The 52,836-nt window shown below is 68.9% G+C and carries 60 protein-coding genes and 1 pseudogene; 9 read left to right on the top strand and 52 right to left on the bottom strand.

Features of this window, described 5'->3' with window-relative positions; all coding sequences use genetic code 11:
- Positions 1 to 88: 88 nt before the first annotated feature.
- Both groL and groES read right to left on the bottom strand, forming a co-directional pair.
- Entirely contained in the window at positions 89 to 1,711 is a 1,623-nt protein-coding gene (groL, locus tag ACFXBC_RS12340) for a chaperonin GroEL (RefSeq protein WP_385022343.1), read from the bottom strand.
- A 112-nt stretch (positions 1,712 to 1,823) separates the two neighbouring features.
- Positions 1,824 to 2,132, bottom strand: coding sequence for a co-chaperone GroES (gene groES, locus ACFXBC_RS12335; RefSeq protein ID WP_164262571.1), 309 nt, complete (start codon positions 2,130 to 2,132; stop codon positions 1,824 to 1,826).
- Between the two features lie 395 nt (positions 2,133 to 2,527).
- On the opposite strand from groES, the gene ACFXBC_RS12330 reads away from it, so the two are divergent.
- Positions 2,528 to 3,754 carry an SAM-dependent methyltransferase gene (locus tag ACFXBC_RS12330; protein ID WP_385022338.1) on the top strand — a complete coding sequence of 409 codons (1,227 nt, stop codon included), beginning with the start codon at positions 2,528 to 2,530 and terminating at the stop codon, positions 3,752 to 3,754.
- A 176-nt stretch (positions 3,755 to 3,930) separates the two neighbouring features.
- Here ACFXBC_RS12330 and ACFXBC_RS12325 read toward each other — a convergent pair whose 3' ends face one another.
- On the bottom strand, positions 3,931 to 4,296 hold the full coding sequence (locus ACFXBC_RS12325; protein ID WP_385022356.1) for a hypothetical protein: 366 nt from the start codon (positions 4,294 to 4,296) through the stop codon (positions 3,931 to 3,933).
- Between the two features lie 541 nt (positions 4,297 to 4,837).
- Here ACFXBC_RS12325 and ACFXBC_RS12320 point away from each other — a divergent pair.
- Positions 4,838 to 6,448 carry an alpha/beta hydrolase gene (locus ACFXBC_RS12320; RefSeq protein ID WP_385022334.1) on the top strand — a complete coding sequence of 537 codons (1,611 nt, stop codon included), beginning with the start codon at positions 4,838 to 4,840 and terminating at the stop codon, positions 6,446 to 6,448.
- Between the two features lie 167 nt (positions 6,449 to 6,615).
- On the opposite strand, the gene ACFXBC_RS12315 is transcribed toward ACFXBC_RS12320, so the two are convergent.
- Positions 6,616 to 7,389, bottom strand: a complete 774-nt coding sequence (locus ACFXBC_RS12315; protein WP_385022331.1) for a hypothetical protein — start codon at positions 7,387 to 7,389, stop codon at positions 6,616 to 6,618.
- Positions 7,390 to 8,288: 899 nt separating this feature from the next.
- Between ACFXBC_RS12315 and ACFXBC_RS12310 the strand changes: the two genes are divergently transcribed.
- Entirely contained in the window at positions 8,289 to 9,557 is a 1,269-nt protein-coding gene (locus ACFXBC_RS12310) for a DUF222 domain-containing protein (RefSeq protein ID WP_385022353.1), read from the top strand.
- 33 nt (positions 9,558 to 9,590) lie between these two features.
- On the opposite strand, the gene ACFXBC_RS12305 is transcribed toward ACFXBC_RS12310, so the two are convergent.
- From ACFXBC_RS12305 to tsaB, 4 genes are read right to left on the bottom strand one after another with little or no spacing between them, the layout of a single operon-like run.
- Positions 9,591 to 9,887: a hypothetical protein gene (locus ACFXBC_RS12305; RefSeq protein WP_385022328.1), complete on the bottom strand. Its 297-nt coding sequence runs from the start codon at positions 9,885 to 9,887 to the stop codon at positions 9,591 to 9,593.
- On the bottom strand, positions 9,884 to 11,074 hold the full coding sequence (tsaD, locus tag ACFXBC_RS12300; protein WP_385022325.1) for a tRNA (adenosine(37)-N6)-threonylcarbamoyltransferase complex transferase subunit TsaD: 1,191 nt from the start codon (positions 11,072 to 11,074) through the stop codon (positions 9,884 to 9,886). Before tsaD ends, ACFXBC_RS12305 begins: the two co-directional genes overlap by 4 nt.
- Positions 11,067 to 11,546 (bottom strand): ribosomal protein S18-alanine N-acetyltransferase, encoded by a 480-nt coding sequence (gene rimI / locus ACFXBC_RS12295; protein WP_385022350.1) that lies wholly within the window; start codon positions 11,544 to 11,546, stop codon positions 11,067 to 11,069. Before rimI ends, tsaD begins: the two co-directional genes overlap by 8 nt.
- Before the next feature lie 17 nt (positions 11,547 to 11,563).
- Complete coding sequence (gene tsaB, locus ACFXBC_RS12290; protein ID WP_385022322.1) at positions 11,564 to 12,280, bottom strand: tRNA (adenosine(37)-N6)-threonylcarbamoyltransferase complex dimerization subunit type 1 TsaB; 717 nt, start codon at positions 12,278 to 12,280, stop codon at positions 11,564 to 11,566.
- 107 nt (positions 12,281 to 12,387) lie between these two features.
- On the opposite strand from tsaB, the gene ACFXBC_RS12285 reads away from it, so the two are divergent.
- Entirely contained in the window at positions 12,388 to 12,951 is a 564-nt protein-coding gene (locus tag ACFXBC_RS12285) for a hypothetical protein (RefSeq protein WP_385022319.1), read from the top strand.
- 184 nt (positions 12,952 to 13,135) lie between these two features.
- Here ACFXBC_RS12285 and ACFXBC_RS12280 read toward each other — a convergent pair whose 3' ends face one another.
- The 7 genes and pseudogenes from ACFXBC_RS12280 to glmS form a co-directional block, all read right to left on the bottom strand.
- Positions 13,136 to 13,300 carry a hypothetical protein gene (locus tag ACFXBC_RS12280; protein WP_385022316.1) on the bottom strand — a complete coding sequence of 55 codons (165 nt, stop codon included), beginning with the start codon at positions 13,298 to 13,300 and terminating at the stop codon, positions 13,136 to 13,138.
- Positions 13,301 to 13,633: 333 nt separating this feature from the next.
- A pseudogene (gene tsaE, locus ACFXBC_RS12275) lies at positions 13,634 to 14,131 on the bottom strand (tRNA (adenosine(37)-N6)-threonylcarbamoyltransferase complex ATPase subunit type 1 TsaE); the annotation flags it as partial.
- Complete coding sequence (locus tag ACFXBC_RS12270) at positions 14,103 to 15,491, bottom strand: alpha/beta fold hydrolase (protein ID WP_385022313.1); 1,389 nt, start codon at positions 15,489 to 15,491, stop codon at positions 14,103 to 14,105. The pseudogene tsaE and the gene ACFXBC_RS12270, both read right to left, overlap by 29 nt.
- Positions 15,492 to 15,713: 222 nt before the next feature.
- Complete coding sequence (alr, locus tag ACFXBC_RS12265) at positions 15,714 to 16,889, bottom strand: alanine racemase (RefSeq protein ID WP_385022310.1); 1,176 nt, start codon at positions 16,887 to 16,889, stop codon at positions 15,714 to 15,716.
- A 347-nt stretch (positions 16,890 to 17,236) separates the two neighbouring features.
- A complete protein-coding gene (locus ACFXBC_RS12260; protein WP_385022307.1) occupies positions 17,237 to 18,655 on the bottom strand; it encodes an NAD(P)H-hydrate dehydratase in 1,419 nt (472 codons plus the stop codon).
- Between the two features lie 243 nt (positions 18,656 to 18,898).
- Entirely contained in the window at positions 18,899 to 19,267 is a 369-nt protein-coding gene (locus ACFXBC_RS12255) for a holo-ACP synthase (protein WP_385022304.1), read from the bottom strand.
- A gap of 177 nt (positions 19,268 to 19,444) precedes the next feature.
- Complete coding sequence (glmS, locus tag ACFXBC_RS12250; RefSeq protein ID WP_385022300.1) at positions 19,445 to 21,295, bottom strand: glutamine--fructose-6-phosphate transaminase (isomerizing); 1,851 nt, start codon at positions 21,293 to 21,295, stop codon at positions 19,445 to 19,447.
- Positions 21,296 to 21,416: 121 nt separating this feature from the next.
- Here glmS and coaA point away from each other — a divergent pair, with 121 nt between their 5' ends.
- Both coaA and ACFXBC_RS12240 read left to right on the top strand, forming a co-directional pair.
- Positions 21,417 to 22,418, top strand: a complete 1,002-nt coding sequence (coaA, locus tag ACFXBC_RS12245; protein ID WP_385022297.1) for a type I pantothenate kinase — start codon at positions 21,417 to 21,419, stop codon at positions 22,416 to 22,418.
- An 18-nt stretch (positions 22,419 to 22,436) separates the two neighbouring features.
- The gene (locus ACFXBC_RS12240) at positions 22,437 to 23,372 is read left to right on the top strand and encodes a DUF389 domain-containing protein (RefSeq protein WP_385022294.1); all 936 of its coding nucleotides are present in this window, start codon (positions 22,437 to 22,439) and stop codon (positions 23,370 to 23,372) included.
- A 127-nt stretch (positions 23,373 to 23,499) separates the two neighbouring features.
- Here the strand turns inward: ACFXBC_RS12240 and glmM are convergent, their stop codons facing one another.
- The 4 genes from glmM to ACFXBC_RS12220 all read right to left on the bottom strand — a co-directional run bounded on the left by glmM (position 23,500) and on the right by ACFXBC_RS12220 (position 27,899).
- Positions 23,500 to 24,858 carry a phosphoglucosamine mutase gene (gene glmM / locus ACFXBC_RS12235; RefSeq protein WP_385022291.1) on the bottom strand — a complete coding sequence of 453 codons (1,359 nt, stop codon included), beginning with the start codon at positions 24,856 to 24,858 and terminating at the stop codon, positions 23,500 to 23,502.
- 177 nt (positions 24,859 to 25,035) lie between these two features.
- Positions 25,036 to 25,563: a 30S ribosomal protein S9 gene (rpsI, locus tag ACFXBC_RS12230; RefSeq protein ID WP_385022288.1), complete on the bottom strand. Its 528-nt coding sequence runs from the start codon at positions 25,561 to 25,563 to the stop codon at positions 25,036 to 25,038.
- Positions 25,564 to 25,607: 44 nt separating this feature from the next.
- On the bottom strand, positions 25,608 to 26,051 hold the full coding sequence (gene rplM, locus ACFXBC_RS12225; protein ID WP_385022285.1) for a 50S ribosomal protein L13: 444 nt from the start codon (positions 26,049 to 26,051) through the stop codon (positions 25,608 to 25,610).
- Between the two features lie 228 nt (positions 26,052 to 26,279).
- On the bottom strand, positions 26,280 to 27,899 hold the full coding sequence (locus ACFXBC_RS12220; protein WP_385022282.1) for an ABC-F family ATP-binding cassette domain-containing protein: 1,620 nt from the start codon (positions 27,897 to 27,899) through the stop codon (positions 26,280 to 26,282).
- Between the two features lie 96 nt (positions 27,900 to 27,995).
- Between ACFXBC_RS12220 and ACFXBC_RS12215 the strand changes: the two genes are divergently transcribed.
- Positions 27,996 to 28,949, top strand: coding sequence for a hypothetical protein (locus ACFXBC_RS12215; RefSeq protein ID WP_385022279.1), 954 nt, complete (start codon positions 27,996 to 27,998; stop codon positions 28,947 to 28,949).
- 19 nt (positions 28,950 to 28,968) lie between these two features.
- Here the strand turns inward: ACFXBC_RS12215 and ACFXBC_RS12210 are convergent, their stop codons facing one another.
- The 32 genes from ACFXBC_RS12210 to rpsJ form a co-directional block, all read right to left on the bottom strand.
- Positions 28,969 to 29,709: a polyprenol monophosphomannose synthase gene (locus ACFXBC_RS12210; RefSeq protein ID WP_385022276.1), complete on the bottom strand. Its 741-nt coding sequence runs from the start codon at positions 29,707 to 29,709 to the stop codon at positions 28,969 to 28,971.
- A 256-nt stretch (positions 29,710 to 29,965) separates the two neighbouring features.
- Entirely contained in the window at positions 29,966 to 30,817 is an 852-nt protein-coding gene (gene truA / locus ACFXBC_RS12205) for a tRNA pseudouridine(38-40) synthase TruA (RefSeq protein ID WP_385022272.1), read from the bottom strand.
- A 158-nt stretch (positions 30,818 to 30,975) separates the two neighbouring features.
- On the bottom strand, positions 30,976 to 31,470 hold the full coding sequence (gene rplQ / locus ACFXBC_RS12200) for a 50S ribosomal protein L17 (protein ID WP_164264461.1): 495 nt from the start codon (positions 31,468 to 31,470) through the stop codon (positions 30,976 to 30,978).
- 124 nt (positions 31,471 to 31,594) lie between these two features.
- On the bottom strand, positions 31,595 to 32,617 hold the full coding sequence (locus ACFXBC_RS12195; RefSeq protein WP_164264460.1) for a DNA-directed RNA polymerase subunit alpha: 1,023 nt from the start codon (positions 32,615 to 32,617) through the stop codon (positions 31,595 to 31,597).
- A 178-nt stretch (positions 32,618 to 32,795) separates the two neighbouring features.
- Complete coding sequence (gene rpsK, locus ACFXBC_RS12190) at positions 32,796 to 33,200, bottom strand: 30S ribosomal protein S11 (RefSeq protein WP_125496499.1); 405 nt, start codon at positions 33,198 to 33,200, stop codon at positions 32,796 to 32,798.
- A 71-nt stretch (positions 33,201 to 33,271) separates the two neighbouring features.
- Positions 33,272 to 33,652, bottom strand: a complete 381-nt coding sequence (rpsM, locus tag ACFXBC_RS12185; protein WP_164264459.1) for a 30S ribosomal protein S13 — start codon at positions 33,650 to 33,652, stop codon at positions 33,272 to 33,274.
- A 192-nt stretch (positions 33,653 to 33,844) separates the two neighbouring features.
- Entirely contained in the window at positions 33,845 to 33,958 is a 114-nt protein-coding gene (gene rpmJ / locus ACFXBC_RS12180) for a 50S ribosomal protein L36 (RefSeq protein ID WP_003956441.1), read from the bottom strand.
- Between the two features lie 62 nt (positions 33,959 to 34,020).
- Complete coding sequence (gene infA, locus ACFXBC_RS12175; RefSeq protein ID WP_003956442.1) at positions 34,021 to 34,242, bottom strand: translation initiation factor IF-1; 222 nt, start codon at positions 34,240 to 34,242, stop codon at positions 34,021 to 34,023.
- 173 nt (positions 34,243 to 34,415) lie between these two features.
- Positions 34,416 to 35,261: a type I methionyl aminopeptidase gene (map, locus tag ACFXBC_RS12170; protein ID WP_385022266.1), complete on the bottom strand. Its 846-nt coding sequence runs from the start codon at positions 35,259 to 35,261 to the stop codon at positions 34,416 to 34,418.
- A 103-nt stretch (positions 35,262 to 35,364) separates the two neighbouring features.
- Positions 35,365 to 36,030, bottom strand: a complete 666-nt coding sequence (locus tag ACFXBC_RS12165) for an adenylate kinase (protein WP_385022263.1) — start codon at positions 36,028 to 36,030, stop codon at positions 35,365 to 35,367.
- Positions 36,030 to 37,343 (bottom strand): preprotein translocase subunit SecY, encoded by a 1,314-nt coding sequence (gene secY / locus ACFXBC_RS12160; protein ID WP_385022260.1) that lies wholly within the window; start codon positions 37,341 to 37,343, stop codon positions 36,030 to 36,032. Before secY ends, ACFXBC_RS12165 begins: the two co-directional genes overlap by 1 nt.
- 221 nt (positions 37,344 to 37,564) lie before the next feature.
- Positions 37,565 to 38,020, bottom strand: coding sequence for a 50S ribosomal protein L15 (gene rplO, locus ACFXBC_RS12155; protein WP_385022257.1), 456 nt, complete (start codon positions 38,018 to 38,020; stop codon positions 37,565 to 37,567).
- A 1-nt stretch (position 38,021) separates the two neighbouring features.
- Positions 38,022 to 38,204, bottom strand: coding sequence for a 50S ribosomal protein L30 (gene rpmD / locus ACFXBC_RS12150; RefSeq protein WP_383032037.1), 183 nt, complete (start codon positions 38,202 to 38,204; stop codon positions 38,022 to 38,024).
- Positions 38,204 to 38,806, bottom strand: coding sequence for a 30S ribosomal protein S5 (gene rpsE, locus ACFXBC_RS12145; RefSeq protein ID WP_385022253.1), 603 nt, complete (start codon positions 38,804 to 38,806; stop codon positions 38,204 to 38,206). The genes rpmD and rpsE overlap by 1 nt, the downstream gene beginning before the upstream one ends.
- Before the next feature lie 46 nt (positions 38,807 to 38,852).
- Entirely contained in the window at positions 38,853 to 39,236 is a 384-nt protein-coding gene (gene rplR, locus ACFXBC_RS12140) for a 50S ribosomal protein L18 (RefSeq protein ID WP_385022250.1), read from the bottom strand.
- Between the two features lie 3 nt (positions 39,237 to 39,239).
- The gene (gene rplF, locus ACFXBC_RS12135; RefSeq protein ID WP_164264453.1) at positions 39,240 to 39,779 is read right to left on the bottom strand and encodes a 50S ribosomal protein L6; all 540 of its coding nucleotides are present in this window, start codon (positions 39,777 to 39,779) and stop codon (positions 39,240 to 39,242) included.
- A gap of 21 nt (positions 39,780 to 39,800) precedes the next feature.
- Positions 39,801 to 40,199: a 30S ribosomal protein S8 gene (gene rpsH, locus ACFXBC_RS12130; RefSeq protein ID WP_164264452.1), complete on the bottom strand. Its 399-nt coding sequence runs from the start codon at positions 40,197 to 40,199 to the stop codon at positions 39,801 to 39,803.
- A gap of 236 nt (positions 40,200 to 40,435) precedes the next feature.
- Complete coding sequence (locus ACFXBC_RS12125; RefSeq protein ID WP_024491590.1) at positions 40,436 to 40,621, bottom strand: type Z 30S ribosomal protein S14; 186 nt, start codon at positions 40,619 to 40,621, stop codon at positions 40,436 to 40,438.
- Positions 40,622 to 40,623: 2 nt separating this feature from the next.
- The gene (gene rplE, locus ACFXBC_RS12120) at positions 40,624 to 41,181 is read right to left on the bottom strand and encodes a 50S ribosomal protein L5 (RefSeq protein ID WP_164264451.1); all 558 of its coding nucleotides are present in this window, start codon (positions 41,179 to 41,181) and stop codon (positions 40,624 to 40,626) included.
- Positions 41,181 to 41,504 (bottom strand): 50S ribosomal protein L24, encoded by a 324-nt coding sequence (gene rplX / locus ACFXBC_RS12115; protein ID WP_164264450.1) that lies wholly within the window; start codon positions 41,502 to 41,504, stop codon positions 41,181 to 41,183. Before rplX ends, rplE begins: the two co-directional genes overlap by 1 nt.
- A 2-nt stretch (positions 41,505 to 41,506) precedes the next feature.
- A complete protein-coding gene (gene rplN / locus ACFXBC_RS12110; RefSeq protein ID WP_003966950.1) occupies positions 41,507 to 41,875 on the bottom strand; it encodes a 50S ribosomal protein L14 in 369 nt (122 codons plus the stop codon).
- Between the two features lie 111 nt (positions 41,876 to 41,986).
- Positions 41,987 to 42,271, bottom strand: coding sequence for a 30S ribosomal protein S17 (gene rpsQ, locus ACFXBC_RS12105; RefSeq protein WP_385022243.1), 285 nt, complete (start codon positions 42,269 to 42,271; stop codon positions 41,987 to 41,989).
- The gene (gene rpmC, locus ACFXBC_RS12100) at positions 42,271 to 42,495 is read right to left on the bottom strand and encodes a 50S ribosomal protein L29 (protein ID WP_028812369.1); all 225 of its coding nucleotides are present in this window, start codon (positions 42,493 to 42,495) and stop codon (positions 42,271 to 42,273) included. Before rpmC ends, rpsQ begins: the two co-directional genes overlap by 1 nt.
- Complete coding sequence (gene rplP, locus ACFXBC_RS12095) at positions 42,495 to 42,914, bottom strand: 50S ribosomal protein L16 (protein WP_164264448.1); 420 nt, start codon at positions 42,912 to 42,914, stop codon at positions 42,495 to 42,497. Before rplP ends, rpmC begins: the two co-directional genes overlap by 1 nt.
- 5 nt (positions 42,915 to 42,919) lie before the next feature.
- Entirely contained in the window at positions 42,920 to 43,765 is an 846-nt protein-coding gene (rpsC, locus tag ACFXBC_RS12090) for a 30S ribosomal protein S3 (protein ID WP_385022238.1), read from the bottom strand.
- Positions 43,765 to 44,112: a 50S ribosomal protein L22 gene (gene rplV / locus ACFXBC_RS12085; protein ID WP_006604878.1), complete on the bottom strand. Its 348-nt coding sequence runs from the start codon at positions 44,110 to 44,112 to the stop codon at positions 43,765 to 43,767. Before rplV ends, rpsC begins: the two co-directional genes overlap by 1 nt.
- A 41-nt stretch (positions 44,113 to 44,153) precedes the next feature.
- On the bottom strand, positions 44,154 to 44,435 hold the full coding sequence (gene rpsS, locus ACFXBC_RS12080) for a 30S ribosomal protein S19 (protein ID WP_164264446.1): 282 nt from the start codon (positions 44,433 to 44,435) through the stop codon (positions 44,154 to 44,156).
- A 12-nt stretch (positions 44,436 to 44,447) separates the two neighbouring features.
- Positions 44,448 to 45,284: a 50S ribosomal protein L2 gene (rplB, locus tag ACFXBC_RS12075; protein WP_385022234.1), complete on the bottom strand. Its 837-nt coding sequence runs from the start codon at positions 45,282 to 45,284 to the stop codon at positions 44,448 to 44,450.
- A gap of 40 nt (positions 45,285 to 45,324) precedes the next feature.
- A complete protein-coding gene (gene rplW, locus ACFXBC_RS12070) occupies positions 45,325 to 45,648 on the bottom strand; it encodes a 50S ribosomal protein L23 (RefSeq protein WP_385022231.1) in 324 nt (107 codons plus the stop codon).
- On the bottom strand, positions 45,648 to 46,301 hold the full coding sequence (gene rplD / locus ACFXBC_RS12065; protein WP_385022228.1) for a 50S ribosomal protein L4: 654 nt from the start codon (positions 46,299 to 46,301) through the stop codon (positions 45,648 to 45,650). Before rplD ends, rplW begins: the two co-directional genes overlap by 1 nt.
- 7 nt (positions 46,302 to 46,308) lie before the next feature.
- Positions 46,309 to 46,953 (bottom strand): 50S ribosomal protein L3, encoded by a 645-nt coding sequence (gene rplC / locus ACFXBC_RS12060; RefSeq protein WP_385022225.1) that lies wholly within the window; start codon positions 46,951 to 46,953, stop codon positions 46,309 to 46,311.
- 13 nt (positions 46,954 to 46,966) lie between these two features.
- On the bottom strand, positions 46,967 to 47,275 hold the full coding sequence (gene rpsJ, locus ACFXBC_RS12055) for a 30S ribosomal protein S10 (protein WP_003948644.1): 309 nt from the start codon (positions 47,273 to 47,275) through the stop codon (positions 46,967 to 46,969).
- A 541-nt stretch (positions 47,276 to 47,816) separates the two neighbouring features.
- Here rpsJ and ACFXBC_RS12050 point away from each other — a divergent pair.
- Positions 47,817 to 48,725: a hypothetical protein gene (locus tag ACFXBC_RS12050; protein WP_385022222.1), complete on the top strand. Its 909-nt coding sequence runs from the start codon at positions 47,817 to 47,819 to the stop codon at positions 48,723 to 48,725.
- A 96-nt stretch (positions 48,726 to 48,821) separates the two neighbouring features.
- On the opposite strand, the gene gdhA is transcribed toward ACFXBC_RS12050, so the two are convergent.
- Entirely contained in the window at positions 48,822 to 50,186 is a 1,365-nt protein-coding gene (gdhA, locus tag ACFXBC_RS12045) for an NADP-specific glutamate dehydrogenase (protein ID WP_385022219.1), read from the bottom strand.
- Positions 50,187 to 50,432: 246 nt separating this feature from the next.
- On the opposite strand from gdhA, the gene ACFXBC_RS12040 reads away from it, so the two are divergent.
- On the top strand, positions 50,433 to 52,568 hold the full coding sequence (locus tag ACFXBC_RS12040; RefSeq protein WP_385022216.1) for a PIG-L family deacetylase: 2,136 nt from the start codon (positions 50,433 to 50,435) through the stop codon (positions 52,566 to 52,568).
- The last annotated feature ends 268 nt before the right edge of the window (positions 52,569 to 52,836 follow it).

Raw genomic sequence — 52,836 nt, 5'->3', positions numbered from 1 at the left:
GACACTCCCCCCCCCCCTAAACCCCCCCCGCCCGCCCCCCCTAATATTCCGCTGGGGCGCCGGGCCTCAGACGTGCGTCAGGTCAGCCTCAGTGCGAGTGGCCGTGACCGTGGGCCGCCTCGGGCTCCTCCTCCACCGGCTTCTCGACGACCAGGGTCTCGGTCGTGAGCAGCAGCGAAGCGATGGACGCGGCGTTCTCCAGCGCGGAGCGGGTGACCTTGACCGGGTCGATGACGCCGGCCTTCACCAGGTCGCCGTACTCACCGGTCGCGGCATTGAAGCCGTTGCCCTTGTCGAGCTCGGCGACCTTCGAGGTGATGACGTAGCCCTCAAGGCCGGCGTTCTCGGCGATCCAGCGCAGCGGCTCGACAGCGGCGCGGCGGACGACCGCGACACCGGTCGCCTCGTCACCGGACTTGCCCAGGTTGCCTTCGAGCACCTTGACCGCGTGCACCAGAGCGGAGCCACCACCGGAGACGATGCCCTCCTCGACCGCGGCGCGGGTCGCGGAGATGGCGTCCTCCAGACGGTGCTTCTTCTCCTTGAGCTCCACCTCGGTGGCGGCACCGACACGGATCACGCACACGCCGCCAGCCAGCTTCGCGAGGCGCTCCTGGAGCTTCTCGCGGTCCCAGTCGGAGTCCGTGGACTCGATCTCGGCCTTGATCTGGTTGACGCGGCCCTGGACCTCGTCAGCCTTGCCACCGCCGTCGACGATGGTGGTGTCGTCCTTGGTGATGGTCACGCGGCGGGCGGTGCCCAGCACGTCGAGACCGGCCTGGTCGAGCTTGAGGCCGACCTCCTCGGCGATGACCGTGGCACCGGTGAGGGTGGCCATGTCGCCGAGCATCGCCTTGCGGCGGTCGCCGAAGCCGGGGGCCTTGACCGCGACCGCGTTGAAGGTGCCGCGGATCTTGTTCACGACCAGAGTCGACAGGGCCTCGCCCTCGACGTCCTCGGCGATGATCAGCAGCGGCTTGGAGCTGCCCGCCTGGATGACCTTCTCAAGGAGCGGCAGCAGGTCCTGGATCGAACCGATCTTGCCCTGGTGGATCAGGATGTACGGGTCGTCGAGGACGGCCTCCATGCGCTCCTGGTCGGTCACCATGTACGGCGAGAGGTAGCCCTTGTCGAAGGCCATGCCCTCGGTGAAGTCCAGGTCCAGGCCGAAGGTGTTCGACTCCTCGACGGTGATGACACCGTCCTTGCCGACCTTGTCCATGGCCTCGGCGATGAGCTCACCGACCTGCTTGTCCTGAGCGGAGAGACCGGCGACAGCGGCGATGTCGGACTTGTCATCGATCGGGCGGGCGGTCGCGAGGAGTTCCTCGGACACAGCCTTGACCGCGGCGTCGATGCCCTTCTTCAGGGAGGCGGGCGAAGCGCCGGCGGCGACGTTGCGCAGACCCTCGCGGACCAGCGCCTGGGCCAGCACGGTGGCGGTGGTGGTGCCGTCACCCGCGATGTCGTTGGTCTTGGTCGCCACCTCCTTCACCAGCTGCGCACCGAGGTTCTCGTACGGGTCGTCGAGCTCGACCTCACGGGCGATCGTGACACCGTCGTTGGTGATGGTGGGAGCGCCGAACTTCTTGTCGATGACGACGTTGCGGCCCTTGGGGCCGATCGTCACCTTGACCGTGTCGGCAAGCTTGTTGACGCCGCGCTCAAGGGCGCGACGGGCGTCCTCGTCGAACTTCAGGATCTTCGCCATGGAGCTGATTCAGTCCTCTCAAAACGAACTGCGCCCCCGGGTGCCCGTCACTCGTTGTGCGAACACAGCAGATGCGGGGCCAGGGGCGCAGATCAAGAAATACGTCGGTGAATTACTTCTCGACGATCGCGAGAACGTCGCGAGCCGAGAGGACGAGGTACTCCTCGCCGTTGTACTTCACCTCGGTCCCGCCGTACTTGCTGTACAGCACGACATCGCCGGCCTTGACGTCGAGCGGAAGACGCTCGCCGTTCTCGAAGCGGCCCGGACCCACGGCCAGGACGACGCCCTCCTGGGGCTTCTCCTTGGCGGTGTCCGGAATGACCAGGCCGGAGGCCGTGGTCTGCTCGGCGTCGAGCGGCTGGACCACAATGCGGTCCTCGAGCGGCTTAATGGCAACCTTGGAGCTGGTTGTCGACACGATCCGGTCTCCCCCTTCGGAGATCTCACGGGGTGAACTGTCTGAGTGGCGACCGGATGGATCCGTCGTCGCGGGTGCCGGACCGGCCCGTCGCCAGATTTGGCACTCTCCCGTGGGGAGTGCCAGAACTGAGACTAGGACGGCAGTTAGCACTCGGTCAAGCGGAGTGCCAATGAGCCCCGGCCATGTCTGCTGCGGCTTCCTCCTCCCGGCCCCGGCCGGGGGCGTCGTGTGCCGTGTGGTGTGCGCCGTGCGCCGTGTACCACTCAAGGCCTCACCGGACGTACGGCTGCGCCCGCCCGCACCACGCCGGGCACCGCCCCCACCGCATCCGGCCCCCATATCCGGCACCATCCGCACTACCCGAAGCCACCCGGATCACCCACACGAACCACATGAACCGCATCACCCACAATGGACGGGTGACCGACCTCGACGCCTTCACCACGCTGTTCACCGATGAGGGCGCCGCCCTGCTCGCCTCGCTACGGGAGTACGACCCTTCCCAGGAGTTGGCCGTCGCCACCCGGCTGCGCCGCACGTACCCCACCGAGCTGGTCTCCACGGCCCTCGCCCAGGCGCGCCTGCGGCAGCGGGCCGTCCCGAAATTCGGCGCCGACGACGCGCACCGGATGTTCTTCACGCCCAACGGCGTGGAACAGTCCACACGTAAATCCGTCGCCGAGTACCGCGCCCGCCGCTTCGCCGGCCTGGGCGTACGCAACGTCGCCGACCTGTGCTGCGGTATCGGCGGGGACGCGTTGGCGTTCGCCCGCGCCGGGATCTCCGTACTGGCGGTCGACCGTGATCCGCTGACGGCCGAAGTCGTACGGGCCAACGCCGCCGTCCTCGGGCTGAGCAGCCTGATCGAGGTGCGGTGCACAGATGTGTCACAGGTCGTCACAGATCCGTACGAAGCGGTCTTCGTCGACCCTGCACGGCGTGGCGGGCGGGGCCGGATCTTCAACCCCGAGGCGTACTCACCGCCGCTGTCCTGGGCCACGGGTGCAGTGACCGACCGAATCGCCTCCGGTCCGTCGCACGGGACAGCGGGCGCTATCAAGATCGCTCCCGGCATCCCGCACGAGATGGTCCCCAGTGGCGCCGAAGCGGAGTGGATCTCCGACAGCGGTGACGTCAAGGAAGCGGTCCTCTGGTTCGGCACGGAACCGGGGCTGCGCCGCGCCACCCTGCTTCCGTCAGGAGCCACCCTCACAGACCGCGGACTCCCCGACCCCGAAGTACGGACGCCGGGCCGGTATCTGTACGAACCGGACGGCGCCGTCATCCGCGCCCATCTCGTCGCCGAGGTGGCCGAGGAGCTCGGCGGCGGGCTCATCGACGAGACCATCGCCTACATCACGGCGGACGAACTGCGCCCGACGCCGTACGCGACGGCCTACGAGATCACGGATGAACTCCCCTTCGGCCTGAAAAGGCTGAAAGCCCTGTTGCGAGAGCGGGAAGTCGGGAACCTCACGGTCAAGAAGCGCGGCTCGGCAGTCGAACCGGAGGAGGTACGCCGCCGGGTCAAGCCCCAGGGACCCAACGCGGCCACCGTGATCCTCACCCGGGTCGCGGGCGCGCCGATGATGCTGATCGGGCAGCCTGCCGGTTCCTGACGGGGCGACAGGGCCTGTCGGAGCGACAGGGCCTGACGCTGCTCCCTGTGTCCCTTCGGCTCTCTCCACCGGGGGTGGGCCTCGTCAAGCCGGGTCTCATCAGCCAGGGCCCCGTCAAGCAGGGCCGGCGTTGCCGGTCGGCGGCCGGTCGTGGCAGGCCGGTCAGGCCAGGTCGGTCAGGCCAGGTCGGTCAGATCTTCCGCGTACACCTGGGACAACGGCTGCGGACCCACGTACTGCTGACAGTTGCAAACCCCTGGCTCGAAGCTCAGCGGCTTCTTGTTCTCATCCCAGGACATCGGTACTTCGACGGTCTCATGGCACTTTCCCTGCCGGTCGTGCTTGGCGAGGTGGTGTGTGCAGCCGCAGACCGGCTCGGGCGGTTTGTTCGCCGCCTCGATCTCCCTGCGCTCCCGCTCAGCTGTCTCCAGCCGCTCCATCCGGCGCTCATGGCGAGTGCGCAGCGCGGTGCGGCCCGTATCCGCGACCCAGCCGAAGCCGCCGACCATGAAGAATATGAACACCCACCAGAACCAGCTCACTTGCGGCCCTTCCCCCCGGCCCGTGCGTTCCATCCTTCAAGGTTACGCGTACAGGCACCAAGCGCCGAAGAGCCGGTCGGCAATCCGGATCCGAATTGCCCCGGCGGGCAACCTGGGCGTGCTGGGGGCGGGTGTGCTGGAACGGGGGTGGTGGGGTCAGGGGTGGTGGGGTCGGGGGTAGTGGGGTCGGGGGTAGTGGGGTCGGCTTGCTGAAGTCGGGCGGGCCGGGCGATCGGCCACTGTCTGCCTGTCCCCCGTACGGCCCGTGTGCCAGGCGGTATCCGACGGGTCGTCAGAGGATGAAAATATGACGCCTCGTAAGCCATCGCGCCTGTCGGCGCGTTTGTCGCTCCGCTCGTCCCTCCCCGCACGATTCCACGCGCCCGGCCCCGCGCCGCTCTCCCCGCCCGGCCCCGCACTGCTCCCCCTGCCCGACCCCGCACCGCTTCGTACACTGTTCCTGTCGTCGCTGCGTACGTCGTTCCGTACGCCGCCTCCGGCAGCTCCCGCCCACGAGCCGCCCCGTAAGACATGGATCGGCGTGCCTCGTCGTGCATTCGGCCGTGCTGTGGGGTGCGCCGCTGCCGCTTCCCTGCTGCTTGGCGGGCCGGCGGTCGCGGCCGTACCGGCCCCGCCTGCTGCCACAGCGTCGCCTGCTGACACGCCGACAGCAGCTGACACCCCGTCGACGGCCGAGGGCGCCGTCGCCAGGCCTCCGGCCCCGGCCCCGTCGGCCTGGACCACGTGCCCCGCCCCTTCCCAGGCGCAGGGCGGGGGAAAGGCGCCGGGCTCCGGCTGGACCTGCGCCACGCTGAACGTTCCCCTCGACTACACCAAACCCGGGGGAAAAACGATCCCGCTGGCACTGATCCGTCATCGCGCGACAGGGCCCGGCAAGCGCATCGGTTCACTCATCTACAACTTCGGCGGCCCCGGCGGCTCCGGTGTCGACACGCTGCCTGCCTTCACGCCTACGTTCGCGAAGCTCAACACCCGCTATGACCTGGTGAGCTTCGATCCGCGCGGAGTCGGCAACAGCGAGCCCGTCAACTGTCTCACCGACCGGGAGACCGATGCGCTCAACTCGGTCGACTCCACGCCCGACACCCCCACCGAGGTCCGGCAGTGGATGGACGCGACCCGTAACTTCGCGGCGCACTGCGCGAAGAAGTCCGGCCCTCTCCTGCCGTATCTGACGACCACCAATGTGGCCAGGGACCTAGACCGGATTCGTGCGGCCGTGGGCGACAGGAAGCTGAACTACTACGGCTTCTCGTACGGCACGGAGCTGGGCGCGACCTATGCCCATCTCTTCCCCGGGAAGGTGGGCCGTGCGGTGCTGGACGGCGTCATGCACCCCGACAAGGACTTCACGCAAGGGGCCCTGTACCAGCTGAAGGGCTTTCAGCTGGCGCTGGACCACTTCGCGCGTTCCTGTGTCGCGGCCACGTATCTCTGCCCGCTGCACCGCTCCACCCCCGAGGGGGTGGAGAAGGTACTCACCGATCTGGTGACCGGCCTGGAGAAGCACCCCGCAGGCGCGAGGACGGGCCGCACGCTCACCGATTCGCTCGCCCTGACGGCGATCGAGGGCGCGTTGTACTCACCGGACTCCGGCTGGCCGCGCATGGCGAACGCGGTCGCCGTGTACCTCCGTACACACAACCCCGCGCCGTTGCTCACGATGGCGGACAGCATGACGGGTCGCGACGCCAAGGGGCACTACTCGAACAGCAACAACGTCTTCGCGGCCACCAGTTGCGCCGACTTCGGCGTCCCGGTGGGGAAGGCGGAGATCGAACGGCAGTTGCCCGCCTTCCGGAAGGCGTCGCCGCTGTTCGGCGCACAGTTCGCGTGGGCCCTGAACCAGTGCACGTACTGGCCGGTCAAGGGGGCAATGAAGCATATGGAGGTCAGCGCGAAGGGCGCGCCGCCGATTCTGGTCATCGGCAACACGGGTGACCCCGCCACCCCGTACGGCGGGGCGAAGGCCATGGCGCGGCGGCTCGGGAAGGGAGTCGGAGTGCTGGTCACCTGGAAGGGCGGCGAGGGCCACTGCTCGTACGGAAACGGCAGCGCGTGCATCGACGGCAGGGCGAACGCCTATCTGCTGGACGGGAAAGTGCCGGCTTACGGGACCAGTTGCTCCTGAGAGTGGGTGGGGGCCCGGGGGGATTCGGGCAGAGGTGATTGCCGAGGGGGCGGGGGGCCTGGGGGCCGCGGTGCCGTGGAGTGCACACCGCAGGGGGGCGGCACGGGACGGGTGGCACAGGTGAGAGCCGGTGTACGCCGTCCGGGTGCCGGTCGCGCTCCGGGTGGTCACTCCGGCAGCAGCTCGGCCGCGAGACGTTTGATTTGATCGGCGAGGGGGCGCTGAGCGGGCTCGTGGCAGGCGGCCGCGTCGGCGAGCCGAATGACGTCCGCCCGCCACCGGCCGCTCGCCGGCCCTCCGGCACCGACCCGGCTCAGACCGCGCTTCAGCAGTCCCGCTGCCACCTCCGGCTGCCCGCGGAGCACTGCCTTGACGACCGCCACTGCATTGGCGAGCGCACTGGTCGCAAGAGACCACTCGGGGTCTCCCAGCCCTGCTGATGCGCCGTCTCCCGATATCTGCGCCTGCACCTGCCCCCGAGGGCTACTTCCTCCCGCCGGGCCGGCCGGGCTGACCCGACTGACCGGCCCGGCCACGCCGACACGATTGACCGTTCCGGCCGTTCCAGCCAGCTCGGCCGGCTCGGCCGGCTCGGCCGGCTCAGAAGACAATGTCGTGATCTCCAGATCCAGCCGCCAGAACAGCGGCATATCCCGGAAGGCCAGGAACAACAGCCTTCGACCGCAGGACCGTCGCACATCGGGATCGCTCCGCAGCGAGACGACTGCTCGCACTGCCCCCAGGCAGCGCTCGACGGCAGCCACACAGGTATCGAACTGCGCACTGGGCACCATCCAGGCAATGTCAATGTCGCTGTACGGATCCGATGTCCCCCGGGCAAGCGACCCACGCAACGCTGCCACCGACCCGGCGCACTGCGCCATGAGCGCGCGCTGCAGTTCCTGAGCGAAGGCGGCACGACGGGCGGGGTCGAGGTCCATGGCGGGCGATGTGGGAGGCATGGCGCCACAGCGTAGAGGGAAGACGGCTCGGCTGAATCCATTCCACTCCGGACTGGGCGCAACTGGCCAGACCGAACAACACCTGCTCAGACCGGTGGGCCTTACGGTCACACCCGCGCGGCCTGACCGGACACCTGCGGACGATGAACCCCGCTGCCCCCTGCCCTTACACCCGAAAGATGCCCTACGGGCGAGCGTCCGACACCTCTCATCTATGGCTACGACAAGGTCGAGATGTTGAGTTCCATCCTCCGGATCTGCCATTCATACGAGTGAAAGCCCGCAGCGAGCTGGCATTACTACAGAGAGTGAGTAACGATAGGGAGACGACTTGCCAAAGGGGACGGCGAGAGTTGAGGCCAATCACGGGGGTGTGGGCCATGACCATCCAGACTGATCAGACGCGCCAAAAGGTAGGGACCAGCCGGGCCACTCGGCCCATCCGCGTAAGCCGAATCGAGACCGCCCGGCTGACGTATGGCTCCCGGACCGCTGTACTGGACAGAGCTGAGTCTGAATCACCTGCTTCATCCGGGACGTTCAGTTCATCCAGCGAACACGAGCCACTGAGCATGTCGACGGGCGGGGTAAACGAACCGGCCGAGCCAGTCACGCCGAAAGGGCCGGACGGGGCGGACGGGGCGGACGAAAACGTCCAGCTCCGACTGCCCGGCTCACCAGACCAGCCGGATCCACCCGCTCCTTCAACTCCACCAACTCGGTCGGCGCCGACAACACCGTCAACACCGGCAGCAGCATCACCCCCGGGACCAGGACCGGAAGCCCCGTCAGTTCCATCTGTCGCAGCCGGACCCCAGACACCGGATGACTGGGCCGCCCATCTAAGAGGAACAGCCCCGTCAGCCCAGACTGCTGCGCTGCTCGGATCCCTGGAGACAAAGAAACTGTCACCGCGCGGACGTATCGACGCCCTGGCCGTCCTTGAGCGCCACGCAGCATGGTTCGCTGCCCGCCAAGTCCATCTGCTGGCGGACATCGCCGCTCATGCCGAGGCAGCGCCCACCGGTGAGAGCGATGTCGACACCCAACTCCTGAACCACGGGGACTACGCCACCGAAGAAGTGGCGTGTGCACTGCGCATCAGCAACTCCACCGCCACCGAGCGGCTTCAGATCGCCAAGGAACTGGCCGGCCGGTACGCCGGGACGCTCGGCCTGCTCGAAGGCGGAGAGATCTGTTACATGCAGGCCAGGAATCTCGCCAACGCCTGCCGGGTTCTCGAACCACAGGCTGCCGCCCGAGTCGAGTCGGCCATGGCGACGAGGATGCCCACCCAGGCCACCGGCCAGAGTTCCCGAGCGCTGCGCCGTCAGGTGATCAAGGCGGACCCCGAGGGCTACCAACGCCGACTGGAACTGCGCACGAAAGAGCGGGAGATCGTCCGCTATCCGCAAGACGACGGCATGGTCACCTGGGGCGCCACCGTACCTGCGGAGCTCGGAGCCCGCTTCGACCAAGCAGTCGACGCCCACGCCACCACCCTCGTCGTGGACAACCGCACCCTGAGCCAGCGTCGAGTGGACGCCCTGGCTGATCTCATCCTCAACCGCCCGGTACTGCCGACCGGTTCGAACTTGCCCGCGAACCCCAAGGCCCCCCAAGGCCTCTCCGGGCACTATTCCGCTGCCCCTACCGCCCTGGTGCACGTCACCGTGCCCCTTGACGTACTGATCGGCGCGAGCGAAGACCCAGCGGAACTGAAGGGCTACGGCCCCATCACCGCCACACAGGCCCGCACCCTCGCTTTCGCCGAGGGGACGATCTGGCGCCGCTTGATCACTCACCCCAGAACAGGGCTACTCATCAAGACAGACCCCACCACCTACCGCCCCACCGCCGAAACTGAACGCCATGTCGTCGCCCGGGACCAGCAGTGCGCCTTCCCGTCCTGCCGCATGCCAGCACAGCGATGCGACCTTGACCACGTCAAGAAGTTCGATCACGACCGTCCCGAATCAGGCGGGCAGACAGTCCCGGAAAATCTCATCCCGGTCTGCCGTCGCCACCACCTCATGAAGCACCGGGGCAACTGGACTGTCACACGGGACTCAGTCACCGGAATCACCACCTGGGTCAGCCCGACCGGCCACGTCTACCTGAACACGCCGCGCAACTACGCGGAGTAGGAATGGCAGCAGGACAGCACAGCCACAGCGGTCCTACTCCACCCCTACCGATTCAAAACGCCAACGGTGGACCGCCCGTGTGATCAAACCGGCGTCGGGTTCGGGTAGTTCGGGCAGGTCCGCATCGTAAGGCGCGTCCCACCAGGTGAGGACCAGCACTCGGTCCTGAGGGGCACGCAGAAACTCGCGGCGCAGCGGGCCCTCTGTAGCGTCCATGTCGGCGCCGAGAGCCACCGCCTGTGCCTGTGCTGCCTGCTGCCGTACCCACTCCAGCAGTTCAGCACCCCGCCCATCGACCGCACGGGCCTCCCACATCAGCGCGACGGTCATGAGTAGAGGTTGTCCTTGCTGATTTCGTGGACGTGGTCATGGTCGTGTACGTGCCCGCCACCATGCCCGTGGCCGCCTGTTTGCCCATGCCCCGGGTCACCGTCCATCTGGGCATGCCCGGTTCCCGCCGCCTGATCCGATGCCACCGCCGGCACATGCGGGTCCGTCACCGGCAGCGACGAGTCCGCAGACAGGGCCCAGTCCGACGCCCCCCTGTTCCGCGCCACCATTTCGGCACCGAGCGCCGCAACCATGGCCCCGTTGTCCGTACACAGCCCGGGGCGCGGCACCCGCAGCCTGATGCCGGCCCGCTCGCAGCGCTCCTGGGCGAGCGCCCGCAGCCTGGAATTGGCGGCGACACCACCACCGATCATCAGGTGGTCGACACCCTCGTCCTTACAGGCACGTACAGCCTTACGCGTGAGGACATCGACGACCGCCTCCTGGAACGACGCCGCCACGTCTCTTATGGGAAGCTCCTCGCCTGCCGCCCGCTTCGCCTCGACCCAGCGCGCCACCGATGTCTTGAGCCCGGAAAACGAGAAGTCGTACGCCGCGTCCCGTGCCCCCGTCAGCCCGCGGGGGAACGCGATCGCCTTCGGGTCTCCCTCCCGGGCCAGCCGGTCGATGACCGGGCCGCCCGGAAAGCCGAGGTTCAACACGCGCGCGATCTTGTCGAAGGCCTCGCCGGCCGCGTCATCGATCGTCGCGCCCAGGGGCCGGACATCCGCAGTGATGTCGGGCGCCAGCAGCAGCGACGAGTGTCCGCCGGACACCAGCAAGGCCATGGTCGGCTCGGGCAATGGCCCGTGCTCCAGCTGGTCCACACAGATGTGGGATGCCAGATGGTTGACGCCGTACAACGGTTTACCCAACGCGTAGGCGTACGCCTTCGCCGCCGATACACCGACCAGCAACGCCCCCGCGAGACCGGGTCCCGCCGTCACTGCGATGCCGTCGAGATCCCTCGCGGCGACCCCGGCGTCCTTGAGGGCGCGTTCGATGGTCGGAACCATCGCCTCCAGGTGCGCCCGCGAAGCGATCTCCGGGACCACGCCGCCAAAACGGGCATGCGTGTCGACGCTCGAAGCGACGGCGTCCGCCAGCAGCGTCGTACCGCGGACGATACCGACCCCCGTCTCGTCGCAGGAGGTCTCGATACCGAGTACGACAGGTTCGTCAGCCATGGATCTCTGTTCCTTGTGCGAGGCCCATTTCCGGGCGCAGTTCGAGGCGCATGACGAGCGCGTCCACATTGCCCGGCTGGTAATAGCCCCGGCGGAAGCCGATGGGCTCGAAGCCGAAGCGTTCGTAGAGTTTCTGGGCACGGATGTTGTCGACCCGTACTTCGAGGAGGATCTCGGCGCACTCGAAGGCGGTGGCGTGTCTGAGGAGATCGCTGAGCAGCTCGGCGCCGAGGCCGGTGCCCCACTGATCCCGCGCCGATGCGATCGTCTGTACGTCGCCCATGCCGCCGACGGCCGCGAGCCCCGCGTAACCGACGATCCGTTCGTCCGTTTCCGCGACAACGTAGCGCCGGGTCGCGGCCGGCCCGCGCGCGTGGGCCAGCTCGGACCAGAACATGCCGTCGGACCAGGCGTCGTCGGGGAACAGCTCGTGTTCCAGTTCCAGCACGGGCGCGATGTCCCACCAGCGCATCTCGCGCAGTACGGCTGTCACTGCGGGGTGACCACCTTGTAGTTCTTGGGCACCTGGGCGTCAGGGCGCCTCAGATAGAGCGGCGTGACCGGAAGGAACCCTTCAGCAGTCACCGTGTCGCGTCCATCCGTCTCTGCCGCGTCGGCACCGCCCTTGTCGGCGTCGCTGCCCCGCGTCAGTTTCTCGGCTGCCAGAGCCGCGAGGGCCCCCGCCGATACGTGCTCGGGAGCTCGCGCGTCGGGGAAGACGTCGGGGTAGAGCAGCGCGCCGGCCCCCACCGCGGGCACCCCCGCGACCTGCTCCGCGATGTCCGCAGGCCGGTCCACGGCGGGCTCGCCCAGCCGTGTGCGGAATCCGTCGTACCGCGCCCAGTAGACCTCTTTGCGCCGTGCGTCCGTCGCGACAACGAAGGGGCCTTCGAGCCCGGACGCGTAGGCAAGACCGTCCAGCGTGCACAGCCCGTACACGGGCACGCCGAGCGCGGAACCGAATGTGGCGGCCGTCACCAGCCCGACCCGCAGCCCGGTGTAAGGTCCCGGCCCGACGCCGACGACGATGCCCGTGACGGCGTCCAGCTTCAGTCCGGCTTCGGCGAGGACATGGTCGACGGCGGGCAGCAGTAGTTCCCCATGGCGGCGGGCGTCGGTCCGGCTGGACTCGGCGACCACGGATGTCCCGTCGTGGAGGGCTGCGGTGACGGCGGGCGTGGCGGTATCAACGGCGAGCAGAAGCACACGAACAGCCTACGGCTCCCGGGACGGAGGCACGGCGCCCCGTCCGGTCAGCCCACTGCTGCTAACGTCACCGAGAATTCATACGTACGAGAAATGGGGAGCGTCAGGTGTCAAGGAGCAGCTCGGGAATCGTGGCCGGGCTCACCGGGGCAGCTCTTGCCGTGGTCGGCTTCCTCGCCTACCAGGCGTCGGCGAATGCCCCGGCCAGCCTTGCCGCCCCCAAGCCCTCGTCCTCCGCGACCTCCCCGGCCAGCCCGTCGAGCACTCCCAAGCCGGGAAACCAGAACAGCCACGCGGTGCCGCCGCGCTCGGGTGCGGGCTCCCGCGTCGTGTACTCGCTGGCGGCGAAACGGGTGTGGCTGGTGAGCGACACCGGTGCCGGCGTACGGACCTTCGAGGTCATGCCGAGTGCCGTCAGCCCGCGACCAGGGGCCTACCAGGTGACTTCGCGCACAGGCAGCACGGTGGGCTCCGACGGGGTTCCGATCGAACACGTGGTGCGGTTCGCCAGCGTCAACGGGGTGACGGTCGGCTTCAGCGCGGCCACGGACAACTCGATGGCCAGCCCCGACCCCGAGCAGAAGACCGGCGGAATCCGGATGAAGCGCGCGGACGGCAACGCGATGTGGCCGCTCGCGACGTACGGTACGAAGATCGTCGTGGTGCCGTAAGCGATCGTCGTGGCGCCATGACCTTCTGCAACTCCGGGCCGCGCACTGCCCCCACTCACCCCAGCCCCACTCGCCCCAGCCGCGCTCGCCCGGCTCTGCTCGCCCGGACCCGTTTCACGCGAACCGCGTGATCCCTGCATCCGCCCACGGCCGACCGACGCAGCCGAGCATTAACCCATACGGATTACGCGGCGTCACGCTCTTCTTCAGGCTCCCCGGTGACGGGGGCAGGCTCCGGCTCGGGGGCCCGCGGTGGTGTGGACACGGCGTTCGCCGCCTCGCAGGAGGCGAGCAGATCGCGCATAGACATGGGGGACGGCGACTTCGCTTCGGTCTCCGATGCGGACATGGCGGCCTCCTCGATCAGGCATGGTTAGGTAGACCTAACCAAGTCTTGGTATCCATGTGACCACGGCCGGTGGGATCTGTGCAACACCTTGCCGACGGCTTGTCGGAAAGTACGGGGTGAATTTCCGGATACGCAGACGCGTACGCCTGCACCCCCTCCTCGGCCCGACGAGCGCCCGGGTTCCCTCGCTCAGCCCTCCCCCAGCGCCCGAAGCGCTTCAAGCCCCGCCCGCCGGGTCTCCGCCCGCCGGGTTTCCTCCGGCTGGGAGGCTGCCCGTCGGATCGCCTCACGCTGGGACCCCTCCCGCTGGGACTCCTCACGCTGGGTTTCCTCCGCCCAGCGGGCTCCGTACCCGCTGACCGTCACCACGCGCCGCTCGTCGTCCGTGTCGCCCACGCCCCGCTCGATGACCACGCGGAGGCGGTCGTCCGACAGGTCCTCGACCTTCCCGTCCCCCCACTCGACCACGATCACCGATTCGGGCAGCGAGACATCCAGGTCGAGGTCCTCCATCTCGTCCAGCCCACCGCCCAGGCGGTACGCGTCCACATGCACCAGCGCGGGGCCGGCCCCCAGCGGCGGATGGACCCGGGCGATGACGAAGGTCGGTGAGGTGACCGCGCCCCGCACGCCGAGCCCCTCGCCCAGGCCGCGGGTGAGAGTGGTCTTGCCCGCGCCGAGTTCGCCGGAGAGCATCACCAGATCGCCGGGGCGCAGCAGTACGGCGAGGCGACGGCCCAACTCCTGCATACGGTCGGGGGAGTCGATGGTCAGACGGATGTCGAATGCGGCGGCGGCCGTGTCAGCTGCCGGGCTGTGCGGGGCTTCCATACAGGCCAACGTTAGCGTCTGCCGGTACCGCGCCCGCCCTCGCCAGCAACTCCACCAGCCGGCCGGTCACGATCTCCGGATGCTCCAGCATGACCAGGTGCCCGGCGTCGGGGACGATGACCAGCTCGGCCGCGGGCAGCAGATCGGCGATAATCTGGCTGTGCGCACTCGGTGTCACCAGGTCGTTCTCGCCGGCCAGGACGAGTGCGGGCACCTCGGCGAAGTCCGCGGCCAGCGCGTCCGCCTTGTCGTGGTCGGTGAAGGCCGGATAGAACTCCGCGACCACATCGATCGGAGTGCCCTCGATCAGCCGTTCCGCGAACCGGGCCACGCCGGGATCGACATCCTTCGAACCGAACGAGTACCGCTTGACCAGCCCGGCGAACAGGTCCGCAGTGGCCCGCCGCCCCCGCTCCACCAGCTCCGTCTGGGTACCGAGCGCCTTCAGTACGCCGGGGAGCACGCGCCGCACGGCGTTCACACCCGCCACCGGCAGTCCGAAACTGACCTCCCCGAGTTTCCCGCAGGAGGTGCCGACGAAGGCGGCGCCGACCACCCGGTCCCTGATCAGGTCGGGGAACTGGTCGCCGAGCGCCATCATCGTCATCCCGCCCATCGAGTGCCCCACCAGCACCAGAGGCCCCTCCGGCGCCGCCGCGTCGATCACCGCCTTCAGGTCCCGGCCGAGCTGGTCAATGGTGAGCGGTACGCCTTCGGCCTGCGCCCGGCCACGCTCCGAGCGGCCGTGGCTGCGCTGGTCCCAGTGGACGGTACGGACCACACCGCGCAGCGCCGCGCGCTGGAAGTGCCATGAGTCCTGGTTGAGGCAGTAGCCGTGCGAGAAGACGACAGTGGCGGGCTGAGCCGCTCCGCGCCCGGCCGGACGCCGCTCAGCCGCCCCGGCCGGCCGGCCTTTTGCAGATGTCCCGGACGCCCGACCGCCGCCGGCCGCTCCGGCTGCGGTCGCTCCCGAGGCCCCGGCCGCACCGGTCCCGCCCGGCTTCGTGCCGGGTGCTTCGTCGCCGCCCTGCCCCGTGGCGTCCCCGGGCGGCCCCAGCTCGAAGGCGTCGCGCGCATCGGCCTCGTCCGCCGTGTCGACCTCGTAGTAGATCTCCGTGCCGTCGTCGGCGATCGCCCGGCCCGGCGTGCCGCGCAGTGAGCCGTACGGGCCCGAAGCGTCGAGCGCGAGCCGTGCCTTCTTGCGCATACCGCGGCCGACCGTCAGCCGCTCGACCGCCACACCCGCTGCCGCACCGGCCGCGAGTACCCCGATCGCGGCGCCGGCGATGCCCCCGGCCCTTCGCCAGCCGACGCCCGCCGCTGCGGCCTGGACCACATTCGCGCTGGTGTTCTCGCTCACGATGCCGCTCTCCTCCTGGTCGTCCGGCTCATGATCGTCCGGCTTGTGCGTAGTCCGGCTTGTGCGTAGTCCGGCTTGTGCGTAGTCCGGCTTGTGCATCGCCCGGCTTGCACGTAGCCCGGCTTGTGCCCCGGCCACTGAACTTCCGCGGCCCGGACGCTCACGGCAGAAACACTCGCCACCCAGCCCACACCGACCCGCTGTCCGCCGACCCGCCCCTGGTCACCCGGCCGGCTGCTCACCGTCCGGTTCCTCGTTCACGTACACACGGTCCACACGTGGCCCGATACGGGTGACGATCTCGTACGCGATCGTGTCCGCGGCCTCCGCCCAGTCCTCGGCGGTCGGCTCACCCCGGTCGCCCGGCCCGAAGAGCACCGCCTCGGCGCCCGCCGGCGGTTCATCACCGTCCAGGTCCACGACGAACTGGTCCATGGCGATCCGGCCCGCGACCCGCCGTACTCTGCCGCCGACCAGCACCGGGCCCCTGCCCGAAGCGTGGCGCGGGACACCGTCCGCGTAGCCGAGGGGGACCAGGCCGAGGGTGGTCTCGGACGGGGTGATGTAGTGGTGGCCGTAGCTGACACCGTGCCCGGCCGGTACATGTTTGACCATGGCCAGGCGTGCGCTGAGCGTCATGACGGGGCGCAGTCCGAAGTCCGCGGCGCTGCCGAGCTGCGGGACGGGCGAGATCCCGTAGAGCGCGACGCCCGGACGGATCAGGTCGTACTGCGTCCCGGGCAGCGTCAGTACGGCCGGTGAGTTGGCGATGTGCCGGACCTCGGGGCTGAGTCCCGCCTTCTCGGCGTACGCGATGGCTTCGTCGAAGCGGTCCTTCTGCGCGGCGATGGACGGGTGGCCCGGCTCATCGGCGCACGCGAAGTGCGACCAGACCCCGGTGACCACGGCCAGCCCCTCGGCCTCAGCTGCGACAGCCTCGCCGACGAGTTCGGGCCAGTCGGCGGGCTGGCACCCGCCACGGCCGAGACCGGTGTCGGCCTTGAGCTGGATACGTGCCGTGCGGCCGCTTGCCCGCGCCGCGGCCCGCACCTCGTCGAGCGCCCCCATGCCGCCCACGGACACGTCGATATCGGCCTCGATCGCCTCCCGCCACGGCCCGCCGGGCGTCCAGAGCCAGCAGAGCAGCCGGGCACGGATTCCGGCAGCGCGCAGGGCTAGGGCCTCCTGCGGGGTCGCGGTGCCGAGCCAGTCGGCTCCGGCCGCGAGTGCGGCTCTGGCGCAGGGCAGCATGCCGTGGCCGTACGCGTCCGCCTTGACCACAGCCATGAGCCGGGCACGGGGCGCTCGGGCCCGGAGTGCGCGCACGTTGGCGCGCAGCGCACCAAGATCGATCTCGGCGCGTGCCCGCATGGGCTCCCCGGTCGTCGCCGCGCTCATCTCAGCGCTCCGGCCGGCTCGGTGCCCCAGTCACTACGCGTCCCGGTCATCTACGTGCCTCAGCCATCTGTCCGTCCCCGTCATCGCGCCCCAGTCTCTCAGAGCGCGGGCCCCCACCCGGCGACGGCGGACCGCCCCGGCACGGACCGGCCCACCCAGGACACGGGACGAATCACCCGGCACACGGGGGCGGGCAGCCTTCCGGACGCAGCGAATCGAGGGGAAAGCGAAACCGAACGGAACGGACGGCGCTGGACGGACAGCACGGTAATGACAAGGCGGGGACGGGGGAGAGACAGGCGCCCTCACCCCTCACCCCTCACCCCTCACCCCTCACCCCTCACCCCTCACCCGCAGACGTCCCGCCAGGCCCCCGCGATCCCGTCGGCCACGTCCTGGGCGACCACGGCGGCCCCGCCGGAAGAGCGGCGTGCCGCCAGGCCGTGCAGATAGGCCGCGACGGAGCCCGCGTCCCGGGCGTCCAGTCCGGCCGCGAGCAGCGATCCCGCCAGGCCCGACAGCACATCACCGCTGCCCGCCGTGGCCAGCCAGGGCGTGCCGGTCGGGTTCACCCGGACCGGTGTGTCGCCGGAGGGGGCCGCGACGAGGGTGGTCGAACCCTTGAGCAGGACGGTCGCCCCGTAGCGCGAAGCCAGTGCCCGTGCCGACGTGAGCCGCGCCCCCTCGACCTCCTCGCGTGACACGTCGAGCAGGGCGGCCGCCTCGCCCGCGTGCGGAGTGATCAGCGTGGGCGCCGACCGGGCCCGTACGGCCGGGGCGTCCAGATGCCGCAGCCCGTCCGCGTCCACCAGTACCGGTACGTCCGATGCCAGCAGGTCACCGACCACCGACGTGTCGTCCCCGAGGCCGGGTCCCACGACCCACGCCTGGACACGTCCCGCCTTCGACGGCGGCCCCGCGTGCACCAGCGTCTCCGGGAACCGGTCGATCACCGCGTCGGCCGCGGGCCCGACATACCGCACCGCCCCCGCGCCGCCCCGCAGCGCACCCGCCACGGCCAGCACGGCCGCTCCCGGATAGCGCGCCGACCCGGCGACGATGCCGACGACGCCCCGCCGGTACTTGTCGCTTTCCGTCGACGGCACCGGCAGCAGCTCCGCCACATCCGCGTACTGCAGGGACTCCAGGTCCGGTACGACGGGCAGGTCGAGCCCGATGTCCACGAGGCGCAGGGCCCCGGCGTACTCGGCGGCCGGATCGATGAGCAGCGCGGGCTTGTACGCGCCGAACGTCACGGTCGCATCCGCCCGTACAGCCTCGCCGACGACCTCACCCGTGTCGGCGGACACCCCGCTGGGCAGGTCCACGGAGACCACCGGCACCGCGTCGGACACCGCCCAGAGCGCGGCCACCGCGTCGGGCCGCAGCCCGCCCCGGCCGCCGATACCGGTGATCCCGTCGATCACCAGGTCGGCCCGGCCGACCACCGAGACGTCGTCGACCCGTCCGCCGGCCGCGAGCAGTGCCCGCAGGCCGCCCTGGTGGGCGCGGTCGGGGGCCAGCAGCACCGCCGCCACCCCGGCGCCGCGCCGGGCCAGCCGTGCGCCCGCGTACAGGGCGTCCCCGCCGTTGTCCCCGCTCCCGACGAGCAGGACGATCCGGGCGCCGTACACCTTCCCCAGCAGATCCGCGCAGGCGGCGGCGAGCCCGGCTGCGGCCCGCTGCATGAGGGCCCCTTCGGGCAGCCTCGCCATCAGTTCGCGCTCGGCGGTCCGTACGGTTTCCACGCTGTAGGCAGTACGCATGTCTCAACCCTCCACTGTCGCCCCGCCGCTCTCAACCGCCCGCGGCCCACGCCACGCCGACCTCACCCGGCCGCACGCCCTCCCGCCCGCACCCGCACCCGCACAGAGGCCCCGTACGCAGGGCCGCCTGCATCCGGCCCCACACGCACGACAACTTCCCCCTGACGATCACCCCATGCGGCTCGCCCCATGCAGCTCGCCCCACCCCTGCGAACCCCTCACCCCACGCGGCCCCCTCACCCCTCACCCCTCCGCGATCACGACCGCCGAGGCCACCCCCGCGTCATGGCTGACCGAGACATGCCATGACTGCACGCCCAGTTCGGCGGCGCGCGCCGCTACCGTGCCGGTCACCCGCAGCCGGGGGCGGCCCCCCTCCTCCACGAACACCTCGGCATCCGTCCAGCGCAGCCCCCCGGGTGCGCCGAGCGCCTTGGCCAGCGCCTCCTTGGCAGCGAACCGGGCGGCCAGCGAGGCGATTCCCCGCCGCTCCCCACCGGGGAGCCGCAACTCCTCGGGCAGGAAGAGCCGTTGGGCCATCTCCGGGGTCCGTTCCAGCGCTGCGGCGAACCGTTCGATCTCCGCGACATCGATCCCGACCCCGACGATCACCGGACCACCACCGGCCGGGCCACCACCAGTCGCGCCAATCGCTCCACGGCCGACCACCCCCTCACCAGCCACCCCATTACCAACCGCCCCATCACCAGCCACCTCTCACCCGATCCACCCGACTCACCCGATCCACCCGACTCACCCGACTCACCCAGCCCACCCAGCTCACCCGACTCACTCGACCGTCACCGACTTCGCGAGGTTGCGCGGCTGGTCGACCTCGTTGCCCCGCGCGGTCGCCAGTTCGCAGGCGAAGACCTGCAGCGGAACGGCGGCGACCAGGGGCTGCAGCAGGGTGGGCGTGGCCGGGATCCGGATCAGGTGGTCGGCGTACGGCACGACGGCCTCGTCCCCCTCCTCGGCGATGACGATGGTCCGCGCACCGCGTGCCCGGATCTCCTGGATGTTCGAGACCATCTTCCCGTGCAGGACCGACCGCCCCTGCGGCGATGGCACCACGACGACCACCGGCAGGTCCTCCTCGACCAGAGCGATGGGACCGTGCTTGAGCTCGCCCGCCGCGAACCCCTCCGCATGCATATAGGCGAGTTCCTTGAGCTTCAGCGCGCCCTCCAGCGCGACCGGATACCCCACATGCCGGCCGAGGAACAGCACGGTGTCCTTGTCCGCGAGCGACCGCGCCAACTCCCTTACCGGCTCCATGGTTTCCAGCACCCGCTCGACCTGGCGGGAGACGGCGGACAGCTCACGGATGACGGCCCGGATCTCGTCCGCCCACTTCGTACCGCGCACCTGGCCCAGATAGAGCGCGACGAGATAACAGGCCACCAGCTGCGTCAGAAAGGCCTTGGTCGAAGCGACGGCCACCTCCGGCCCGGCGTGCGTATAGAGCACCGCGTCCGATTCCCGCGGGATGGTCGACCCGTTGGTGTTGCAGATGGCCAGCGCCTTGGCGCCCTGCTCGCGGGCGTGGCGCAACGCCATCAGGGTGTCCATGGTCTCGCCGGACTGCGAGATGGCGATCACCAGTGTCTGCTGGTCGAGGATCGGGTCCCGGTAGCGGAACTCGCTGGCGAGCTCGGTCTCGCAGGGGATCCGGGTCCAGTGCTCGATGGCGTACTTGGCGATCATCCCCGCGTGGAACGCGGTCCCGCAGGCGACAATGACCACCTTGTTGACCTCGCGCAGGACCGCGGCGGGAATCCGTACCTCGTCGAGCGTCAGCAGCCCGCCGGTATCGATACGCCCCAGCAGGGTGTCGGCGACAGCCTTCGGCTGCTCGGCGATCTCCTTGAGCATGAAAGAGCCATAACCCCCCTTTTCCGCTGCCGAGACGTCCCAGTCGACGGGGTACGGACGGACGACGTCGGCCGGTGCCCCGTCGAAGTCGGTGACGAGCACTCCGTCCCGGCGGAGCTCCACCACCTGGTCCTGGCCCAGCTCGATCGCGGACCGCGTATGGGCGATGAACGCGGCCACGTCCGAAGCGAGGAAGGACTCACCCTCTCCAACGCCCACCACCAGCGGTGAGTTCCGCCGCGCCCCGACCACCAGATCCGGTTCGTCCGCGTGGACCGCGACCAGGGTGAACGCCCCGACCAGCCGGCGGCACACCTGCCGCATCGCCTCCGCCAGGTCCCCGCACGAGGAGTACGCCTCGGCCAGCAGATGCGCCGTGACCTCCGTGTCCGTCCCGGACGCCAAGTCATGTCCGCGTCCGGTCAGTTCGGTGCGCAGTGCGGCGAAGTTCTCGATGATGCCGTTGTGGACGACGGCCACCCGGCCGGCGTTGTCCAGATGCGGGTGCGCGTTCACGTCGTCGGGCGCCCCGTGGGTGGCCCAGCGGGTGTGCCCGATTCCCGTCCCTCCGGTGGGCAGGGGCCGCTCGGCCAGCTCCTTCTCCAGATGGGCGAGCTTCCCCGCCTTCTTCGCGGCCGCCAGCCCGCCGTCGGCGAGCACCGCGGCGCCGGCCGAGTCGTAGCCCCGGTACTCCAGCCGCTTGAGACCCGCGACGACCACATCAAGCGCCGACTGCCCGCCGACGTACCCCACGATTCCGCACATCCCGGCAGCCTACGGCGGAGCCGCCCGCAGAGCCCGCAGCGGCCGGCCCTCCCGCACCCAGGAGCCCCCGAGTGACACACCCCACCCGCCGGTGGTGTCACACAGCCGTCACAATGAACGGGTGATCTCTCCGGTCTCCCCGCCGCCGCGGAGCGCCCACCGGCCCAGGCCGGAGGCGACTCCCTACGTCGACCTCACCCGTACCGAGTGGAGCGCCCTGCGGGAGAAGACCCCGCTGCCGCTCACCGCCGACGAGGTGGAGCAGCTCCGCGGACTCGGTGACGTCATAGACCTCGACGAGGTGCGCGACATCTATCTCCCGCTGTCCCGGCTGCTCAACCTCTACGTCCAGGCGTCGGACGGGCTGCGCGGGGCGCTCAACACCTTCCTGGGCGACGCGGGCAACGGCCACGGCACACAGCACGGCACCCCCTTCGTCATAGGGGTCGCCGGGAGCGTCGCCGTGGGCAAGTCCACCGTGGCCCGACTGCTGCAGGCGCTGCTCGCCCGCTGGCCCGAGCATCCGCGCGTCGAGCTGGTCACCACCGACGGATTCCTGTATCCGATGGAGGAGTTGAAGCGGCGCGGCCTCACGGGCCGCAAGGGCTTCCCCGAGTCGTACGACCGCCGGGCCCTCACCCGGTTCGTCGCCGACGTGAAGTCCGGCAGGGACGAGGTCACCGCGCCGGTCTACTCCCACCTGATCTACGACATCGTGCCGGACGAGCGGCTGACGGTGCGCCGGCCCGACATCCTCATCGTGGAGGGGCTGAACGTGCTGCAGCCCGCGCTCCCCGGCAGCGACGGCCGCACCCGGATCGGCCTCGCCGACTACTTCGACTTCTCCGTGTACGTGGACGCGCGCGCCGAGGACATCGAGAGCTGGTACCTGAACCGGTTCAGGAAGCTGCGCGCGACCGCGTTCCAGGACCCTTCCTCGTACTTCAGGAAGTACACCCAGGTTCCCGAGGACGAGGCGCTGGACTACGCGCGCACGATGTGGCGGACCATCAACCACCCCAACCTGGTGGAGAATGTGGCGCCGACGCGCAGCCGTGCCACTCTCGTCGTGCGCAAGGGCCCCGACCACAAGGTCCAGCGTCTCTCGCTGCGCAAACTCTGAACCGCCGGGAGAGCCCGCGTGCTGCATCTGCGTCTGATCGTGCCCGCCGACCGTACCGACGAGGTGCTGCACCTCATCGGGGAGACGGTGGGCACCACCCATCTCGTGGTGATGCCGGGGGCGGCCCGCGATCCGCAGGGTGACCTGGTGCTGTGCGATGTGGCACGGGAGGCGGGCGACGGGCTGATCGACGCGCTGCGCGGGCTCGGCATCGACCGGACCGGTTCGGTCACGGCCGAGAACATCGACCTGACGCTCTCCGAGCACGCCGACCGGGCCGAGGCCCAGGCGCCCGGTGAAGGCTCCGACGCGGTGCTGTGGGAGGAGCTGACCCAGGCGACCGAGGAGGAGTCCACGTTCAGCGTCACCTATGTGGCGTTCATGTCCGTGGCGACGATGCTGGCCGCCTGCGGTGTGATGCTCGACAACGCGATCCTGATCGTGGGCGCGATGGCGGTGGGACCCGATTTCGGGCCGCTGGCGGGGATCTCGACGGCGCTCGTACAGCGGGCTCCGCGCCTGGTGGGGCGGTCGCTGGGGGCGCTGATCGGCGGGTTCGCGATCGCGATGGTGCTGACGGCCGGGTTCGCCTGGGCCATGGACGAGTTGGGGCTCTTCACCCTGCGGATGATCGAGGCGGACCGCCCGAACACGTCGTTCGTCTGGCAGCCGGACCGGTTGTCCTTCGTGGTGGCGTTCCTCGCGGGCATCGCGGGGACGCTCTCGCTCACCTCGGCGAAGTCGGGGGCGCTGATCGGGGTGGCCATCTCCGTGACGACGGTACCGGCGGCGGCCAACGCCGCGGTGGCGTTCACCTACGGCGACTACGCCCAGACCTGGGGTTCGGCCAGCCAGCTGCTCGCGAACCTGGGCGGGATCGTGGTCGCGGGCACGCTGACGCTGCTGGCGCAGAAGGCCCTGCTGTCGGTACGCCGCCGCCAGGCACAGCACTGAGGCGGGGCCGACCGGGCGCGGGGGCCGGGTCGGTCCTGACCTGGCCCCCCGCCGTGCCCTGCGCTGCGCGTACGGCAGGTCTCCGACGCCGCACGCGCTGTACGCGCAACGCGCCGGCCGGACAGCCCTAACCCAGCGCCGACTTGACCACGTCGGCCAGCCGGGCCGCCACCGTCTTCGCCTGGTCGATGTCCGCGGCCTCGACCATGACCCGTACCAGCGGCTCCGTGCCGGAGGGGCGCAGCAGTACGCGGCCGGTCGAGCCCAGTTCGTGTTCGGCCTCGGTCACCGCCGCCCGCAGCTCCGCCGATGTGGCGACCCGGGTCCTGTCCACGTCCGGCACATTGACCAGGACCTGCGGCAGCCGCGCCATCACACCGGCCAGCTCGGCCAGGGTGCGGCCGGTGGCCGCGACCCGGGCGGCCAGCATCAGTCCGGTGAGGGTGCCGTCGCCGGTCGTCGCGTGGTCCAGGACGATGACATGGCCGGACTGCTCGCCGCCCAGGGCGTAACCGTGCTCCTTCATCGACTCCAGTACGTAGCGGTCACCGACCGCCGTCTGGACCAGCTCGATGCCCTCGCGTTCCATGGCCATCTTGAAGCCGAGGTTGGACATCACGGTGCCCACCACGGTGTTCCGCCGCAGGGTGCCCGCCTCGCGCATGGCGAGGGCCAGGACGGCGAGGATCTGGTCGCCGTCGACCTCCTCGCCGGACGCGTCCACGGCGAGGCAGCGGTCGGCGTCGCCGTCGTGCGCGATGCCGAAGTCGGCGCCGTGTTCGACCACGGCGGCCTTGATCAGCGCCAGATGGGTCGAGCCGCAGCCGTCGTTGATGTTCAGCCCGTCGGGCTCGGCGCCCAGTGTGACGACCTCGGCCCCGGCGCGGGCGAACGCCTCGGGCGAGACCCGGGAGGCCGCGCCGTGCGCCTCGTCCAGGACGACCTTGAGGCCGTCGAGCCGGTTGGGCAGGACACCGATGAGGTGGGCGACGTACTGGTCGAAGCCCTGGTCGTACGTGCGGACCCGGCCCACGCCCGCGCCGGTCGGGCGCTCCCACGGCTCGCCGGTGCGGTGCTCGTCGTAGACCTTCTCCACGCGGTCCTCCAGCTCGTCGGCGAGCTTGTGGCCGCCGCGCGCGAAGAACTTGATGCCGTTGTCCGGCATGGCGTTGTGGCTGGCGGAGAGCATCACGCCGAAGTCGGCGCCCAGCGCACCGGTGAGATACGCCACCGCCGGGGTGGGCAGCACACCGACGCGCAGGACGTCCACGCCCGCGCTCGCGAGGCCGGCCACGACGGCGGCCTCCAGGAACTCCCCGGACGCCCGCGGATCGCGTCCGACCACCGCTTTCGGCCGATGGCCCTCGAATGTGCCCGCCTCGGCGAGTACGTGCGCCGCCGCGACCGAGAGGCCGAGCGCGAGCTCCGCCGTCAGGTCCACGTTGGCGACACCGCGCACACCGTCCGTGCCGAAGAGTCGTCCCACTGCTGTCCTCCGAAAGATGCTCCGAGAAATTCCGAATACCCAGGTCTCTGAGCGCTGTGAACGTCTTGTGCCGTTATACGCCGGAGGACCCGATAAACGAACGCCCCGGCAGCACAGAAGGTGCCGCCGGGGCGAAACGTACGAACAGGGTCGTGCATACGGCCCTGCAAGCCGTGTTTAGCGCTTGCTGTACTGCGGGGCCTTACGGGCCTTCTTGAGACCGGCCTTCTTGCGCTCGACCGCACGGTCGTCGCGGGAGAGGAAGCCGGCCTTCTTCAGCGTGGCGCGGTTGTTGTCCACGTCCGCCTCGTTCAGCGAGCGGGCCACGCCGAGGCGCAGGGCGCCGGCCTGACCGGAGACGCCGCCGCCCGAGATGCGGGCGATGACGTCGTAGCGGTTGTCGAGTTCGAGCACCTTGAAGGGCTCGTTGACTTCCTGCTGGTGCACCTTGTTGGGGAAGTAGTCCTCAAGGGTGCGACCGTTGATCTTCCACTTGCCGGTGCCCGGGACGATCCGGACGCGGGCGATGGCGTTCTTGCGGCGGCCCAGGCCGGCCGCGGGCTGCGGGTCACCGAAGCGGCCCGCGAGGGACTCGCTGGTGTACTCGCCCTCGACGGGAACCTCGGACTCGAAGGTGGTCACCTCGGCGAAGGTCTCTTCGCCCTCGGTGCCCGCCACGGGGTTCTCTGCAGTGGTCTCGGCCACGATTCTCCTCAGATCTTTCTTTACGTCTTAGGTGGTGGCCGGAGTTACTGCGCGACCTGGGTGATCTCGAACGGGACGGGCTGCTGGGCAGCGTGCGGGTGCTGGTCTCCCGCGTAGATCTTCAGCTTCGAGAGCACCTGACGGCCCAGGGTGTTCTTGGGGATCATGCCCTTGATGGCCTTCTCGATGGCCTTCTCGGGGCTCTTCTCGAGCAGCTCGTCGTAGCGGACGGAACGCAGACCACCCGGGAAGCCGGAGTGGCGGTACGCCATCTTCTGGGTCTTCTTGTTGCCGGAGAGGTGGACCTTCTCGGCGTTGATGATGATGACGAAGTCACCCATGTCCATGTGCGGGGCGTAGATCGCCTTGTGCTTGCCCCGCAGGAGGGTGGCGGCGGTCGTCGCCAGACGGCCCAGGACGATGTCCTGCGCGTCGATGATGTGCCACTGGCGAGTGACATCGCCGGGCTTGGGGCTGTACGTACGCACTTCGTAGCCTTCGCTTCTTCAGTGGATGGGGTCCAGACACATGTCACCGCTGAAGCGATCATGCAGCTGGGGCTCACAGTGCCGGGACGCTGCCCGTATGCGAGCCACTGGTAACTGCTCCAGGGAACTTACGTAAGGGCCCTTCGCATGAGAACGACGCAGCCGATACGTATAACAGTCCACGAGACTACCCGCGCCGCCCCGGATGGGTCAAAACGGCTGGTCCGGCTACCGCACCCGCTCCACCCGCCGCTCGTCCCACACCGGCTCGGTCGTCTCGCGGACGACGCCGTCCGAGCCGAAGACCAGATACCGGTCGAAGGACTTCGCGAACCAGCGGTCGTGGGTGACCGCCAGCACCGTTCCCTCGTACGCCTCCAGCCCGTCCTGCAGCGCCTCGGCCGACTCCAGGTCCAGGTTGTCCGTCGGCTCGTCGAGGAGCAGCGCCGTGGTGCCGGCCAGCTCCAGGAGCAGGATCTGGAAGCGCGCCTGCTGGCCGCCGGAGAGCCGGTCGAAGAGCTGGTCACCTTGGCGCTCCATCTCGTACCGGCGCAGCACCCCCATGGCAGCCCCGCGGTCCTTGGCGTGCTGCGTCCACAGGATGTCGACGAGGGTGCGGCCCAGCAGCTCCGGATGCGCGTGGGTCTGGGCGAAGTGGCCGGGGACGACCCGGGCGCCCAGCTTCCACTGGCCGGTGTGCGCGACGTCGTCGCCGGCCAGCAGCCGCAGGAAGTGGGACTTGCCCGATCCGTTGGAGCCGAGTACCGCTACCCGCTCACCGTAGAAGATCTCCAGCGAGAAGGGCTTCATCAGCCCGGTCAGCTCAAGGTTCTCGCAGGTCACGGCCCGTACACCGGTACGGCCGCCGCGCAGCCGCATGCTGATCTCCTGCTCCCGCGGCGGCTCGGGCGGCGGCCCTGCCTCCTCGAACTTCTGGAAGCGGGTCTGCATGGCCCGGTAGCGCGATGCCATGTCCGGGCTGCTCGCCGCCTGGTTCCGCAGCCGCAGCACCAGCGCCTTCAGCCGGGCGTGCTCCTCGTCCCAGCGCCTTTTGAGCTCCTCGAACCGCGCGAAGCGCTCCTTGCGGGCCGCGTGGTACGTGTCGAACCCGGCGCCGTGCACCCAGACGTCGGAGCCCGCGGGGCCCGGCTCCACACTCACGATCTTCTCGGCGGCCCGCGACAGCAGCTCCCGGTCGTGGGAGACGAAGAGCACCGTCTTACGGGTCTCCTTCAGCCGCTCCTCCAGCCAGCGCTTGCCCGGTACGTCCAGGTAGTTGTCAGGCTCGTCGAGGAGCAGCACCTCGTCGGGCCCCCGGAGCAGCGCCTCCAGGACCAGCCGCTTCTGCTCGCCGCCGGAGAGCGTCCGCACCTCGCGGAACTGCGCCTTGTCGTACGGGACACCGAGCGCCGCCATGGTGCACATGTCCCAGACGGTCTCGGCCTCGTACCCCTGGGCCTCGGCCCAGTCGCTCAGGGCCTGCGCGTACGACATCTGCGCCGACTCGTCGTCGACGGTCATGATCAGGTGCTCGGCGGCGTCCACGGCGCGGGCGGCCTCCCGGATCCGCGGCTGCGCGACCGAGACGAGCAGGTCACGGACGGTACGGTCGTCGCGGACCGAGCCGACGAACTGCCGCATCACGCCGAGACCGCCGCTCACCGAGACGGTCCCGCCGTGCGGCTGGATCTCCCCCGCGATCAGCCTGAGCAGGGTGGTCTTCCCGGCGCCGTTGGCCCCCACCAGGGCCACCACCGCTCCGTCGCCCACCCGGAACGAGGCATCACCGAGCAGCACCCGCCCGTCCGGCAAGTAGTACTCAAGATGGCCCGCTTCAAGATGTCCCATGCACCGGATTGTCGCCCACGGCCGCCCCAGGAGGGCAACCGGATTCCGGTGCCCCTGGGGGCTCGGGCCCGGCGGAGCGCGATTAGTATGCGCGGCATGAGCTTCGGGCAAGGGGGGCCCTCCTGGGGGCCGGGGGATTCGCAGCGGAACACCGACAACAACAGCAACGCCGGCAACGGCGCGGGCGGCGGGTGGCAGGCCCCGGGCGGCCGGACACCCGGCGGGACCGGCGGGGCTCCTGGTGGGGCCCCCGGCGGAACACCCGACTGGGCGGCGATGGCCGACGAGAGCGCCGCGCGCGGCCGGCGCAGGAAACTGCTGCTGATCGGTGGCGGGGTCGTGGCGACCGCCGTGGTGGGATCCCTCGTCGCGGCCGTGGTCGTCGCCGCGGGCGGCGGATCCGGTACGTCGGGCAAGAACCTCCCCTCCCCCGAGGCGCTGCCGACCAGGAGCGGCGAGGCGCTGCCGTCCTTCACGCCGAAGGCCCCTGCTCCGCCGCCCGACCCCAAGGAGTTCATCTCCAGCTCGAAGAAGGACACCGCCCCGCTCAGCGCCGCCACCCTCTTCCCCCGCCCGACGATCGCGGTCGGCGACCACACGTACCGGAAGGCGGCCACGCACCGCACCACCGCCTGCGCGTCGGTCACCCAGGGTGCGCTCGGGTCGGTGCTGGTGGGCAACGGCTGCGGGCAGGTCATCCGGGCGACGTTCAGCACCGGAGGCATCGCGGTCACCATCGGTGTCGCGGTCTTCGACACCGAAGCGCAGGCCCGGAAGGCGATGAAGCAGTCGGCCGGCGGTATAGCCTCGCTCAACGGCGCGGGTGTGCCCACCTTCTGCCGCAACGGCTCGGTCTGCCGCAGGACCGCCAACGCCTACGGCCGTTACGCCTACTTCACGGTCGGCGGTTTCACCAGCGGCAAGAACGTCACCCAGTCCGACGCCAGTGTCTTCACGGCGGGCGACGACGTCGCGGAGTTCACCTTCCGGCAGATCGTGGCGCGCGGCCAGGCCCAGGCCTCGGCGGCGGCCACCGCCCCGGCGGGCTGAACCCGCCCCCGCCCGGGACTCAGCCGGCCGCGCCGCCGCCCCGGTGCCGCAGCCTCAGCCGCAGCGGCAGCAGCGCGGACTCGACCTGTGTCGCCAGGTCCATCTTGGAGACCCCGTCGGTGCGCTCCTCGAAGCGGATCGGGATCTCCACACCGTTGTAACCGCGGCGTACGGCAAGGAACTTCAGCTCCACCTGGAAGCCGTACCCGGCGCTGCCCAGCGTCGTCAGGTCCACCGCGCGCAGCGTCCGCGCCCGCCACAGGTTGAAACCGGCGGTGATGTCACGGATCCGGGTGTCCAGGATGGTGCGCGCGTACTGGTTGGCGAAGCGCGACAGGACCTTCCGGTGCAGCCCCCAGTCCTCGTCCAGCGAGCCGCCGTCGACATACCGGCTGCCGACGACGAAGCCCGCGCCGGTCGCCAGGGCGGTGCCCAGCAGCTGCGGCACGACAGCGGCGGGGTGGCTGCCGTCGGCGTCCATCTGTACGACGTACTCGGCGCCCTCGTCCAGCGCGGCCAGCATCCCGGCCGCGTAGGCGCGCCCCAGGCCGTCCTTTTCGGTGCGGTGCAGCACGGTCATCCGCGGCCGGGCTCCGGGGGCGCCCGCCGCGTTGTAACCGGCGGCCAGCTCGTCGGCCAGCCGGCCGGTCCCGTCGGGGCTGGCATCGTCGACCACCTTCAGCTGGAGGCCGGGCAGCGGCAGCGACAGCACGGCGTCGGCGGTACGCGGCAGGCTGGCAGCCTCGTTGTACGTCGGCATCACCACGGTCAGCGGCAGCGCGCCCCACTCCGGGGGGATCGGCTCCTGGGGGGCGGGCTCCTGAGATGGCGCTTCCCGGGATGGCGCTTTCTGAGGAGTGGGTTCCGGAGGGGTCGGTTCCGGGGGGAAGGGTCCGGCCGCGGAGGGCTGGGGCATCGGGTCTCCTCCGTACGTCGGCGGTGTGCGCTGTCCGGTCCGCTCCGCGCGTGGCGCCGTCCGGTGTGCGCTGTCCCGGGGCCCGTCCGGCCGCCCCGTCTCAGCAGCAGCCGGCCCCCGGCAGCGTCCGCATATTACGTGCCTCACGGCTCCTGGCGGCCAGCAACTCGTCGGCAGGGTAGCCCACTTCCTCCAGGGTCAGACCATGTGGCCGCACCACGCGCACCGAGGAATCGCGCACCGCGGCGGCCAGCACCTCCCCCGGCCACTCGGCCGGCCGGTGCCCGTCACCGACCGCGAGAAGCGCGCCCACCAGCGAGCGGACCATGTTGTGGCAGAAGGCGTCGGCCCGCACGGTCCCGGTGACGATCCCGTCCGTGCCGCGCTCCCAGAGCAGCTGCTGGAGGGTGCGGATGGTGGTCGCGCCCTCGCGCTTCTTGCAGTACGCGGCGAAGTCGTGCTCCCCGATGAGCGCCTGCGAAGCGGCGTTCATCGCGGGCAGGTCCAGCTCCCGGTCGTGCCAGAGGACATGCCCGCGCAGCAGCGGATCGACCCCGCCGGGCCGGTCGCTCACCCGGTAGGCGTACCGGCGCCAGATCGCCGAGAACCGGGCGTTGAACCCCGGCGGCGCCTCGGCCACCCGCCACACCCGGACGTCCTGGGGCAGCCGCCCGGACAGCCGTCGCAGCAGCATCCCGCGGTGCTCCTCCCACACCTCGCGCGGGAGGTCGACCTGGGCGACCTGGCCGCGGGCGTGCACCCCGGCGTCGGTGCGTCCGGCGACCGTCAGGTCGTACGTCCTGGCCGACCGGGTCACCGTACGGATGGCGGACTCCAACTCGCCCTGCACCGTGCGCCGTTCGTTCTGCTTCGCCCAGCCGGAGAAGTCCCTGCCGTCGTACGCAAGGTCCAGCCGCACCCGTACCGAACCGGGTTCCACCTCATCGCTCACCAGCGCATCCTCTCAGCCTCACGCACCCCGCCCCGCCGCACGTCCCGGCGGCGCGTACCACCGCGCCGCCCACCCCCCACAAGAAGAACGGGCCCGCACCGCCCCGGAGGGAGATACGAGCCCGTTCAGCTGTCTTCAGAATACTGGCCTCAGTGGGCTCAGGCGTCCTTCGACTCCGCCTCGACCGGCTTGGCGTCCTCGACGACCTCGGCCGGGGCCTCGGTCTTCGGGGCAGCGTCCTTGGCGGCACGCTTGGTCGCGGCCTCGGCCTCACCGGTGGCCTCCTGGGCCACGGTCAGCGCCTCGACCAGCTCGATGACCGCCATCGGGGCGTTGTCGCCACGACGGTTGCCGATCTTGGTGATGCGGGTGTAGCCACCGGGGCGGTTCTCGTACCGGGGGGCGATCTCGGTGAAGAGCGTGTGGACGACGCCCTTGTCCGTGATCGACTTCAGCACGAGGCGACGGTTGTGGATGTCGCCCTTCTTCGCCTTGGTGATGAAACGCTCCGCGACCGGACGCAGGCGGCGAGCCTTGGCCTCGGTCGTGGTGATGCGGCCGTGCTCGAACAGCGACTTCGCGAGGTTCGCGAGAAGCAGACGCTCGTGCGCGGCGCCGCCGCCCAGACGGGCACCCTTGGCAGGCTTCGGCATGGTGTTTCTCCTTGTGATCTGCACCGGCCGTATCAGGTACCGGTGTCAGTTACCGGCGGGCTGCTGCCCGCCGGAAGTGCACGGCCGGGGCCCCGGAAGTCCCGGGGTCCCGGCCGGAGGTGTGTCAGTACTGCTCGGTCTCCACGAAACCGGCGTCCGCGTCGTCGTCCGCGCCGAAGGCGTCGGCGGCGGCGGTCGGGTCGAATCCGGGCGGGCTGTCCTTGAGCGCGAGGCCCATACCGGCCAGCTTCGCCTTGACCTCGTCGATCGACTTCGCACCGAAGTTGCGGATGTCGAGCAGGTCGGCCTCGGAACGCGCCACGAGCTCACCCACGGAGTGGATGCCCTCGCGCTTGAGGCAGTTGTACGACCGGACGGTGAGCTCCAGCTCCTCGATCGGCAGGGCCAGGTCGGCGGCGAGCGCGGCGTCCGTCGGCGACGGGCCCATGTCGATGCCCTCGGCGTCGATGTTGAGCTCGCGGGCCAGACCGAACAGCTCGACCAGGGTCTTGCCAGCCGATGCCATGGCGTCACGGGGGCGCATGGCCTGCTTGGTCTCGACGTCGACGATCAGCTTGTCGAAGTCGGTGCGCTGCTCGACACGGGTCGCCTCGACCTTGTACGTGACCTTCAGCACCGGGGAGTAGATGGAGTCGACCGGGATACGGCCGATCTCCTGGCCCAGCTGCTTGTTCTGCACGGCGGAGACATAGCCGCGACCGCGCTCGACGGTCAGCTCCATCTCCAGCTTGCCCTTGCCGTTCAGCGTGGCGAGGACCAGGTCGGGGTTGTGCACCTCGACACCGGCCGGCGGCGCGATGTCGGCGGCGGTGACCAGGCCGGGACCCTGCTTGCGCAGGTACATCACGACCGGCTCGTCGTGCTCCGACGAGACGACCAGCTGCTTGATGTTGAGGATGAGGTCGGTCACGTCCTCCTTGACGCCCGGCACGGTGGTGAACTCGTGCAGGACACCGTCGACGCGGATGCTGGTGACAGCGGCGCCGGGAATGGAGGAGAGAAGCGTGCGGCGGAGCGAGTTGCCGAGGGTGTAGCCGAAGCCCGGCTCCAGCGGCTCGATCACGAACCGCGAGCGGTACTCGTCGACGACCTCTTCGGTCAGCGACGGACGCTGAGCGATAAGCATGCGGTGATCCTTCAGTCGTGGGCGCCCACTATTTGACGCCCCCAAGGTGTTGCTGTGGTGCGCGTACTGCTGTGATGCACGTACTACAAGAGTACGAGTTCTACAAGAGTACGGGCGGTACGCCGGAAAGAGGCCGTACCGCCCGCGTAACCCTGGAGAACAGTCCGACGCCGGAGCGTCAGACGCGACGCCGCTTCGGGGGGCGGCAGCCGTTGTGCGGGGTGGGGGTGACGTCCTGGATCGAACCGACCTCGAGGCCGGTGGCCTGGAGCGAGCGGATCGCGGTCTCACGGCCGGAGCCGGGACCCTTGACGAAGACGTCGACCTTGCGCATGCCGTGCTCCTGCGCGCGGCGGGCGGCCGACTCGGCGGCCATCTGCGCGGCGAAGGGGGTGGACTTGCGCGAGCCCTTGAAGCCGACGTGGCCGGCGGAGGCCCAGGAGATCACGTTGCCCGAGGGGTCCGTGATCGAGACGATCGTGTTGTTGAACGTGCTCTTGATGTGGGCATGCCCGTGAGCGACGTTCTTCTTTTCCTTGCGGCGCACCTTCTTGGTAGCACCCTGACGGCCCTTAGGAGGCATGTCTTACTCCCGGTGGAGTGGAGGTGATCGGTCCTACAGCGAAGACCGCTGAACAGCGTCCCTGCTGAGGACTACTTCTTGCCCGGCTTCTTCTTACCGGCGATCGCGCGACGCGGGCCCTTGCGGGTACGAGCGTTCGTGCTGGTGCGCTGGCCGTGGACCGGAAGCCCACGACGGTGGCGCAGACCCTGGTAGCAGCCGATCTCGACCTTGCGGCGGATGTCGGCCTGGATCTCGCGGCGGAGGTCACCCTCGGTGCGGAGGTTGGCGTCCACGTACTCGCGGATCTTGACCAGGTCTTCCTCGGCCAGATCACGAACGCGGGTGTTGGGGTCAACACCGGTGGCGGCCAGGGCTTCCTTGGACCGGGTGCGCCCGATGCCGAAGACGTAGGTGAGGGCAACCTCCACGCGCTTTTCGCGCGGGATGTCAACACCTGAAACGCGTGCCATTCAATGGCTCCTGTTGATATCGGGGGTCTTCCGCAGAGCCTCTCCCGGACGAAAGCGGCTACCGATGCGTAGCCGCTGTTCCGGGTCCCCGGCCCCCGCCGGAGGTGTCGCCCGCCGTGTCGGCTGGGCGGGCCCTGCGTATGTACGTATTTACGTGCGTCGCGCGAAGAACTGCGAGGTGCAGGTCGTGCGTCAGCCCTGGCGCTGCTTGTGGCGCAGGTTGTCGCAGATGACCATGACCCGACCGTGACGGCGGATCACCTTGCACTTGTCGCAGATCTTCTTGACGCTCGGCTTGACCTTCATGGGATGTCAGGTTCTCCGGGTCGGTGCCACCACCGCGCCGCGAGGCGGGGTGCGGGCAAGATCTACTTGTAGCGGTAGACGATCCGACCACGCGTCAGGTCGTACGGAGACAGCTCCACGACGACCCGGTCATCCGGGAGGATACGGATGTAGTGCATCCGCATCTTGCCGCTGATGTGCGCTAGGACCTTGTGACCGTTCTGAAGTTCCACCTTGAACATTGCGTTCGGGAGGGACTCGATCACGGTGCCCTCGATTTCGATGGCACCTTGCTTCTTGGCCACGCTTCGCCCTTCGAATCGGCTACCTTGATCGGCTCCGTAAAGCACGCAGGCCGACATGACATGCATGAAGACATACGGGTATACGCGAGCCGACGAGTCAGTCTACGTCAGGGCATCCATAAAGACGAATCCGGGAAGGATGCCCCACTGTCAAGATCCTTAAGCCGACCGGGTCAGCCGAGCGGGTCGGGGGCCGTCGTCACACCCAGCTCCGCCAGTTTGGCCTTGCCGCCGTCCGGCGCGGTCAGTACGAGCAGGCCCTCGTCGGTCAGCGCGATCGAATGCTCCCAGTGCGAGGACCAGGTTCCGTCGGTCGTGATGACCGTCCAGTCGTCCTCCAGCACCTGGGTGCGGGGTGTGCCCAGCGAGACCATCGGCTCGATCGCCAGGCAGAAGCCCGGGACCAGCTTCGGGTTGTGCCGGCCGATGAGGCGGCGCTTGTCGACGTAGTTCAGCAGATGCGGGTCCATGTGCATCTCGGAGCCGATGCCGTGGCCGCCGTAGTCCTCGATGATCCCGTACTTGCCGGAGGCCGGGCGGGGCTGGCGGCGGATGTAGCCCTCGATCGCCTTCGATACCTCGGCGAGCCTACCGCCCTTCTTCATCGCCGCGATCCCGGCCCACATCGACTCCTCGGTCACCCGGGAGAGCTCGACCAGCTCGGGGGCGTGTCCGGTGCCGACGAACGCGGTGTAGGCGGCGTCGCCGTGCCAGCCGTCGATGATCGCGCCGCAGTCGATCGAGATGATGTCGCCGTCCTTGAGGACGGTCTTCTCGTCCGGGATGCCGTGCACCACGACCTCGTTCACGGAGGTGCAGATCGTGGCGGGGAACCCGCCGTAGCCGAGGAAGTTCGGCTTCGCGTCGTGGTCGGCGAGCACCTTGCGGGCCACCTGGTCCAGATCGTGCGTGGTGGCGCCGGGCACGGCCGCCTCACGGGTCGCGGCGTGGATCGCGGCGACGACCAGCCCCGCCTCACGCATCTTCGCGATCTGCTCGGGAGTCTTGATCTCCACCATCGAAATTGCCTTCCGCCTCTGACCGGATCCAACTGCTCAACAGTACGGCCGCGGCGCCCTGGGGACACCGCGGCCGTACGTACACCTACTGCTGCTGCCTGTTTCAGACCTTGTCGGCCTTGTCGGCCCGCAAGGCCGCCAGGGCCCGCTCGGTCACCTCGGTGACCTTGCCGAGCGCGGAGATCGTCGACACCAGGCCCTGGGCCTTGTAGTGGTCGATGATCGGCTCGGTCTGCGTGTGGTAGACCTCCAGCCGGGTGCGCACCGTCGCCTCGGTGTCGTCACCGCGCTGGTAGAGCTCGCCGCCGCAGATGTCGCAGACGCCGTCCTTCTTCGGGCGGCTGTACTCGACGTGGAACACATGACTCGAATCGTTGCGGCAGATGCGCCGTCCCGCGATCCGCTTCACGACCTCGTCCTCGGGGACCTCCAGGTCCAGCACCGCGTCCAGCCTCTGTCCCTCGGCGCTGAGCCACGCGTCGAGCGCCTGGGCCTGGACGACATTGCGCGGGAAACCGTCGAGGAGGAAACCGTCCTCCGCGTCGGCCTGGGACATCCGCTCCTGGGCCATCCCGATGGTGACCTCGTCGGGGACCAGCTCGCCGGCGTCCATCAGCGCCTTGGCCTGCTTGCCCAGCTCCGTGCCCTGACTGATGTTGGCACGGAAGAGGTCACCCGTGGAGATGTGCGGGATGACCAGGTCCTTGGCAAGGTACGCGGCCTGCGTGCCCTTGCCCGCCCCGGGCGGTCCGACGAGGACGATACGCATCAGCGGAGGAACCCTTCGTAATTACGCTGCTGGAGCTGGCTCTCGATCTGCTTCACGGTCTCCAGACCCACACCCACGATGATGAGGATGCTCGTCCCGCCGAACGGGAAGTTCTGGTTCGCGCCGAAGCCCACCAACGCCATCGTTGGGACAAGAGCGATCACACCCAGATACAGCGACCCCGGCCAGGTGATCCGGTTGAGCACGTAGCTCAGGTACTCAGCGGTCGGTCGGCCAGCCCGGATGCCCGGGATGAAGCCACCATACTTCTTCATGTTGTCCGCGACTTCCTCGGGGTTGAACGAGATCGCCACATAGAAGAAGGCGAAGAAGACGATCAACAGGAAGTACGTGACGATGTAGGCCGGGTGGTCACCCTTGACCAGGTTGTCCTTGATCCAGGTCGCCCAGCCGGCGGTCGAACCGCTGAACTGCACGATGAGGCCCGGGATGTAGAGCAGCGACGAGGCGAAGATGACCGGGATCACACCGGCCTGGTTCACCTTGAGCGGGATGTACGTCGACGTGCCGCCGTAGGACTTCCGGCCGATCATGCGCTTCGCGTACTGAACGGGGATACGGCGCTGGGCCTGCTCCACGAAGACGACCAGCCCGACCATCGCCAGACCCACCAGGATCACGGCCCCGAACTCGATCCAGCCGCCGGCCAGCTTGCCCTGCTGCTTGACGGCCCACAGCGCGCCGGGGAAGCCGGCCGCGATGGAGACGAACATCAGGATCGACATGCCGTTGCCGATGCCGCGGTCGGTGACGAGCTCGCCCAGCCACATGACCATGCAGGTGCCCGCGGTCATGCAGATGACCATGGTCACGGTGGTGAAGATCGACTGGTCGGGGACGATCTGGTTGGCCACGGGGCAGCTGCCGAAGAGCGCGCCGGACCGGGCGGTCGCCACCAGACCGGTGCCCTGGAGGATCGCGAGCGCCACGGTCAGATAACGCGTGTACTGCGTGACCTTCGCCTGACCGGACTGCCCTTCCTTCTTCAGGGCTTCCAGCCGCGGGATCACCACGGTCAGCAGCTGCAGGATGATGCTCGCCGTGATGTACGGCATGATGCCGAGCGCGAAGATGGTGATCTGCAACAGTGCGCCACCACTGAACATGTTGACCAGACCGAAGAGACCCTGGTTGGTCTTCGTCTGGTCCAGACACTGCTGGACGTTCGAGTAGCTGACACCGGGGATCGGGATGTGTGTTCCGAGCCGGTAGACCACGATGATGGCAAGTGTGAACAGCAGCTTCTTGCGCAGGTCGGGCGTCTTGAACGCTCGGGCGAACGCGGTGAGCACGGTGCCTCCTGCGACCCCCGCGCGTCTGCGTAGAGGTGACGGTCTTGAGAATTCGACGATGGACGGTATATGTGTCGATCGGTAGTCGCGCGGTCGCCCCACGCTGAATACCGACAGTGCAGCGCCACCATACCGGCGACCCTGCCCCGCTAGGAACGACCAACCGGGGATGCCCTTTCAAAAAGGCATCCCCGGTTGGGTGTTCAGGTCATCGAGTCGTCTCAGACGAGCTCGGTGACGGTGCCGCCAGCGGCGGCAATCTTCTCCTTGGCGGAGCCGGAGACGGCGTCAACCGTCACCGTCAGCGCCACCGAGATCTCGCCCTGGCCCAGGACCTTGACGAGGCTGTTCTTGCGCACCGCGCCCTTGGCGACCAGGTCGGCCACCGTGACCTCTCCACCCTCGGGGTAGAGAGCGCCGAGCTTGTCCAGGTTGACCACCTGGAACTCGGTGCGGAACGGGTTCTTGAAGCCCTTCAGCTTCGGGAGACGCATGTGGAGGGGCATCTGCCCGCCCTCGAAGCGCTCCGGAACCTGGTAACGGGCCTTGGTGCCCTTGGTACCACGACCTGCGGTCTTACCCTTGGACGCCTCACCACGGCCCACACGGGTCTTGGCGGTCTTGGCGCCCGGGGCGGGCCGGAGGTTGTGGACCTTCAGCGGGTTGTTCTCCGCCATGTCAGTCGACCTCCTCAACCGTCACGAGGTGGCGGACGGTCTGAGCCATTCCGCGGAACTCGGGGCGGTCCTCCTTGACAACCACGTCGTGCAGGCGCTTGAGCCCGAGCGAACGCAGGGTGTCGCGGTGGTTCTGCTTGCTGCCGATGTACGACTTCGTCTGCGTGATCTTGAGGCGAGCCATTACGCACCCGCTCCCGCACGCGCACGGAGCAGAGCCGCGGGGGCGACGTCCTCAAGGGGCAGACCGCGGCGGGCCGCGATCTCCTCGGGACGCTGCAGGCCCTTGAGGGCCTCCACGGTCGCGTGCACGATGTTGATCGCGTTGTCGGAGCCGAGCGACTTCGACAGGATGTCGTGGACGCCGGCGCACTCCAGAACGGCACGCACCGGGCCACCGGCGATCACACCGGTACCGGGGGAAGCAGGCTTGAGCAGGACGACGCCTGCGGCCTTCTCGCCCGTGATCGGGTGGGGGATGGTGCCCTGGATACGCGGGACCTTGAAGAAGCTCTTCTTGGCCTCTTCGACGCCCTTGGCGATGGCCGCGGGAACTTCCTTGGCCTTGCCGTATCCGACACCTACGGTGCCGTCACCGTCTCCGACCACGACGAGCGCGGTGAAGCTGAAGCGACGGCCACCCTTGACAACCTTGGCAACGCGGTTGATCGCGACTACGCGCTCAACGTAAGCGGTCTTCTCGGCGGCAGCGCCACCGTCGCGACCCTTCCGGTCCCGCCGCTCGCCGCCACCGGCACCGCTTCCGCGGCGCTGGGGTCCAGCCATTGGATTTACCTCTCTCTGTTACGTCCGTTAGTCCCGGAACCGGGGCTCAGAACTTCAGCCCGGCTTCGCGGGCGGCGTCAGCCAGAGCGGCAATGCGCCCGGCGTACCTGTTGCCACCACGGTCGAACACGACAGCCTCGACACCCGCGGCCTTGGCACGCTCGGCGACGAGCGCGCCGACCTGCTGGGCCTGGGCGCTCTTGTCGCCCTCGCCACCGCGGATCGAGGTGTCCAGGGTCGACGCCGAGGCGAGCGTGTGGCCCGCGATGTCGTCGATGACCTGCGCAACGATGTTGCGGTTGGAACGCGTCACGACCAGGCGCGGGCGCTCCGGCGTGCCGGAGATGTGCTTGCGGACACGGACGTGGCGACGCTTGATGGCAGCGCGCTTGTACGCGTCGCCCTTGGCGATCTTTGTTCCGTATGCCATGGCTTACTTACCCGCCTTTCCGACCTTGCGGCGGATAACCTCGCCGGCGTACTTGACGCCCTTGGCCTTGTACGGGTCGGGCTTCCGCAGCTTGCGGATGTTAGCGGCGACCTCGCCGACCTTCTGCTTGTCGATGCCCTCGACGCTGAGCTTCGTGGGCGACTCGACCTTGAAGGTGATGCCCTCGGGGGCCTCAACGACGATCGGGTGGCTGTAGCCCAGGGCGAACTCCAGGTTGGAGCCCTTCGCCTGGACGCGGTAACCGACACCGCTGATTTCGAGCGCCTTGGTGTATCCCGTGGTCACGCCGGTGATCATGTTCGCCACCAGCGTGCGGGACAGGCCGTGAAGGGCCTTGTTCTGACGCTCGTCGTTAGGACGGACGACGTTGAGCACGCCGTCCTCGCCCTTGGTGACCTCGATCGGCGACGCGACGGTGTGCGAGAGGGACCCCTTGGGGCCCTTCACCGCGACCGTGCGGCCATCGATGGTGACGTCCACACCGGCGGGAACCTGGATGGGGAGCTTGCCGATTCGCGACATGAGCTTTTCCTCCGTTCCCGACTACCAGACGTAGGCGAGGACTTCCCCACCTACGCCCTTCTTGCTGGCCTGCTGGCCGGTCAGGAGACCGTGGGACGTGGAGATGATCGCCACGCCCAGGCCGCCGAGAACCTTCGGCAGATTGGTGGACTTCGCGTACACACGCAGACCCGGCTTCGAGATCCGCTTGATGCCGGCGATCGAGCGCTCGCGGTTCGGGCCGAACTTCAGCTCGAGAACGAGGTTCTTGCCGACCTCGGCGTCCTCGGTCTTCCAGCCGGTGATGAAGCCCTCCTGCTGGAGGATCTCCGCGATGTGCGACTTGATCTTGCTGTGCGGCATCACGACGGAGTCGTGGTACGCCGAGTTTGCGTTACGCAGACGCGTGAGCATGTCTGCGATGGGATCAGTCATGGTCATGAATTGGCCTTCGGCCTCTCTCGCCGGGGTTTCCTGTATGCGCCATCCCTCTCCCCGCTCAGTGGCGGGACGGGTGCGGTGCGGGGACCTACGGCGTAGTAAGCGTTTTGTCAGCGGGCTGGGCCCGCGGGCGGTCGGGCGGCAGAGGCCCAACCCCGCAAGCCTACGGCATGCGGAGGAGGGCTTCTGCCGACCAGATGCTTACCGAGAGCCTCCGACAATTCCCGAAAGGGGAATTACCAGGAGCTCTTGGTCACGCCCGGCAGCTCGCCGCGGTGGGCCATCTCACGAAGGCACACACGGCACAGGCCGAACTTGCGGTAGACGGAGTGGGGCCGGCCGCAGCGCTGGCAGCGGGTGTATCCGCGGACGCCGAACTTCGGCTTGCGGGCGGCCTTAGCGATCAGGGACTTCTTCGCCACGGTCAGTTCTCCTTGAACGGGAAGCCGAGGTGACGAAGGAGGGCACGACCCTCGTCGTCGTTGGTCGCCGTGGTGACCACGGTGATGTCCATGCCCCGGACCCGGTCGATCTTGTCCTGGTCGATCTCGTGGAACATGACCTGCTCCGTGAGACCGAAGGTGTAGTTGCCACGGCCGTCGAACTGCTTCGGCGACAGACCACGGAAGTCACGGATACGCGGAAGCGCGAGCGACAGCGTACGGTCCAGGAACTCCCACATGCGGTCACCGCGGAGGGTGACGTGGCAGCCGATCGGCTGCCCCTCGCGCAGCTTGAACTGCGCGATCGACTTGCGGGCCTTGGTCACGGCCGGCTTCTGGCCGGTGATCGTGGTGAGGTCCTTGATGGCACCGTCGATCAGCTTGGAGTCGCGGGCGGCGTCGCCCACACCCATGTTGACCACGATCTTGACGAGACCGGGGATCTGCATGACGTTCTCGTACGAGAACTCCTCACGCAGCTTGCCGGCGATTTCCTCGCGGTAGCGCGTCTTGAGACGCGGCGCAGTGGTGGCAGTCATCAGATGTCCTCACCGGTCCGCTTGGCAACGCGGATCTTGTTGCCCTCGTCGTCAAAGCGGTAGCCGACGCGGGTGACGACCTTCTTGCCGTCCTTCTCCACCACCAGCTGAACGTTGCTGACGTGGACAGGGGCTTCGGTCGTCACGATGCCACCGGTCTGCGAACCACGAGCGGTCTGGCCGGCCTTGGTGTGCTTCTTGACCCGGTTGACACCCTCGACGAGGACACGGTTCTGCGTGGGGTAGGCGACGATGACCTTGCCCTGCTTGCCGCGGTCCTTACCGGTGATGACCTGAACCAGGTCGCCCTTCTTGATCTTCATGCTTACAGCACCTCCGGCGCGAGCGAGATGATCTTCATGAACTTCTTCTCGCGCAGCTCACGGCCCACCGGGCCGAAGATACGGGTGCCGCGGGGGTCGCCGTCGTTCTTGAGAATGACGGCGGCGTTCTCGTCGAAGCGGATGTACGAGCCGTCCTGACGACGACGCTCCTTGACGGTGCGAACGATGACCGCCTTGACGACGTCACCCTTCTTCACGTTGCCACCGGGGATCGCGTCCTTGACGGTGGCGACGATTACGTCACCGATACCCGCGTAGCGGCGACCCGAGCCACCGAGAACACGAATGGTGAGAATTTCCTTCGCACCCGTGTTGTCGGCGACGCGAAGTCGCGACTCCTGCTGGATCACGTCTGTCTCCTGATCGTCTGCCGGTTCCCGGCGGGGATTCCGTATACGTCATGCACACGGAACCCCCGCCGAGCCTGGCGGAACTGACCTGAGCGATGAGCTCAGGGATTCTTACTTGGCCTTCTCGAGGATCTCGACGATGCGCCAGCGCTTCGTCGCCGAGAGCGGCCGCGTCTCCATGATGACGACGCGGTCGCCGACACCGGCGGCGTTGGACTCGTCGTGCGCCTTGAGCTTGTTCGTACGGCGGATGACCTTGCCGTACAGGGCGTGCTTGACGCGGTCCTCGACAGCGACGACGACGGTCTTGTCCATCTTGTCGCTGACGACCAGACCCTCACGGGTCTTGCGGAAACCGCGCTGCTCAGTCGTCTCAGTCACATTCATCTCGCTCATCAGGCGCTCTCCACCGTCTCGATGCCCAGCTCGCGCTCACGCATCAGGGTGTAGATCCGGGCGATGTCCTTACGGACGGACTTGAGCCGACCGTGGTTCTCGAGCTGTCCGGTCGCCGCCTGGAAGCGGAGGTTGAACAGCTCTTCCTTGGCCTCACGCAGCTTGGCGACGAGGTCCTCGTCGTTCAGCTCGCGCAGCTCGGTCGCCTTGGTACCGGCCGCCATCACGACTCACCTGCCTCGCGCCGCACGATGCGGCACTTCATCGGAAGCTTGTGGGCGGCGCGGGTCAGCGCCTCCTTAGCGACCTTCTCGTTCGGGTAGGACAGCTCGAACATCACCCGGCCGGGCTTGACGTTCGCGATCCACCACTCCGGGGAGCCCTTACCGGAACCCATGCGGGTCTCGGCGGGCTTCTTGGTGAGCGGGCGGTCCGGGTAGATGTTGATCCAGACCTTGCCGCCACGCTTGATGTGGCGGGTCATCGCGATACGAGCAGCCTCGATCTGGCGGTTCGTCACGTACGCCGGCGTCAGAGCCTGGATGCCGTACTCACCGAATGCGACCTCAGTGCCACCCTTCGCCATACCACTGCGCTTGGGGTGGTGCTGCTTGCGGTGCTTGACCCTACGAGGGATCAGCATGTCGGTCAGGCCTCCGTTCCAGTGCTCTCAGCCGGAGCAGCGGCGGCGGGAGCCTCGGCCTTGGGGGCCTCGGCTGCCGGAGCGGACTGCTGCGGCTTGCGGCCGCGGCCGCCACGCTCGCCGCCACGGCCACCACGGCCGCCGGCTGCCGGACGGTCACTGCCGCCACCACGGGCCGGGCGGTTACCCGCACGGGCCGCGGCGTTCTCGGCACGGACCTCGGCGATGTTCTTGACATTGCCCTTGTAGATCCAGACCTTCACGCCGATACGGCCGAAGGTCGTCTTGGCCTCGAAGAAGCCGTAGTCCACGTTCGCGCGGAGCGTGTGCAGCGGCACACGGCCCTCGCGGTAGAACTCCGAACGGGACATCTCGGCGCCGCCGAGACGGCCACCGCACTGGATCTTGATGCCCTTGGCGCCGGCCTTCATCGTCGACTGCATGCTCTTGCGCATGGCGCGACGGAAGGAGACACGCGAGGAGAGCTGCTCGGCGACGGCCTGGGCCACCAGCTGAGCGTCCGTCTCGGGGTTCTTGACCTCAAGGATGTTGAGCTGGACCTGCTTGCCGGTCAGCTTCTCCAGCTCGCCGCGGATGCGGTCGGCCTCGGCGCCGCGGCGGCCGATGACGATGCCCGGACGAGCGGTGTGGATGTCGACGCGGACGCGGTCGCGGGTGCGCTCGATCTCCACCTTCGAGATACCGGCGCGCTCCATGCCCTTCGTCATCATGCGACGAATGGCGACGTCTTCCTTGACGTAGTCCTTGTACAGCTTGTCGGCGTACCAACGGGACTTGAAGTCCGTGGTAATGCCGAGCCGGAACCCGTGCGGGTTAACCTTCTGGCCCATTACCGGGTTCCTTCCTTGCTGCTGACGACCACGGTGATGTGGCTGGTCCGCTTGCGGATCCGGTAGGCACGGCCCTGGGCGCGCGGACGGAACCGCTTCAGGGTCGGGCCCTCGTCGACGTACGCCTCGGAGATGACGAGGCTGCCGGCGTCGGTGTGGTCGTAATTGTGTGCGGCGTTGGCGATGGCGCTGTCAAGCACCTTGCCAACCGGCACGCTCGCGGCCTGCGGGGCGAAACGCAGGACCGCCTGAGCCTCCGTGGCATCCATGCCACGGATAAGGTCCACCACGCGGCGGGCCTTCATGGGCGTGACGCGGATGTACCGCGCCTGGGCCCTGGCTTCCATGGTTGTCCCTTCGGTGTCGTTCATAGTCTTCGCACCCCGCCTTAGCGGCGCTTCGACTTGCGGTCGTCCTTGACGTGGCCGCGGAAGGTGCGGGTCGGCGCAAACTCGCCGAGCTTGTGGCCGACCATCGACTCGGTGACGAACACCGGGACGTGGATCTTGCCGTTGTGCACCGCGATGGTGTGTCCCAGCATGTCCGGGATGATCATCGAGCGCCGGGACCAGGTCTTGATGACGTTCTTGGTGCCTGCTTCGTTCTGTACGTCCACCTTCTTGACAAGGTGTCCGTCGACGAAAGGCCCCTTCTTGAGACTGCGCGGCATCTAAACCCGCTCCTAGCGCTTCTTGTTCGTCTTGCGGCGGCGGACGATGTACTTGCTCGAAGCCTTCTTCGGCGAGCGAGTACGACCCTCCTTCTGACCCCACGGGCTGACCGGGTGGCGACCACCGGAGGTCTTGCCCTCACCACCACCGTGCGGGTGGTCGACCGGGTTCATCACGACACCGCGGACGGTCGGGCGGACGCCCTTCCAGCGCATACGGCCGGCCTTGCCCCAGTTGATGTTCGACTGCTCGGCATTGCCGACCTCGCCGATGGTGGCGCGGCAGCGGATGTCGACCAGGCGGACCTCGCCCGACGGCATACGAAGGTGCGCCATGGCGCCTTCCTTCGCGAGCAGCTGGACCGAAGCACCCGCGGAGCGGGCGATCTTCGCTCCGCCACCGGGACGCATCTCGATGGCGTGGATGGTCGTACCGACCGGGATGTTGCGCAGCGGCAGGTTGTTGCCCGGCTTGATGTCTGCGCCCGGACCGTTCTCCACCCGGTCGCCCTGGCCCAGCTTGGCCGGGGCGAGGATGTAGCGCTTCTCGCCGTCCGCGTAGTGGAGCAGCGCGATGCGCGCGGTGCGGTTCGGGTCGTACTCGATGTGCGCGACCTTGGCCGGCACGCCGTCCTTGTCGTGACGACGGAAGTCGATCACACGGAAGGCACGCTTGTGTCCGCCGCCCTGGTGGCGAACGGTGATCCGGCCGGTGTTGTTACGGCCGCCCTTGCTGTGCAGAGGGCGAACCAGCGACTTCTCCGGCGTGGACCGCGTGATCTCGACAAAGTCGGCGACGCTGGAGCCACGACGGCCCGGGGTCGTCGGCTTGTACTTGCGGATACCCATTTCTCAGTCCTCGTCCGATTCCGGACGATCCAGACCGCCGTCAGGCGGTCGGACCGCCGAAGATGTCGATACGGTCGCCCTCGGCAAGGGTCACGATGGCGCGCTTGGTGTCAGCGCGCTTTCCGAACCCGGTGCGGGTGCGCTTGCGCTTGCCCTGGCGGTTGATCGTGTTGACTCCGGTGACCTTGACCGAGAAGACCGCTTCCACGGCCTGCTTGATCTGGGTCTTGTTGGAGCCCGGCGCGACGATGAACGTGTACTTGTTCTCGTCGAGCAGCGCGTAGCTCTTCTCGGAAACAACCGGCTTGACGAGGACGTCGCGCGGGTCCGTGAAGGTCTTGCTGGTAACGGTCGTCTCAGCCATCAGACGGCGCTCCCTTCGGTCTCAGTGGTGGCCTTGGGGCCAGACACGAAGGACTCGAAGGCGGCCTTGGTGAAGACCACGTCATCGGATACGAGCACGTCGTACGTGTTCAGCTGGCCCGGCTCCAGGAGGTGCACCTGGGGCAGGTTGCGGGCGGAGAGCCACGCGGCCTCGTCCGAACGCTCGGCGACCAGGAGCACGTGCTTGCGCTCGCTGACCTTGCCCAGCAGGGACTTCGCGGCCTTGGTGGAGGCAGCGCCCTCGACCACGCCGGAGACGACGTGGATGCGAGCGTTCTGCGCCCGGTCGGTGAGGGCTCCGCGCAGGGCGGCGGCCTTCATCTTCTTGGGGGTGCGCTGCGAGTAGTCACGCGGCTGCGGGCCGTGGACGACGCCACCGCCGGCGAACTGCGGCGCACGGGTCGAACCCTGGCGCGCGCGGCCGGTGCCCTTCTGGCGGTAAGGCTTCTTACCGCCACCGCGGACTTCGCCGCGACGCTTGGTCTTGTGCGTGCCCTGACGGGCCGCGGCCAGCTGTGCGACAACGACCTGGTGGATCAGCGGGATGCTGACCTTGGCGTCGAAGATCTCCGAGGGGAGTTCGACGGTCCCGGCCTTGTCGCCTGCCGGCGAAAGGATGTCAATGGTGCTCATCGGTTCCTCAAGCCCCCTTGGCCGCGGTACGGACCAGGACGAGGCCGCCGTTCGGACCGGGGACCGCGCCCTTGATGAGCAGCAGACCCTTCTCCGCGTCAACGGCGTGGACGGTCAGGTTCTGGGTGGTGACCCGCTCGTTGCCCATGCGGCCCGCCATGCGCATGCCCTTGAAGACACGGCCCGGGGTGGCACAGCCACCGATGGAGCCCGGCTTGCGGTGCACACGGTGGGCACCGTGGGAAGCCTTGCCACCCTTGAAGTTGTGGCGCTTCATGACACCGGCGAAGCCCTTGCCCTTGCTCTTGCCCGTGACATCGACCTTGATGCCGGACTCGAACACCTGGGCGGTGATCTCCTGGCCCAGCGTGTACTCGCTGGCGTCAGGGGTGCGGAGCTCCACCAGGTGGCGGCGCGGAGTCACGTCGGCCTTGGCGAAGTGACCCTTGAGGGGCTTGTTCACCTTGCGAGGGTCGATCTCGCCGAAGGCGATCTGGACCGACTCGTAGCCGTCGGTGTCGTTCGTACGGACCTGCGTCACGACGCACGGCCCGGCCTTGACGACGGTCACCGGGACGACCCGGTTGTTCTCGTCCCAGACCTGGGTCATGCCGAGCTTCTCGCCCAGGACGCCCTTGATGTTCTTAGTCATCTCGCGCGTCACCTCAGAGCTTGATCTCGATGTCGACGCCCGCCGGCAGGTCGAGACGCATGAGCGAGTCGACCGTCTTCGGCGTGGGGTCGAGAATGTCGATGAGGCGCTTGTGCGTGCGCATCTCGAAGTGCTCGCGCGAGTCCTTGTACTTGTGCGGCGACTTGATGACGCAGTACACGTTCTTCTCAGTGGGCAGCGGCACCGGGCCTGCGACCGACGCACCAGTGCGCGTCACCGTCTCGACGATCTTCTTTGCCGAAGAGTCGATGACCTCGTGGTCGTAGGCCTTGAGCCGGATGCGGATCTTCTGTCCCGCCATGGCTACTCAGTAGTCCTGTCTCTCGTAACGCTCTGGGACCCGGCAGGTCCTGCATCCGCCTCCGACCCACGCGGTCGGGCGTGTCGCATTCCCTCTTCGAAGATCTCCCGGAGGATTTCCCAGCAAAGGGGTGCGGGCCAGTGACCGCGAGCCGGGGGACGAACACCCACCGGGCGCCTGGTCGGCACCCCGCTGACACTTCCCGGAAGATTCCCGTACGTCCGCCTCAGCGCTGCCTTACGGCAGTTGGGGCGACGAGTACTGTGGGACTTGCTTCCAGTCCTCCCGACGGGAGGCGCGCAGCATCGGCACTCAACCGAGCAACCCCGATAGTCTGCCATACGGGTCACCACGGACGCCAATCGCGGCCGGAGACTGTACCCCAGCCCTCGCCACTGCGGCCGCGGGGCGCCTGGAGAACGAGGCAGGGGCGCCGGGCGAGGTTCCGGCAGAGACCGCCGGCGTCGCCTCCATCACCTCATCGAGTGAACCACGCCGGTTTGGCATATGCCAGGGACCTATCCCCCCCAGTCTCTTCTCCATGGTCAACTCATCACACGAGGCGATGCACCGCATCTTCCAGGAGGACCCGGGGATCTTCACCCGGACCTTCGGGACGCTGGGCATCCCGTTCCCCGAGGCCGTGGCCGTCTCCCAGCTGCCCACTGATCTCACCGAGACGAAGCCGCTGGAGCGCCGCCTCGACACGCTGTTACGGGTGGACACGGCCGGAGGCGACGGCTATCTGCTGGCCGTCGAGGCCCAGGGCAGGAAGGACCCGGCCAAATACAGCAGTTGGGCGTACTACCTGGCCCATCTGCACGCCAAGTACGGTCTGGGTCCGGTCCTGCTGGTGGTCTGCCAGGACGAGGCCACCGCACGCTGGGCGACCGGACCGATCCGTATCGGCCCACCGGAATGGCCCTCTCTCACGGTGCGCCCCCTGGTGCTGGGCCCGCACAACGTCCCGGTCGTGACCGAGGTGTCGGCCGCGGCCCGTGACGTACCGCTCGCCGTGTTCTCCGCGATCACACACGGTAAGAAGCCGTATGCGCCTGCCATACTGAAGGCGCTGGCACCCGCACTCAAGACCGTCGACCCCGATACGGCGACGATTCTCGCCGAACTCACCGAACTCGGCCTGGGGGACAACCCGGCCGCCGCGATCTGGAGGAAACTCATGGCCGCCGACCTCTCCTTCTTCCGTTCGGAGACCTCCCAGCGCCTGCGGGCGGAGGGTCGTGCGGAAGGGGAAGCCCAGGGTGAGGCGAAGGGCGAGGCGAAAGGTGAGGCGAAGTCCGTGCTGCGGATCCTTGACCGGCGCGGGATCGAGACCAGTCAGGCCGTGGCCGACCGCGTCACCAGCTGCACCGACCCGGAGACTCTCCTGACCTGGCTCGACCGGGCGCTCACCGCCACCACCGCGGACGACCTCTTCGTCGAGGACTGACCCGCCCGGCTCGCGGCAACGCCGCACATCGCACAGCGGACTGGCCCCGCTCCACCGGGAGCGGGGCCAGTCCCACCAGGTGTTTCAGCGGGCCCGTCAGATGACGCCCTGGGCCAGCATCGCGTCCGCTACCCGTTCGAAACCGGCGATGTTGGCGCCGGTCACGTAGTCGCCGGGGGCGCCGTAGCGTTCGGCGGTCTCGTAGCAGGTGTGGTGGATGTCGCGCATGATCTGCAGCAGTTCGTCCTCGACGCGTGCGGGCGTCCAGCTGTCGCGGGCCGCGTTCTGCTGCATCTCCAGGGCGCTGACCGCGACGCCACCCGCGTTGGCCGCCTTGCCGGGGCCGAAGGCGACCCCCGCCTCGCGCAGGACGTCCACGGCCTCCAGGGTGGCGGGCATGTTGGCGCCCTCGGAGACCGCCTTGACCCCGTTGCGTACGAGGGTGGCGGCGGCGTCGGCGTCCAGTTCGTTCTGGGTGGCCGACGGCAGTGCGATGTCGGCGGGGACGTCCCAGACGCTGCCGCCGGTGATGTACCGGGCGGACGCACCGCGGCGCTCCGCGTACTCGCTGATGCGGGCGCGCTCGACCTCCTTGACCTGCTTGAGGAGTTCGACGTCGATGCCCTTGTCGTCGATGACGTAACCACCGGAGTCTGAGCAGGTCAGGGCGTTGGCCCCGAGGTCCTTGAGCTTCTCGATGGTGTAGATGGCGACATTGCCGGAGCCGGAGACCACCGCGGTCTGGCCCTGTACGTCCTCGCCCCGGCGGCGCAGCATCTCGGCGGCGAAGTAGACGTTCCCGTAGCCGGTCGCCTCGGGCCTGATCGCCGAGCCGCCCCAGGAGAGGCCCTTGCCGGTGAGGACGCCGGACTCCCAGCGGTTGGTGATGCGGCGGTACTGGCCGAAGAGATAGCCGATCTCCCGGCCGCCGACGCCGATGTCACCGGCGGGCACGTCGGTGTGCGCGCCGATGTGACGGTGGAGTTCCGTCATGAAGGACTGGCAGAAGCGCATGACCTCGGAGTCGGAGCGGCCGTGCGGGTCGAAGTCGCTGCCGCCCTTGCCGCCGCCGATGCCCAGACCGGTCAGCGCGTTCTTGAAGACCTGCTCGAAGCCGAGGAACTTCACGATGCCGAGGTTCACCGACGAGTGGAAGCGCAGACCGCCCTTGTACGGGCCGAGCGCGCTGTTGAACTCCACCCGGAAACCGCGGTTGACGTGGACCCTCCCCCGGTCGTCCTGCCACGGCACCCGGAAGATGATCTGCCGCTCGGGCTCGCAGAGGCGCTCCACCAGGCTCGCCTGCGCGTAGTCGTCCCGCACGGCCAGCACCGGCGCCAGGCTCTCCAGCACTTCGTGGACTGCCTGGTGGAACTCGGGCTGGGCCGGGTTGCGGTGCTCGATCTCGTTGCGCAGGGCAGCGAGCTTGTCCTTCGAAGAACTCGTGGTTGGCGGTGTCACAGGTGTCCCTTCCTGTCGGGCGCAGACGGCGGCCGCCCGTGTGCGGCGGGCGGTCGTCCGCCCCAGTGTCTCCCCTCCACAATCGTCCCGGCGAGAACGCCTGTGCCCAGCCGTCCGGTTGCTGAGACGGGCGGTACGGAGGGGCGGCGGCCCGGCCGGAAGCAACCTCCGGTCGGAGAACCCCGTCAAGCAGACCGGGAGAGCACGGGAGGGCCCGTGCAGGGGAACGGACGGAGCACCTTCACCATGGGGATATCGCCGGGGATACCGCAGGGGCCAGGCCCCACTGACCAGGGGTCCGGCCCCTCCCGTCGCCTCGTGCTCGGTGGGCTGGGTACGGCTGCGGTGTCAGCCGCGCTCACCGCGTGCTCCGTACCCGAGTCGCCGCGCCGCACCACCGGCACCGCGGACCCGATGCCGGGCAAGGCGATATCCATAGCCAGGCATGACCGGCTGATGCAGATACTGGCTCACCCGGACGACGACATGTACTTCATGAATCCGGACACCCAGCGGATGCTGGACTCCGGGACCCCGCTGGTCTGTGTGTACGTCACCGCGGGCGAGGCCACCGGTATCAATGTCGTCGCGGGGCAGCCGCACCCCGCCCCCGACAAGCCCGCCTACTCGTCGGCCCGCCACCAGGGCCTGCGCCAGGCGTACGCGGTGCAGCTGGGCCTCCCGCCGTTCACCGCGTGGCAGAAGGACGTCGTCACCCTGCGCGGCGGGCGCCGGGCCGAGGTCAACACACTGGCGCGGGGCGCCCGCCGGGTCGAACTGGTCTTCCTCAACACGGCCATGCACACCTCGCACGGCCGGCTCGGCCTTCCGTCGCTCTGGACCGACCGGGGGCTCAACCTCCCGACCGTGGTGGCCGAGGGCTCCCCGCTCCAGGAGACCGACTCGTACACGTACGACGCCCTGGTCGACGTGCTCACCGGGCTGATGGTTCAGTACCGGCCGACCGTGATCCACACCCTGGACCCGGATCCGGACATCCAGCACAGCCCGACCGCGGTGCGCCGCAAGGACAGCGAGCAGGTCGGCTACTCCGACCACGCGGACCACACCGCCACCGCCTCGTTCAGCTGGGCGGCGATGATCCGCTGGGTGGCGGAGGCGACCCGGGGCAAGGGCGAGGTGCCGGCCTTCGTCGCCACCGCGTACCGCGGCTACTACAACCGCCACTGGCCGAAGAACCTGTCCCCCGGGGTGCTCGCCCAGAAGGCCGCGAATCTTCTCCCGTACGGCGGCAACGAGGCCTGGGAGTGCGGGAATCCGGGCGGCTGCGGCGACTACAACGTGGGTATCGGCCGACCCCTGACCAACAAGAAGGGGTGGGTCCGGTCCACCCACTACCGCTATCCGGGCCCGCGCCCCGTGCTCACCACCGAGGAGGAAGGGCGGCTCGTCGGGTACGGGGTCCTCGGCCTGCGCGCGGTGCGCTGGCGGGAGACGACGCCGGGCAGCGGGCAGTGGGGGCCGCCTGACGACCTGGGCGGCGGGCCGCTGGCCCCCACCCTCGGCGCGACCGCGCTCAAGGACGGCCGGCAGCTGCTGTTCGGGCTGCGCTTCTCCTCGATTGCCGGGCACGGATCGGCCAACACCCGCGAGATAGTGCTGCTCCAACAGCGCACGCCCGGCGGGAAGTTCGCGGCGTGGACGGGGCTCGGCAATCCGGAGAGCGACCCGGACCGGGGCCGCAGGACGGGCGTCCCGGTCGCGGTCACCGACCGTACGGGCCAGGTGCATCTCTTCCTGCGCGACGCCGCCCAGTCGATCAGCACCCGGGTACGGTCCACCGCGGGGAACTGGTCCCCCTGGCGGAGCCTGGGCGGCGGCCAGATACAGGACGGGCTCTCCGCCACGGTCGACTCGGCGGGCCTGGTCCATGTGTTCGCATCGGGCCGGGACACCGTGCACCACTGGGCCCAGACCACGGCGGGCGGACCGGTGGCGCTGCGCCCGGAACCGCTGCTGCCGCTCCCCGGCGACGTCCCCACCGCGGTCGCCGCGCCGGGCGGCGGGGTGGACGTGTACTACCGCAGGCCGGCGACGGCCGCGACGACCCATGTGCACCTGGGCGATGACCGCACCAGCGACCGCACCGGTGACCGCACCGGCGACCGCACCGGCGACCGCACCAGCGCCCGGTCCACGGCGCCCGCACTGCTCGGCCAGGACGACCGGGGCCGCCTCCAGCTCCTGCTGAACGGGAAGGTGCTGCGCCGCACCGACGGCGTCGTACCACTCCAGGGCGCCGCGCTGCTGGCCGAGGGCGCCAGGACAGCCGGGACCGCCGGGAACCCGGCCGGGCCGACCGTGGCCGGCCTCGGCCCGGGTGCGCTCCCCTGGCTGTGGCGGCCGGTCAGGGACGTGTAGCCGTACGGCACACCGCCCGGCCCCGCACCACCCGCTCCCCCGCACGCCCTCGTACGCGAACACACCCCGCGTACGCGAACAGAACCACGTACGGGAACACACCCGCGCAACACACGCACAACATGAACAAAACGAACAACACGCACACACAGAAGGGGCCCCCGGGCCCCCCCCAAACCGGGGGCGGGGGCCCCAGCGGGTTAGACGTGGGGGTTTTGTGCGCACAGCGGAAAACCCACAGTTGGTAATATTTTTTATTAGTGGGCAA

The sequence above is a fragment of the Streptomyces sp. NPDC059398 genome, from assembly GCF_042751845.1.
Classification (GTDB): Bacteria; Actinomycetota; Actinomycetes; order Streptomycetales; family Streptomycetaceae; genus Streptomyces.
The sequence above is the reverse complement of the archived record's forward strand: the minus strand, read 5'-3'. Positions and strand labels throughout refer to the sequence as shown.

Excerpts from the sequence above, each read along its gene's own strand:
- ACFXBC_RS12215 (WP_385022279.1), top strand. The coding sequence starts at position 27,996 with ATGAGCTTCGGGCAAGGGGGGCCCTCCTGGGGGCCGGGGGATTCGCAG.
- alr (WP_385022310.1), bottom strand. The coding sequence starts at position 16,889 with ATGAGCGCGGCGACGACCGGGGAGCCCATGCGGGCACGCGCCGAGATC.
- glmS (WP_385022300.1), bottom strand. The coding sequence starts at position 21,295 with ATGTGCGGAATCGTGGGGTACGTCGGCGGGCAGTCGGCGCTTGATGTG.
- rimI (WP_385022350.1), bottom strand. The coding sequence starts at position 11,546 with ATGCGCTGGTGGGACATCGCGCCCGTGCTGGAACTGGAACACGAGCTG.
- ACFXBC_RS12280 (WP_385022316.1), bottom strand. The coding sequence starts at position 13,300 with ATGTCCGCATCGGAGACCGAAGCGAAGTCGCCGTCCCCCATGTCTATG.
- rpsS (WP_164264446.1), bottom strand. The coding sequence starts at position 44,435 with ATGCCGCGCAGTCTCAAGAAGGGGCCTTTCGTCGACGGACACCTTGTC.
- ACFXBC_RS12260 (WP_385022307.1), bottom strand. The coding sequence starts at position 18,655 with ATGCGTACTGCCTACAGCGTGGAAACCGTACGGACCGCCGAGCGCGAA.
- rplW (WP_385022231.1), bottom strand. The coding sequence starts at position 45,648 with ATGGCTGAGACGACCGTTACCAGCAAGACCTTCACGGACCCGCGCGAC.
- ACFXBC_RS12050 (WP_385022222.1), top strand. The coding sequence starts at position 47,817 with ATGGTCAACTCATCACACGAGGCGATGCACCGCATCTTCCAGGAGGAC.
- rplB (WP_385022234.1), bottom strand. The coding sequence starts at position 45,284 with ATGGGTATCCGCAAGTACAAGCCGACGACCCCGGGCCGTCGTGGCTCC.
- tsaD (WP_385022325.1), bottom strand. The coding sequence starts at position 11,074 with ATGGCTGACGAACCTGTCGTACTCGGTATCGAGACCTCCTGCGACGAG.
- rpmD (WP_383032037.1), bottom strand. The coding sequence starts at position 38,204 with ATGGCTCGCCTCAAGATCACGCAGACGAAGTCGTACATCGGCAGCAAG.
- rplV (WP_006604878.1), bottom strand. The coding sequence starts at position 44,112 with ATGGAAGCCAGGGCCCAGGCGCGGTACATCCGCGTCACGCCCATGAAG.
- ACFXBC_RS12315 (WP_385022331.1), bottom strand. The coding sequence starts at position 7,389 with ATGGACCTCGACCCCGCCCGTCGTGCCGCCTTCGCTCAGGAACTGCAG.
- ACFXBC_RS12040 (WP_385022216.1), top strand. The coding sequence starts at position 50,433 with ATGGGGATATCGCCGGGGATACCGCAGGGGCCAGGCCCCACTGACCAG.
- rplD (WP_385022228.1), bottom strand. The coding sequence starts at position 46,301 with ATGAGCACCATTGACATCCTTTCGCCGGCAGGCGACAAGGCCGGGACC.
- rpsH (WP_164264452.1), bottom strand. The coding sequence starts at position 40,199 with ATGACCATGACTGATCCCATCGCAGACATGCTCACGCGTCTGCGTAAC.
- rpsJ (WP_003948644.1), bottom strand. The coding sequence starts at position 47,275 with ATGGCGGGACAGAAGATCCGCATCCGGCTCAAGGCCTACGACCACGAG.
- rpmJ (WP_003956441.1), bottom strand. The coding sequence starts at position 33,958 with ATGAAGGTCAAGCCGAGCGTCAAGAAGATCTGCGACAAGTGCAAGGTG.
- rplQ (WP_164264461.1), bottom strand. The coding sequence starts at position 31,470 with ATGCCGAAGCCTGCCAAGGGTGCCCGTCTGGGCGGCGGCGCCGCGCAC.
- ACFXBC_RS12165 (WP_385022263.1), bottom strand. The coding sequence starts at position 36,030 with ATGCGTATCGTCCTCGTCGGACCGCCCGGGGCGGGCAAGGGCACGCAG.
- rplE (WP_164264451.1), bottom strand. The coding sequence starts at position 41,181 with ATGACTGCCACCACTGCGCCGCGTCTCAAGACGCGCTACCGCGAGGAA.
- ACFXBC_RS12195 (WP_164264460.1), bottom strand. The coding sequence starts at position 32,617 with ATGCTTATCGCTCAGCGTCCGTCGCTGACCGAAGAGGTCGTCGACGAG.
- ACFXBC_RS12210 (WP_385022276.1), bottom strand. The coding sequence starts at position 29,709 with ATGCCGACGTACAACGAGGCTGCCAGCCTGCCGCGTACCGCCGACGCC.
- rplC (WP_385022225.1), bottom strand. The coding sequence starts at position 46,953 with ATGACTAAGAACATCAAGGGCGTCCTGGGCGAGAAGCTCGGCATGACC.
- rplR (WP_385022250.1), bottom strand. The coding sequence starts at position 39,236 with ATGGCATACGGAACAAAGATCGCCAAGGGCGACGCGTACAAGCGCGCT.
- rpsE (WP_385022253.1), bottom strand. The coding sequence starts at position 38,806 with ATGGCTGGACCCCAGCGCCGCGGAAGCGGTGCCGGTGGCGGCGAGCGG.
- rpsK (WP_125496499.1), bottom strand. The coding sequence starts at position 33,200 with ATGCCTCCTAAGGGCCGTCAGGGTGCTACCAAGAAGGTGCGCCGCAAG.
- rplX (WP_164264450.1), bottom strand. The coding sequence starts at position 41,504 with ATGAAGATCAAGAAGGGCGACCTGGTTCAGGTCATCACCGGTAAGGAC.
- rpsQ (WP_385022243.1), bottom strand. The coding sequence starts at position 42,271 with ATGAGCGAGATGAATGTGACTGAGACGACTGAGCAGCGCGGTTTCCGC.
- rplP (WP_164264448.1), bottom strand. The coding sequence starts at position 42,914 with ATGCTGATCCCTCGTAGGGTCAAGCACCGCAAGCAGCACCACCCCAAG.
- rpsC (WP_385022238.1), bottom strand. The coding sequence starts at position 43,765 with ATGGGCCAGAAGGTTAACCCGCACGGGTTCCGGCTCGGCATTACCACG.
- rpmC (WP_028812369.1), bottom strand. The coding sequence starts at position 42,495 with ATGGCGGCCGGTACCAAGGCGACCGAGCTGCGCGAGCTGAACGACGAG.
- ACFXBC_RS12305 (WP_385022328.1), bottom strand. The coding sequence starts at position 9,887 with ATGACCGTCGCGCTGATGTGGGAGGCCCGTGCGGTCGATGGGCGGGGT.
- map (WP_385022266.1), bottom strand. The coding sequence starts at position 35,261 with ATGGTGGAGATCAAGACTCCCGAGCAGATCGCGAAGATGCGTGAGGCG.
- ACFXBC_RS12330 (WP_385022338.1), top strand. The coding sequence starts at position 2,528 with ATGAACCGCATCACCCACAATGGACGGGTGACCGACCTCGACGCCTTC.
- rpsM (WP_164264459.1), bottom strand. The coding sequence starts at position 33,652 with ATGGCACGCGTTTCAGGTGTTGACATCCCGCGCGAAAAGCGCGTGGAG.
- rplO (WP_385022257.1), bottom strand. The coding sequence starts at position 38,020 with ATGGCGGAGAACAACCCGCTGAAGGTCCACAACCTCCGGCCCGCCCCG.
- rplF (WP_164264453.1), bottom strand. The coding sequence starts at position 39,779 with ATGTCGCGAATCGGCAAGCTCCCCATCCAGGTTCCCGCCGGTGTGGAC.
- ACFXBC_RS12220 (WP_385022282.1), bottom strand. The coding sequence starts at position 27,899 with ATGGGACATCTTGAAGCGGGCCATCTTGAGTACTACTTGCCGGACGGG.
- groL (WP_385022343.1), bottom strand. The coding sequence starts at position 1,711 with ATGGCGAAGATCCTGAAGTTCGACGAGGACGCCCGTCGCGCCCTTGAG.